Source organism: Enterobacter cloacae complex sp. P18RS (genome assembly GCF_014982105.1).
Taxonomy (GTDB): domain Bacteria; phylum Pseudomonadota; class Gammaproteobacteria; order Enterobacterales; family Enterobacteriaceae; genus Enterobacter; species Enterobacter hormaechei_C.
Genome location: NZ_JADCKV010000016.1, coordinates 1 through 45400, shown reverse-complemented (window position 1 = coordinate 45400; position 45400 = coordinate 1). Strand labels below are relative to the sequence as shown.

At 56.4% G+C, this 45400-nt stretch carries 39 protein-coding genes and 1 pseudogene; 12 read left to right on the top strand and 28 right to left on the bottom strand.

The window, feature by feature from the left end; all coding sequences use genetic code 11:
* Positions 1-243 precede the first annotated feature (243 nt).
* The 5 genes from narI to INF61_RS12325 all read right to left on the bottom strand — a co-directional run bounded on the left by narI (position 244) and on the right by INF61_RS12325 (position 8682).
* Entirely contained in the window at positions 244-921 is a 678-nt protein-coding gene (gene narI / locus INF61_RS12345) for a respiratory nitrate reductase subunit gamma (protein WP_017693307.1), read from the bottom strand.
* Positions 921-1631 carry a nitrate reductase molybdenum cofactor assembly chaperone gene (narJ, locus tag INF61_RS12340; RefSeq protein WP_022651366.1) on the bottom strand — a complete coding sequence of 237 codons (711 nt, stop codon included), beginning with the start codon at positions 1629-1631 and terminating at the stop codon, positions 921-923. Before narJ ends, narI begins: the two co-directional genes overlap by 1 nt.
* Positions 1628-3163, bottom strand: coding sequence for a nitrate reductase subunit beta (narH, locus tag INF61_RS12335; protein WP_017384243.1), 1536 nt, complete (start codon positions 3161-3163; stop codon positions 1628-1630). Before narH ends, narJ begins: the two co-directional genes overlap by 4 nt.
* Entirely contained in the window at positions 3160-6903 is a 3744-nt protein-coding gene (locus INF61_RS12330) for a nitrate reductase subunit alpha (RefSeq protein WP_032669675.1), read from the bottom strand. Before INF61_RS12330 ends, narH begins: the two co-directional genes overlap by 4 nt.
* A gap of 381 nt (positions 6904-7284) precedes the next feature.
* Positions 7285-8682 (bottom strand): NarK family nitrate/nitrite MFS transporter, encoded by a 1398-nt coding sequence (locus INF61_RS12325; protein ID WP_017693303.1) that lies wholly within the window; start codon positions 8680-8682, stop codon positions 7285-7287.
* A 309-nt stretch (positions 8683-8991) separates the two neighbouring features.
* On the opposite strand from INF61_RS12325, the gene narX reads away from it, so the two are divergent.
* Positions 8992-10788 carry a nitrate/nitrite two-component system sensor histidine kinase NarX gene (narX, locus tag INF61_RS12320; RefSeq protein WP_032669674.1) on the top strand — a complete coding sequence of 599 codons (1797 nt, stop codon included), beginning with the start codon at positions 8992-8994 and terminating at the stop codon, positions 10786-10788.
* Positions 10781-11431 carry a two-component system response regulator NarL gene (gene narL / locus INF61_RS12315; RefSeq protein ID WP_003856701.1) on the top strand — a complete coding sequence of 217 codons (651 nt, stop codon included), beginning with the start codon at positions 10781-10783 and terminating at the stop codon, positions 11429-11431. The genes narX and narL overlap by 8 nt, the downstream gene beginning before the upstream one ends.
* A gap of 1 nt (position 11432) precedes the next feature.
* On the opposite strand, the gene INF61_RS12310 is transcribed toward narL, so the two are convergent.
* The 7 genes from INF61_RS12310 to nasR all read right to left on the bottom strand — a co-directional run bounded on the left by INF61_RS12310 (position 11433) and on the right by nasR (position 23825).
* Positions 11433-12851, bottom strand: coding sequence for a YchO/YchP family invasin (locus INF61_RS12310; protein WP_045335051.1), 1419 nt, complete (start codon positions 12849-12851; stop codon positions 11433-11435).
* A 174-nt stretch (positions 12852-13025) separates the two neighbouring features.
* On the bottom strand, positions 13026-15503 hold the full coding sequence (locus tag INF61_RS12305; RefSeq protein WP_193547791.1) for a nitrate reductase: 2478 nt from the start codon (positions 15501-15503) through the stop codon (positions 13026-13028).
* Positions 15500-19486, bottom strand: coding sequence for a nitrite reductase large subunit NirB (nirB, locus tag INF61_RS12300; protein ID WP_193547790.1), 3987 nt, complete (start codon positions 19484-19486; stop codon positions 15500-15502). Before nirB ends, INF61_RS12305 begins: the two co-directional genes overlap by 4 nt.
* A 12-nt stretch (positions 19487-19498) precedes the next feature.
* Positions 19499-20287, bottom strand: a complete 789-nt coding sequence (locus tag INF61_RS12295; RefSeq protein WP_015570359.1) for an ABC transporter ATP-binding protein — start codon at positions 20285-20287, stop codon at positions 19499-19501.
* 9 nt (positions 20288-20296) lie between these two features.
* Positions 20297-21175 (bottom strand): nitrate ABC transporter permease, encoded by an 879-nt coding sequence (gene ntrB / locus INF61_RS12290; protein ID WP_047062507.1) that lies wholly within the window; start codon positions 21173-21175, stop codon positions 20297-20299.
* Between the two features lie 2 nt (positions 21176-21177).
* Positions 21178-22425 (bottom strand): CmpA/NrtA family ABC transporter substrate-binding protein, encoded by a 1248-nt coding sequence (locus INF61_RS12285; RefSeq protein WP_045345075.1) that lies wholly within the window; start codon positions 22423-22425, stop codon positions 21178-21180.
* 227 nt (positions 22426-22652) lie between these two features.
* Positions 22653-23825, bottom strand: coding sequence for a nitrate regulatory protein NasR (gene nasR, locus INF61_RS12280; protein ID WP_039270595.1), 1173 nt, complete (start codon positions 23823-23825; stop codon positions 22653-22655).
* A 73-nt stretch (positions 23826-23898) separates the two neighbouring features.
* On the opposite strand from nasR, the gene INF61_RS12275 reads away from it, so the two are divergent.
* From INF61_RS12275 to INF61_RS12265, 3 genes are all read left to right on the top strand, one after another.
* Positions 23899-24252: a DsrE/DsrF/TusD sulfur relay family protein gene (locus tag INF61_RS12275; RefSeq protein WP_017384253.1), complete on the top strand. Its 354-nt coding sequence runs from the start codon at positions 23899-23901 to the stop codon at positions 24250-24252.
* A 106-nt stretch (positions 24253-24358) separates the two neighbouring features.
* Entirely contained in the window at positions 24359-26143 is a 1785-nt protein-coding gene (locus tag INF61_RS12270; RefSeq protein WP_047062506.1) for a methyl-accepting chemotaxis protein, read from the top strand.
* Positions 26144-26337: 194 nt separating this feature from the next.
* Entirely contained in the window at positions 26338-26577 is a 240-nt protein-coding gene (locus INF61_RS12265) for a hypothetical protein (RefSeq protein ID WP_015570352.1), read from the top strand.
* Positions 26578-26607: 30 nt separating this feature from the next.
* Here the strand turns inward: INF61_RS12265 and INF61_RS12260 are convergent, their stop codons facing one another.
* Positions 26608-27303, bottom strand: coding sequence for a gamma-glutamylcyclotransferase (locus tag INF61_RS12260; RefSeq protein ID WP_017384255.1), 696 nt, complete (start codon positions 27301-27303; stop codon positions 26608-26610).
* A 177-nt stretch (positions 27304-27480) separates the two neighbouring features.
* Positions 27481-27711, bottom strand: a complete 231-nt coding sequence (gene chaB / locus INF61_RS12255; protein WP_003856674.1) for a putative cation transport regulator ChaB — start codon at positions 27709-27711, stop codon at positions 27481-27483.
* A gap of 268 nt (positions 27712-27979) precedes the next feature.
* Between chaB and chaA the strand changes: the two genes are divergently transcribed.
* Positions 27980-29080 carry a sodium-potassium/proton antiporter ChaA gene (chaA, locus tag INF61_RS12250; protein WP_003856672.1) on the top strand — a complete coding sequence of 367 codons (1101 nt, stop codon included), beginning with the start codon at positions 27980-27982 and terminating at the stop codon, positions 29078-29080.
* A gap of 106 nt (positions 29081-29186) precedes the next feature.
* On the opposite strand, the gene kdsA is transcribed toward chaA, so the two are convergent.
* From kdsA to hemA, 6 genes are read right to left on the bottom strand one after another with little or no spacing between them, the layout of a single operon-like run.
* Complete coding sequence (gene kdsA, locus INF61_RS12245; protein WP_003856671.1) at positions 29187-30041, bottom strand: 3-deoxy-8-phosphooctulonate synthase; 855 nt, start codon at positions 30039-30041, stop codon at positions 29187-29189.
* Positions 30042-30077: 36 nt separating this feature from the next.
* Entirely contained in the window at positions 30078-30887 is an 810-nt protein-coding gene (gene sirB1, locus INF61_RS12240) for an invasion regulator SirB1 (RefSeq protein ID WP_006810913.1), read from the bottom strand.
* Positions 30888-30890: 3 nt separating this feature from the next.
* Positions 30891-31283, bottom strand: coding sequence for an invasion regulator SirB2 (gene sirB2, locus INF61_RS12235; RefSeq protein ID WP_017384257.1), 393 nt, complete (start codon positions 31281-31283; stop codon positions 30891-30893).
* Complete coding sequence (gene prmC, locus INF61_RS12230; protein WP_193547789.1) at positions 31280-32110, bottom strand: peptide chain release factor N(5)-glutamine methyltransferase; 831 nt, start codon at positions 32108-32110, stop codon at positions 31280-31282. The genes sirB2 and prmC overlap by 4 nt, the downstream gene beginning before the upstream one ends.
* Positions 32110-33192, bottom strand: a complete 1083-nt coding sequence (gene prfA, locus INF61_RS12225; RefSeq protein WP_003856667.1) for a peptide chain release factor 1 — start codon at positions 33190-33192, stop codon at positions 32110-32112. Before prfA ends, prmC begins: the two co-directional genes overlap by 1 nt.
* Positions 33193-33233: 41 nt before the next feature.
* Positions 33234-34490: a glutamyl-tRNA reductase gene (gene hemA / locus INF61_RS12220; RefSeq protein WP_193547788.1), complete on the bottom strand. Its 1257-nt coding sequence runs from the start codon at positions 34488-34490 to the stop codon at positions 33234-33236.
* Between the two features lie 201 nt (positions 34491-34691).
* Between hemA and lolB the strand changes: the two genes are divergently transcribed.
* From lolB to dauA, 4 genes are all read left to right on the top strand, one after another.
* Positions 34692-35303 (top strand): lipoprotein insertase outer membrane protein LolB, encoded by a 612-nt coding sequence (gene lolB, locus INF61_RS12215; protein ID WP_003856665.1) that lies wholly within the window; start codon positions 34692-34694, stop codon positions 35301-35303.
* A complete protein-coding gene (ispE, locus tag INF61_RS12210; protein ID WP_045349665.1) occupies positions 35300-36169 on the top strand; it encodes a 4-(cytidine 5'-diphospho)-2-C-methyl-D-erythritol kinase in 870 nt (289 codons plus the stop codon). The genes lolB and ispE overlap by 4 nt, the downstream gene beginning before the upstream one ends.
* A gap of 125 nt (positions 36170-36294) precedes the next feature.
* Positions 36295-37242 carry a ribose-phosphate diphosphokinase gene (prs, locus tag INF61_RS12205; protein WP_003856663.1) on the top strand — a complete coding sequence of 316 codons (948 nt, stop codon included), beginning with the start codon at positions 36295-36297 and terminating at the stop codon, positions 37240-37242.
* A 124-nt stretch (positions 37243-37366) separates the two neighbouring features.
* A complete protein-coding gene (gene dauA, locus INF61_RS12200) occupies positions 37367-39046 on the top strand; it encodes a C4-dicarboxylic acid transporter DauA (protein ID WP_023296766.1) in 1680 nt (559 codons plus the stop codon).
* Here the strand turns inward: dauA and INF61_RS12195 are convergent.
* Together INF61_RS12195 and ychH are read right to left on the bottom strand one after the other, a co-directional pair.
* A complete protein-coding gene (locus tag INF61_RS12195; RefSeq protein ID WP_045911245.1) occupies positions 39032-40090 on the bottom strand; it encodes a MerR family transcriptional regulator in 1059 nt (352 codons plus the stop codon). The genes dauA and INF61_RS12195 overlap by 15 nt on opposite strands.
* Before the next feature lie 121 nt (positions 40091-40211).
* Positions 40212-40487, bottom strand: coding sequence for a stress-induced protein YchH (gene ychH, locus INF61_RS12190; RefSeq protein WP_003856655.1), 276 nt, complete (start codon positions 40485-40487; stop codon positions 40212-40214).
* A 274-nt stretch (positions 40488-40761) separates the two neighbouring features.
* Here ychH and pth point away from each other — a divergent pair, with 274 nt between their 5' ends.
* Complete coding sequence (gene pth, locus INF61_RS12185; RefSeq protein WP_006810922.1) at positions 40762-41346, top strand: aminoacyl-tRNA hydrolase; 585 nt, start codon at positions 40762-40764, stop codon at positions 41344-41346.
* A 126-nt stretch (positions 41347-41472) separates the two neighbouring features.
* The gene (gene ychF, locus INF61_RS12180) at positions 41473-42567 is read left to right on the top strand and encodes a redox-regulated ATPase YchF (protein WP_003856650.1); all 1095 of its coding nucleotides are present in this window, start codon (positions 41473-41475) and stop codon (positions 42565-42567) included.
* Positions 42568-42622: 55 nt separating this feature from the next.
* On the opposite strand, the pseudogene INF61_RS22890 reads toward ychF, so the two are convergent.
* The 6 genes and pseudogenes from INF61_RS22890 to comJ form a co-directional block, all read right to left on the bottom strand.
* Positions 42623-42913: pseudogene (locus INF61_RS22890) on the bottom strand (YciI family protein).
* A 98-nt stretch (positions 42914-43011) separates the two neighbouring features.
* Positions 43012-43377, bottom strand: a complete 366-nt coding sequence (locus INF61_RS12175) for a hypothetical protein (protein WP_045911223.1) — start codon at positions 43375-43377, stop codon at positions 43012-43014.
* Positions 43378-43393: 16 nt separating this feature from the next.
* The gene (locus tag INF61_RS12170; protein ID WP_047733876.1) at positions 43394-43774 is read right to left on the bottom strand and encodes a hypothetical protein; all 381 of its coding nucleotides are present in this window, start codon (positions 43772-43774) and stop codon (positions 43394-43396) included.
* A 79-nt stretch (positions 43775-43853) separates the two neighbouring features.
* Complete coding sequence (locus tag INF61_RS12165; RefSeq protein ID WP_063413599.1) at positions 43854-44330, bottom strand: hypothetical protein; 477 nt, start codon at positions 44328-44330, stop codon at positions 43854-43856.
* Between the two features lie 26 nt (positions 44331-44356).
* On the bottom strand, positions 44357-44839 hold the full coding sequence (locus INF61_RS12160; RefSeq protein ID WP_023314281.1) for a hypothetical protein: 483 nt from the start codon (positions 44837-44839) through the stop codon (positions 44357-44359).
* A complete protein-coding gene (comJ, locus tag INF61_RS12155; RefSeq protein WP_226847180.1) occupies positions 44836-45123 on the bottom strand; it encodes a competence protein ComJ in 288 nt (95 codons plus the stop codon). Before comJ ends, INF61_RS12160 begins: the two co-directional genes overlap by 4 nt.
* Between the last annotated feature and the right edge of the window lie 277 nt (positions 45124-45400).

Here is a 45400-nt window from a genome sequence, read left to right as displayed (position 1 = left end):
ATCCTTCCCCCACCACCATCACTTCCAGATTCTTAAGCACTCACTCAAGCACAATGCTCCATATTTCTCGATGCCGGGAGTAATCCTTCCCTGCCTGTTTTCCCCGGTGGCGCTTCGCTTACCGGGGCTACGAATAGGGTCTGTAGGCCGGGTAAGGCGCAGCCGCCACCCGGCATCCGCACGCCCCCCTGGATCGGGGACAAAAAAAACCCCGCAAATGCGGGGTTGTATTAATACAGCGAATCAGCGACGAGCACGCACAACCTGATATTTGCGCGTCAGGTACTCCACCGGCGCACTCCAGATGTGCACCAGGCGAGAGAACGGGAACAGCACAAACAGGGTCATACCCAGCACCAGGTGAACGCGGAAGATAAACGCCACGCCGTCCAGATGCTCAGAAGCGCCCCCGCGGAAGGTCACGACAGACTGCGCCCATCCAACCAGCTTCATCATCTCGCTGCCGTCCATATGCTGCGCAGAGAATGGAATGGTCAGCAGACCAAGCGCACACTGCACCATCAGCAGGGAGAGGATCAGGATGTCCGCTCCGGTCGTGGTAGCCCGCACGCGTGGGCTGAACAGACGTCGTTTCAGCAGCAGCAGACCACCCACCAGGGTCATCACGCCACAGGTGCCGCCGGCAATCATCGCCATCTTCTGCTTCACTTCAATCGGCAGCCACGCTTCGTACATCCAGTGCGGAGTCAGCATCCCCAGGAAGTGGCCGGCGAAAATTCCCAAAATCCCGATGTGGAACAGGTTTGACGCCAGGTTCATCCCTTTACGATCCAGCATCTGGCTGGAGGCAGCACGCCAGGTGTACTGGCCATAGTCATAACGCAGCCAGCTTCCCACCAGGAACACGGTGCCCGCGATATACGGGTAAATGTCAAAGAAGAACATATTCAGGAAGTGCATTAGTGCTGTCCTCCGTTAGAGATATTCAAATATTGCGGAGCCACCGCTCCGGCAAAACGACGCTGATGCGCGGAGATTTCAGATTCGCCACAGCTCTGGTCAGCAAAGAATTTCACCTGCTCTTCTTCCCAGACGGCATCCAGTGCTTGTGGGGTATCGTCACGGGCTTCATCCGCAATTTTTTCCGCCACTTTTTGACTGTCAACCGAGGCGTTAGCCAGTTTCACCAGCAGATCGAACAGGACTGCATAGCTGCTCTCACGTTGCTGGAGACGCGCGCCGAGCAACGCCAGAATAGGAGCAATGTCCTGCAACCCGCCCAGCGCTTCCTCTTTCGGCAACTGTGCCAGATATTCCAGATACAGCGGCAGGTGATCCGGCAGCTCGCGGCTGTCAAGTTGCAAACCGTGCTGCTCGTACTGGGCCATCAGATCCACCATCGCCTGACCACGGTCGCGGGATTCACCGTGAACGTGTTCGAACAGCAGCAGAGACGTGGCACGGCCCCGGTCAAACAGCTGGCTGTAGTCCGCCTGCGCATCAAGAAGATCGCGTGCCAGCAGATCGCGGAGGAAAACGCCCAGCTTCTGGGCATCCTCTTTATCCAGGTTTTCAGATGACGCGAGTGCATCAAAGAGTTCCTGTTGATGCTGCACAAGCGCAGCATCAGGGTACTCGAGCAGACGCGAAACAATGACGAGTTCAATCATTGGTGCGGCTCCGTTTTGCTGGTCACATCCATCGCGTCAATGCGGCGGCTGTTGAACAGGTTGAATTTGCTGTCTGACCCGTGGCAACCGTCGCCAAAGGTAAAGCCACACCCACTTTTCTCCGGGAAGGCCTCGCGAGCCAGTTCACGGTGGCTGCTCGGCACCACGAAACGATCTTCGTAGTTAGCGATTGCCAGATAGCGGTACATCTCCTGCGCCTGCGCCTCGGTCAGACCAACCTCCTCCAGCGCGCGGGTATCGTTAACGCCGTCAACGGTTTCGGCACGTTTGAAGTGACGCATCGCCAGCATACGTTTCAGCGCCAGCAGTACCGGCTGGGTATCCCCTGCGGTGAGCAGGTTGGCCAGATACTGAACCGGGATACGCAGGCTTTCCACGTCCGGCAGAATGCCGTTGCTGCCCAGCTCACCCGCGTCAGCGGCAGACTGAATCGGCGACAGCGGCGGCACGTACCAGACCATCGGCAGCGTGCGGTATTCCGGATGCAGCGGCAGGGCCAGCTTCCAGTCCATCGCCATTTTGTACACCGGAGACTGCTGCGCGGCGTCGATTACGCTCTGCGGAATACCGTCTTTCAGCGCCTGCTCAATAACCTTTGGATCGTTTGGATCGAGGAAGACGTCCAGCTGACGCTGATACAGATCTTTCTCGTTCTCGGTGCTTGCGGCATTTTCAATCGCGTCCGCGTCGTACAGCAGCACGCCGAGGTAGCGGATACGACCTACGCAGCTTTCTGAGCAGACTGTCGGCATACCGGCTTCGATACGCGGGTAGCAGAAGATGCACTTCTCAGACTTACCGCTCTTCCAGTTGAAGTAGATTTTTTTGTACGGGCAGCCGGTGATGCACATACGCCAGCCGCGGCACTTGTCCTGGTCGATCAGCACAATGCCATCTTCTTCACGCTTGTAGATGGCGCCGCTTGGGCAGGTCGCCACGCACGCCGGGTTAAGGCAGTGTTCGCACAGGCGCGGCAGGTACATCATGAAGGTGTTTTCGAACTGGCCGTACATCGCCTTCTGCATGTTCTCGAAGTTCTGGTCTTTGGCGCGTTTTTCGAACTCGCCGCCCAGAATCTCTTCCCAGTTTGGACCGCTGGTAATTTTGTCCATGCGCTGGCCGGTGATCAGCGAGCGAGGACGGGCGATCGGCTGGTGTTTGCTTTCCGGCGCGTTGTGCAGGTTCTGGTAGTCGTAATCAAACGGCTCGTAGTAATCATCAATGCCCGGCAGATGCGGGTTAGCGAAGATTTTTCCCAGCAACATGGCACGGTTACCCATGCGCGGTTGCAGTTTGCCGTTGATTTTACGGATCCAGCCGCCCTTCCACTTCTCCTGGTTTTCCCAGTCGGTCGGGAAGCCGGTGCCCGGCTTGCTTTCCACGTTGTTGAACCAGGCGTACTCCATACCTTCACGGCTGGTCCAGACGTTTTTACAGGTGACCGAGCAGGTATGGCAGCCGATGCATTTATCCAGATTCAGCACCATGCCGACTTGTGAACGAATTTTCATTTTACGCTCTCCTGTACCTGGTCATTACCTTCGCCATCTAACCAGTTAATATTCTTCATCTTACGTACCACCACGAACTCATCGCGGTTCGATCCTACGGTGCCGTAGTAGTTAAAGCCGTAGGCCAGCTGGGCATAACCACCGATCATGTGGGTCGGCTTCGGCGTAATACGGGTCACGGAGTTGTGAATACCGCCGCGCTGCTCGGTGATCTCAGACCCCGGCAGGTTAACGATACGTTCCTGCGCGTGGTACATCATGGTCATCCCGGCCGGTACACGCTGGCTCACCACCGCACGTGCCGTCAGGGCGCCGTTGCTGTTGAACACTTCGATCCAGTCGTTATCTTCGATACCGAGATCTTTGGCGTCCGCTTCGCTCATCCAGACGATTGGCCCCCCGCGCGACAGCGTCAGCATCAGCAGGTTGTCGCTGTAGGTGGAGTGGATACCCCACTTCTGGTGCGGCGTCAGGAAGTTCAGCGCCTTCTCAGGGTTACCGTTCGATTTCGCGCCCATCACCGCTTTCACGGAGCGGGTGTCGATTGGCGGACGGTAAACCAGCAGGCTTTCACCGAAGTCACGCATCCACTGGTGATCCTGATACAGAGACTGACGGCCAGAAAGCGTGCGCCATGGGATCAGCTCGTGAACGTTGGTGTATCCGGCGTTATAGGACACATGTTCATCTTCGAGGCCAGACCAGGTCGGGCTGGAGATGATCTTGCGCGGCTGGGCCTGAATATCGCGGAAGCGGATTTTCTCTTCCTCTTTATTCTTCGCCAGGTGCGTGTGGTCACGACCGGTAAACTCGCTCAGGGCCGCCCACGCTTTCACCGCCACGTGGCCGTTGGTTTCCGGGGCCAGGGTCAGGATCATCTCTGCCGCATCAATTGCCGTGTTCAGCATCGGCTGGCCTTTCGCCGGGCCGTCTGCTTTGGTGTAATTGAGCTTGCGCAGCAGGTCCATTTCGCTCTGGGTGTTCCAGGCGATGCCTTTACCGCCGTTACCGATCTTCTCCATCAGCGGGCCGATAGAGGTAAAGCGTTCGTAAGTTGCCGGGTAATCACGTTCAACCGGAATAATGTGCGGCGCGGTTACGCCCGGGATCAGGTCGCACTCGCCTTTTTTCCAGTCCTTCACGTCCAGCGGCTGCGCCAGTTCGGCAGCGGAGTCGTGCTGGATTGGCAGCGTCACCACGTCGGTCTCTTTGCCCAGGTGCCCTACACAGACTTCGGAGAATTTCTTCGCAATGTCTTTGTAAATTTCCCAGTCGCTTTTTGATTCCCACGCCGGGTCAACGGCCGCCGACAGCGGATGAATAAACGGATGCATATCCGACGTATTCATGTCGTCTTTTTCGTACCAGGTGGCAGTAGGCAGCACGATGTCGGAGTACAGGCAGGTACTGGACAGACGGAAGTCCAGCGTCACCACCAGATCCAACTTGCCGTCGAGACCGTTGTCTTTCCACTCCACTTCTTCCGGCTTCACGCCGCCCTGCTTGCCGAGATCTTTACCCTGAATACCGTTTTCGGTACCGAGCAGGTATTTCAGCATGTACTCGTGACCTTTACCGGACGAACCCAGCAGGTTAGAGCGCCAGATGAACAGGTTACGCGGATGGTTTTTACCGTTCTCCGGCTGTTCTGCCGCGAAGCGGATTGAGCCGTCTTTGAGGGATTTAACGGTGTAGTCCACCGGTGACATGCCCGCCTGCTTCGCCGCTTCCGCAATACGCAGCGGGTTCGTACCCAGCTGCGGCGCAGACGGCAGCCAGCCCATACGCTCAGCGCGCACGTTGAAGTCAATCAGGTGGCCGCTGTAGCGGGATTTATCCGCCATTGGCGAAAGCAGTTCCTGGGCGGTAACCGTCTCGTAGCGCCACTGGCTGGAGTGGTTATAGAAGTAGGAGGTGCTGTTCATGTGACGAGCCGGACGCTGCCAGTCAAGGGCAAACGCCAGCGGTTGCCAGCCGGTCTGCGGACGCAGTTTTTCCTGGCCCACGTAGTGCGCCCAGCCGCCGCCGCTCTGCCCGACGCAGCCGCAGAAGATCAGCATGTTGATCAGGCCGCGATAGTTCATATCGAGGTGATACCAGTGGTTCAGACCGGCACCGACGATGATCATGGAGCGACCGTGGGTTTTGTCGGCGTTTTCCGCAAATTCGCGGGCGATACGGGTGATCTGGGCGCGTGGCACACCGGTGATCTGCTCCGCCCAGGCTGGGGTATAAGCCTTCACGTCATCATAGCTGGTCGCGCAGTTTTCGTCGTTCAGGCCGCGCTCCAGGCCGTAGTTCGCCATGGTCAGATCGTAGACGGTAGTGACCAGAGCAGTAGAACCGTCCGCCAGTTGCAGGCGCTTCACCGGCAGCTTGTGCATCAGAACGTTTTGCAACTCAACCTTGTTGAAGTGCTCGGAACCTTCACCACCAAAGTACGGGAAGCCGACATCGGCGATCTCATCCTGGCTGCCCAGCATGCTGAGACGCAGCTCCGTCTCTTCACCCGTGGTGCCGTTACGCTGCTCCAGGTTCCATTTGCCTTTTTCCCCCCAGCGGAAGCCGATAGAACCGTTTGGCGCCACCAGCTCGCCGTTGCTGTTGCAGGCGACCGTTTTCCACTCCGGGTTGTTTTCCTGACCCAGCGCGTCCACCAGATCCGCGGCACGCAGCATACGGCCTGCGGCGTAATAGCCGTCACGCTCTTCGAGCATCACCAGCATTGGCATGTCGGTGTAGCGACGCACGTAATCGGTGAAATACTGGCTTGGCTTGTCGAGGTGGAATTCACGCAGCATGACGTGGCCCATCGCCAGCGCCATTGCGGCATCGGTACCCTGTTTCGGCGCCAGCCACAGGTCGCACAGTTTGGCGATTTCGGCGTAGTCCGGGGTCACGGCGACGGTTTTGGTCCCTTTGTAACGTACTTCGGTAAAGAAGTGCGCATCCGGGGTACGGGTCTGCGGAACGTTAGAGCCCCAGGCGATGATGTAGCTGGAGTTATACCAGTCGGCGGACTCCGGCACGTCGGTCTGCTCACCCCAGGTCTGTGGTGACGCTGGCGGCAGGTCGCAGTACCAGTCGTAGAAGCTCAGGCAGGTACCACCGATGAGTGACAGGTAGCGCGCGCCGGAGGCGTAAGAGACCATCGACATCGCCGGGATTGGCGAGAAGCCTGCCACACGGTCAGGACCGTAGGTTTTCACGGTGTAGACGTTGGAAGCCGCAATCAGCTCGTTCACCTCTTTCCAGGAAGAACGAACGAAACCACCGCGACCACGCGCCTGTTTGAAGCTTTTCGCTTTGTCGGCATCTTCAATGATGGAGGCCCAGGCATCAACCGGATCGCTGTGCTGCACTTTCGCTTCACGCCACATTTTCATCAGGCGTTTACGCATCAGCGGGTATTTCAGACGGTTGGCGCTGTAGAGATACCAGGAGTAGCTGGCCCCACGCGGGCAGCCGCGCGGCTCGTGGTTCGGCATATCCGGACGGGTACGCGGATAATCGGTCTGCTGCATTTCCCAGGTCACCAGACCGTTTTTAACGAAAATCTTCCAGCTACATGAGCCAGTGCAGTTTACGCCGTGGGTAGAACGGACAACTTTGTCATGCTGCCAGCGTTGACGGTAACCGTCTTCCCAGTCCCGGTTGGTATCCAGAACCTGGCCGTGCCCATCGGCAAAAGTTTCACCCTTCTGTTTGAAGTAGCGAAACCGGTCCAAAAATTTGCTCATCGGGTATCTCCTGTGTGGAGCCTGTGGCTCTCTAAATCGACATTGCTGATTTGCAGCGAAGGTAACGCTATGAAAGATGGTGAGAATTGATAACGATCAAGACGAAGGGGGACTCTGAGGGGAGGTATTAGATCAAATACCACCAAAGCGGTAGCCATTAATATTTTTTAACTTTATGATTTATATAGATATATTTTATTTATCGTACAATAAGCGAGGCAAAATTTAACATCTTAGGTATTAAGGGGTAGAAACACCTGTAAAGCGATGGCGATCACAGCGTTACCTGCGTATGACCACAGGAAAAGCTATTAGTATGTTGTAACTATTTAGCGATTAAAAAAAGCGCGGCACTCAGGCCGCGCAAACGGATAATCAAGCTTACTTGTTTTTCTTGGTATTACGGCCATATACCAGCCAGGTGATGACCACGCAGGCGATATAGAAGACGAGGAATATTTTCATCGCACCCGCCGGAGAGCCGGTCAGATCCAGTGAGATACCGAACGCTTTTGGAATAAAGAAGCCGCCAATCGCGCCAATCGCAGAGATAAACCCAAGCGCCGCAGCGGTATCGGTGGCGGCTTCACGCATTGCCTGCTCGTCGCTCCCACCCTGCGCTTTGACGCGGTCCATGGTCAGTTTGCGGAAGATGACAGAGATCATCTGGAAAGTAGACGCACTGCCCAGCCCGGCGGTCAGGAACAGCACCATGAATACGCCGAAGAAGGCAAAGAAGTTACCTCCCTCACCACCCGCAGGCAGCGTCAGGAACAGCAGCGCACAGAAGATGGCCATCACAACAAAGTTCACCAGCGTAACGCGCGTTCCCCCCAGACGGTCGGAGATCATCCCGCCCAGCGAACGTGCCAGCGCGCCGATAAACGGACCGAAGAAGGCAAACTGAAGGATCTGCACGTCCGGGAACTGGGTTTTAGACAGCATGGCAAAGCCTGCTGAGAAACCGATGAACGAGCCGAAGGTCGCCAGATACAGCAGCGCCATCACCCACAGGTGGCCACGCTTCAGCACTGGCAGCTGCTCGCTCAGTGACGCTTTGGACGCGGACAGATCGTTCATGAAGAACCACGCCGCCAGGGTAAAGACCACCAGGAACGGTACCCAAATCCAGGAGGCGTTTTGCAGGAACAGCACGGAACCGTCGGGCTGCGTCACACCGCCGCCGCCAAAGGCCGCAAAGATGGAGACAGAGATCGCCAGCGGGGCAATCAGCTGCATCACGCTCACGCCCATATTACCGAGGCCGCCGTTAATGCCCAGCGCACCACCCTGCTTCGCTTTCGGGAAGAAGAAGCTGATGTTTGCCATACTGGACGCAAAGTTCGCCCCCGCAAAACCGCACAGCAGAGAGATAATCACGAATACGCTAAACGGTGTGGAGGTATCCTGCACCGCAAAACCGAGCCACACGCACGGTACGATCATGATCCCGGTACTGAAAGCCGTCCAGCGACGACCGCCAAAGACCGGCACCATAAACGCGTAAGGAACGCGCAGCAGTGCGCCTGAAAGCGACGGCAACGCGGTCAACATAAACAGCTGATCGGTGGTAAAGGTAAAGCCCACTTTTGGAAGGTTAACCGCAACCGCACTAAACAACATCCAGACGCAAAACGCCAGTAACAGACATGGAACGGAAATCCACAGATTACGACTTGCTACACGATGGCCGCGCTGTTGCCAGAACGCCGGATCCTCTGGACGCCAGTCTGTAATAACGGCACCAGTTTCCCTTTCGGGAGCGGAAGAGTGACTCATAGACACCTCTGATTCTCGAATGATGCTGCAAACATTAGGGCTTTAGAGCGGCGGTAAGTTGATATAAATCAAAGGAAAAGTGGGAGGTTTTGCGGCGAAAAAAAAGCCATCACTCTTAATGAGTAGATGCAAAACGTAAAAAAGGTGTGGTTTTTCACGGTGCTGACGCATCCCTGCTTCGTCCACCCACTAACCGTTACCCCTCTGGCAATTTAGAGGTAATCCTTTATTGGTATGGGTATACTCCAGGGTATGCACCAGAATAGCGCCATTCCTGCAATCAGGTCACGTCAGGAGCCCGGCAACTCTATGTTAAAAAGATGTTTATCTCCGCTGACGCTGGTTAACCAGCTGGCGCTTATTGTTCTGCTGTCCACCGCTATCGGCGTGACCGGCATGGCCATTTCTGGCTGGCTGGTACAGGGTGTACAGGGTAACGCGCATGCCATCAACGAGGCAGGCTCGCTACGTATGCAGAGTTACCGGCTGCTGGCGTCGGTGCCGCTGACGCAGGCTGACCAACCGCTTATCGACGAAATGGAGCGTACCGCATTCAGCCCTGAACTGGAAAGAGCCGCCATCCGTGACGGTCAGCAATCTCAGCTTAAGGCGCTTCAGGGCTACTGGCATACCCAGCTGGAGCCTGGGTTAAAACGGGCGGAAGACCGAGAAACGGTCGCCCGGGACGTTGCCGGGTTTGTGTCACGCATAGATCATCTTGTCTCCTCATTCGATCGCACCACAGAGTTACGCATTGACCGTGTGGTGATGGTTCACCGCGCAATGGCGCTGTTTATGGGTTTGCTGCTGATTTTCACGGTTATCTGGCTACGCGCGCGGTTGCTTAATCCCTGGAAACAGCTCCTGGCGATGGCCCGCGCCGTCACACAGCGCGATTTTACCCAGCGCACGCACATCAGCGGGCGCAACGAAATGGCGATGCTCGGCGAGGCGCTCAACACCATGTCGGCAGAGCTATCAGAAAGCTACGCGGTACTGGAACAACGCGTCCAGGAGAAAACCGCCGGGCTTGAGCAGAAAAACGAGATCCTCTCTTTCCTCTGGCAGGCGAACCGTCGCCTGCATATGCAGGTCCCGCTTTGCGAACGTCTCTCGCCGGTACTGAACGGCCTGCAAAATCTGACTCTGCTCCGCGATCTTGAGCTTCGGGTTTACGACGTTGAGGATGAGGAAAACCATCAGGAATTTACCTGTCAGTCGGACATATCCTGCGACGATAAAGGGTGTCATCTGTGCCCGCGCGGCTTGCCGCCGCTTACCACCAGCGGCACGACCCTCAAGTGGCGGCTGATGGACAGCCATACCCAGTACGGTATTTTGCTGGCCACCCTGCCCGCCGGACGTCACCTGAGCCACGACCAGCAGCAGCTGGTCGATACGCTTGTTGAGCAGCTCACGGCCACGCTGGCGCTTGACCGCCACCAGGAGAAACAGCAGCAGCTGATCGTGATGGAGGAGCGTGCCACCATCGCCCGCGAGCTGCACGACTCCATCGCCCAGTCCCTCTCCTGCATGAAGATGCAGGTGAGCTGCCTGCAAATGCAGGATGAAGGCATGCCCGAGAGCAGCAAACAGCTGCTCAGCCAGATCCGCAACGAGCTTAACACCTCGTGGATTCAGCTTCGCGAGCTGCTGACCACCTTCCGTTTGCAGCTCACCGAGCCGGGGCTGCGCCCTGCGCTGGAATCCAGCTGTCAGGAGTTTAGCGCCCGGCTGGGCTTCCCGGTGAAGCTGGATTACCAGCTGCCACCGCGTTTTGTCCCCTCTCACCAGGCGATCCACTTGCTGCAAATTGCCCGCGAAGCCCTGAGCAACGTGCTCAAGCATGCCGAGGCGACGGCCGTCACGGTCACCGTCAGCTGCCAGGATAATCAGGTGAAGCTCAGGGTTCAGGATAACGGCCGCGGCGTGCCGGAAAATGCCGAACGAACGAACCACTATGGTTTAATTATTATGCGAGACCGCGCGCAAAGCCTGCGCGGTGATTGCCAGGTTCGCCGGGGAGAGTCAGGTGGCACCGAAGTTGTGGTCACCTTTATACCCGAAAAGCCCCTCATAACTGCTCAAGGAGAAAACCATGACTAATCAGGAACCGGCATCTATCCTGTTGATTGACGATCATCCGATGCTGCGCACTGGCGTTAAACAGCTTGTCAGCATGGCGCCAGATATCACCGTCGTCGGGGAAGCCAGTAACGGCGAACAGGGTATTGAACTTGCCGAATCGCTCGATCCTGATTTGATCTTGCTCGATCTCAACATGCCGGGCATGAATGGCCTGGAAACCCTCGACAAGCTGCGGGAGAAATCCCTCTCTGGCCGGGTGGTGGTCTTCAGCGTCTCAAACCATGAAGAAGACGTGGTCACCGCCCTCAAGCGAGGGGCAGACGGCTATCTGCTGAAAGATATGGAGCCGGAAGATCTGCTCAAGGCGCTGCAACAGGCTGCCGCAGGCGAGATGGTGCTGAGTGAAGCGTTAACGCCGGTACTGGCCGCCAGCCTGCGTGCGAACCGCGCCACGTCTGATCGTGACGTCAGCCAGTTGACCCCGCGCGAGCGTGACATTCTGAAGCTGATTGCCCAGGGGCTGCCGAACAAAATGATCGCCCGCCGTCTGGACATCACCGAGAGCACGGTCAAAGTGCATGTCAAACACATGCTGAAAAAAATGAAGTTAAAATCCCGCGTCGAAGCCGCCGTCTGGGTGCATCAGGAGCGCATTTTTTAACTTACTCATCCGGCAGCAACTTCCACCGTGGATCGTCGGCAGGCATTGCGACGAGCGGTTGCACCACGGAAAGCGTGATCTCATTGGAGGAGACACGCTGCCCATCCTTATCTTCCACCACGGCCGTAAGCCGCCATGCGTTTTTCGCCCCTTCTGAATCATCCCATACAGGCATGATCACACTCCAGCCATCGCTGCTGTTGCCGTTTGCCGGTGAGGTCAGGCTGAGCGCCTGGGTATCACCCAGCCAGTGGATCTGCCGGATACCGTGCGTGCTGCGAATTTGCAGCTTCAGCATCACCGTTTCGCCTGGCTTAAGATCCCACGGCGGCGTGGCCAGATATACCGAGAGGGTTTTGCGCTGACGGAATTCCATCACGGGCAGATTATCGCGATCGGGTGAATCATAGCGGCTGCCCCGCAGCGAGCGCGTCGCCGCCACTTCCCCGGCGGAAAGCTGTTTCGCCAGCGGCACGCCAAAACGATAGTTGAGCTTCAGCCCGAGGTTATTCTGGCTAACGCCGCTCTCCCCCTGCTTATGGGCAGCGGTCAGGGTGACCAGCGGTACGGGGGTATAGTTCAGCCCCAGGTTGACCGCAACCGGGTTGTGATACCCCGTACCGCTGTTAAACAGATCGACGTTATCGCCAAAATACTGTTCAAAGCTGACGCTGGTGTTCAGGTGGTGAAACCAGGGAAGCCAGGCTTTGGCCGTTACGTCGTATCCGCGCGCCATGCGCTGCTCGCGGATGTCGGAACGCGGCTGCCAGCCAGCGAACGGCTGGTAGTAATTGGCCGACAGGCGCAGGTTTTCACCCCACGCCTCTGCGCCCAGCCCGGCACGTTGCAGGTTGTCTTCCAGCAGGTTGTCGTAAAAAGTGTTGTAGCCCAGCAGCCAGTTTCCGGCAACCCAGCGCTGACCTGCCCCGACGTTACTCACCAGCCCGTCTGTCTGCTGCGTCAGCCCAAGCTGGCTCCAGCTCAGATAGCGGGTATTGTCGTTCCAGGGGATAAACCAGCTTCCGCTGCTGCCGTTAAAGTTGCCGTCGTCATCCACCAGCACATTGACGTTGGCGTTTCCCCAGGGTGAAAGCCAGGATTCAATCTGCTCGTTGACTTCCCCGCTCACGGCATCCCGCACCTTGCCAAACGCGAACTGTCGCGCCTGCTGCCCGGCCGTCAGGCCGTTATCGGTCATACTGGCTTCACCGAAGGCCTTAGCCATTTCAGCCAGATGCTTTTCGCCTTCGCTGGTCGGTTGCGCCATGCCGAGATCCGGCAGACTATCGCCGTTGTTATCAAACGGATTTTGCGCCTGCTGCACGAAGGATTTCGGCGCACCATGAACGGCTCCAGCCGTAAAAAGGGGGAGTAACAGCAAAAAACGGATGCGGGACGATACAGCCTTCAACGTCGTCAATCAGAACCTGTGTTTATGAACAAACACTTATTATGTTAACGCCATAAGCCCTGAAAACCAGTCTTAAGAGAAATTTCAGGAATATCCTGAAAAGATTTGTCGGGTGGCGGCTTCGCCTTACCCGACCTACAAATTCGTACCGGTGCGAAGCCGCCACCCGACGCCCTTTCACTATTATCCCAACAGCGCTTTCAGCTCCGGCACGCAGGAACCACAGTTCGTGCCGCAGCGCAGCTTCACGCCCAGCGCTGGGGCAGAATCACAGCCTCCGGCTATTGCCTTACGTATCGTATTTTCACCCACGCTGAAGCAGCTACAGATAATTCGCCCGGGATCGGCATCTTCGTCCGGCCGTTGCCCGTGCAGCAGCGCATGGCGTTCAGCAAGTTGGACGGGCGCAGCAGCAAAGGCTTCTTCAATAAACGCATGCGCCAGCGCCGGCAGCGTATGGCCCTCCCAGTAGCCCAGCATCAGCTCACCGTGATGCCAGGCGAGCACGCTGCTGCGTTCTCCCGTCTGTGCCACCTGTAACTGCCAGCCCCGACCGCTGGCGTACGCCATGATCCACGACAGCAACGGCTGCTCCCCCGCCACCGTCAGACGTGAGGCTTTACGCCACCAGCAGACCGACGGCGGCAGCGCTGGCAGCTCGCGGGCATACAGTTCACCCTGCCAGGCGGGTAGCCAGGGCATGATCCTCACCGCGGTTTGTTTACTCTCCGGCTGGCCGGACCCGGCATCAACCCGCCCTTCCACCAGCGCATTGACCTTACCCTGCCGGGCAAATTGTGCGTTCCAGTGCATCGGCGCAAACAGCTCGCCTGCACGCTGCGCGGTGGAGATACGTACTCTGGCAACCATCACTCCGCGCGGGGAGCTTACCCGCGCCAGCTGGCCGTCAGTCAGCCCGGCGCGCGCCGCATCGGTTGCGTTCATCTCAACAAAAGGCTCATCGATATGCTGCATCAGACGCGGAACATACCCCGTGCGCGTCATGGTGTGCCACTGATCGCGGATCCGCCCGGTATTCAGTATCAAGGGGTACCATTCGTCGACGCCTGCCCCATGCGGGGAGGGGTCAACCGGAACAAGCGTTCTTTGCGGGAAATCACCGGCATGCCACTGATACGGCGCCAGCTCGTCCCACGCCTCTCGCGACAGCGACGCCAGTTCGCGCAGGTTTAGCGCCCGTTCGCCGTTATTTTCAAACGCCGTCAGCGCCGCATGTTCACAAAATATCTCCTGAGGGTGTTCCCAGGCGAAGGCATCGCCATAACCGAGCTGGTCTGCGATCCGGGCGATGATCCACCAGTCCGGTCTGGCCTCGCCCGGCGCAGGCAGAAAGGCGCGCTGGCGGGAGATACGGCGTTCAGAATTGGTCACCGTGCCGTTTTTCTCGCCCCAGCCCAGGGCGGGAAAACGGATATGGGCAAACCGGCTGGTGTCCGTCTCCTGCATCACCTCAGATATCATGACCAGCGGGCAGGCCGCCAGAGCCTGGCACACCGCGTGGCTGTCGGGAAGTGACACGGCAGGGTTGGTACCCATGATCCACACCGCCTTCACCTCGCCGCGGGCAATAGCGTCAAACAGTTCCACCGCCATCAGGCCCGGGGTCTGCGCCAGCCGTTCCGTTCCCCAGAAACGCGCCACGCGCGCGAGATCGTCCGGCTCGAAGTTCATGTGCGCCGCCAGCTGATTCGCCAGTCCCCCCACTTCCCGCCCGCCCATGGCATTTGGCTGTCCGGTCAGCGAAAACGGGCCGCAGCCAGGACGGTTGAACTTCCCGCTGGCAAGATGCACGTTAATGATGGCGTTGCACTTGTCGCTGCCGCTGGAGGACTGGTTGATCCCCATGGTGTAGAGCGTGATCGCGCGTGGCGCGGTGACAAACCAGTCGTAGAAGGTGCCAATCTCGTCTGAAGGCAGATCGCAAAACGCCGCCACGCGAGGGATCGGCCACTCGCCGCGCCCCTGAATCAGATTGAGCAACCCCACAAACAGCCCGGCGTCACTGCCGGGTCTGAGCGCGAGGTGGAGATCGGCGATATCGCAGGTGGCGGTTTTACGCGGATCGATCACGACCACTTTCATCTGCGGATTGTTGTGTTTTGCCTGCACCAGCCGCTGATACAGCACCGGATGCGTCCAGGCCGCGTTCGAGCCAACGAGTACCACCAGATCGCTGTTTTCCACGTCCTCGTAGCTGCACGGCACCACGTCTTCACCGAAGGCGCGTTTGTAGCCCACCACCGCCGATGACATGCACAGCCGCGAGTTGGTATCAATGTTCGCCGCCCCGATAAAGCCTTTCATCAGCTTGTTGGCGGCATAGTAATCCTCGGTCAACAGCTGGCCGGAGGCATAAAACGCCACCGCCTGCGGCCCCCATTCGTTGATAATGTTCCGCAGCCGCTCGCCCGCTTCGCCCAGCGCCTGCGGCCATGTCACCTCCCGGCCATCGACAACCGGGCGCAGCAGGCGTCCCTGTAGCCCCGTGGTTTCCCCAAGGGCAGATCCTTTTACGCACAGACGACCGAAATTCGCCGGATGAGTTTCATCCCCCCGAATGCTCACCTTTTCACCGTCTGCGCTGGCGACCACGCCGCAGCCCACCCCGCAGTAAGGGCACGTTGTCCGAGTTTCCGTCATGAGGCCTCCGCGCGCATCACCAGCTCTTCATTTCCAACCCACACCTTGCCGTTTTCAATTTTTACCGGCCAGGCACGCACCGCAGGCGCCCCGCTCTCAGCCTGACACCCGTCGCGCAGACGAATACGTTGCTTGTAGAGCGGCGAGATCACCACCGGTTCCCCCGCCGCATCGCCGAGGATGCCGCGTGAGAGCACGTTCGCGCGGCTGCCCGGCTCCCGATCGTCGAGGGCATAAACGGTTTTGCCAAAGCGGAACAACGCAATCGGTTTGCGCCCAAGATGCGCGCCAATGCCCGCCTGCTCAGGGATCTCGTCGATATTACAAATTTCCTGCCAGCGCTTGTTCTCCTCCGCGGCGGGGACGTTCACCGCGGTGCGGAACAGCGCCAGGCGGTCAGGATCGTTAAGGGTGGTTTGCCATTCGCACTGGTAGGTCTCCACCACCCGGGCCATCTCCTGCTCCAGCTCGTGGGCGATCCCCAGGCTGTCGTTGAGGATCACCTCGCGCAGATAGTCGAGGCCGCCTTCCAGGTTATCCATCCAGGTACTGGTGCGTTGCAGACGATCTGCCGTGCGAATGTAGAACATCAGGAAACGGTCAACGGTCCGGATCAGCGTTTCGTCGTCCAGATCGCTGGCGAAGAGATCCGCGTGGCGCGGCTTCATCCCGCCGTTGCCGCACAGATAGAGGTTCCAGCCTTTGTCCGTGGCAATCACCCCTACGTCTTTGCTCTGCGCCTCTGCGCATTCACGGGTACAGCCGGAGACCGCCATTTTGATTTTGTGCGGCGCGCGCAGCCCCTTGTAGCGGTGCTCCAGCCTGACCGCGAGGCCGGTGGAATCCTGCACGCCGTAGCGGCACCAGGTCGACCCGACGCAGGATTTCACCGTGCGCAGGGATTTCCCGTAAGCATGTCCAGTCTCAAACCCGGCCTCTACCAGCGCCTGCCAGATTTCCGGCAACTGTTCGAGCGTGGCGCCAAACAGGTCAATACGCTGCCCGCCGGTAATTTTGCTGTAAAGGCTATAGCGTTTCGCGATCTGGCCGATGGCGATCAGCCCATCAGCCGTCACTTCCCCGGCGGGCATGCGCGGGACGATGGAGTAGGTTCCGTCCTTCTGAATATTGGCGAAATAGCGGTCGTTGGTGTCCTGCAACGGCAGATGCGCCGGTTTCAGCAGATACTCGTTCCAGCAGGAAGCCAATACCGATCCCACCAGCGGCTTACAGATCTCGCACCCGTGTCCCTGACCGTAGCGGCTGATAAGCTGGTCGAAGGTGCGGATATGGTTGACGCGCACCAGGTGATAAATCTCCTGACGCGAGTACGGGAAGTGTTCGCAGATATCCTTTTTCACCTCCACGCCCTGCTCTGCAAGCTGGAACTCCATCACCTGCTTCACCAGCGTGCTACAGCCTCCGCAGCCGGTCGCGGCTTTGGTGCACTGCTTAATGGCGCCGATATCCGTCGCACCCGCGCTTACCGCCTGGCAGATATCCCCTTTGCTGACGTTATGACACGAACAGATCTGCGCGCTTTCCGGCAGCGCCGCCACGCCCAGCGCTTTCGGCGCGCTGCCTGACGATACGGGTAAGATCAGCGTTTCCGGCTCTTTTGGCAGGCTGATGCCGTTGAGCATCATCTGCACCAGCGTGGCGTATTCGCTGGCATCGCCCACCAGCACGCCACCCAGCAGGGTTTTGCTGTCGTGGCTGACCACAATCTTTTTGTAGATTTGCTGCGGCCCGTGCGTCCACTGGTAGCTCAGCGCACCCGGCGTGCGCCCGTGAGCATCGCCAAACGACGCCACATCCACGCCCAGCAACTTGAGTTTGGTACTCATATCCGCGCCGGTGAAGCGCTTCTCCTCACCCGCCAGCACAGCGGCGGCCACGCGCGCCATCTGGTAGCCCGGTGCCACCAGGCCAAAGATTTTCCCCTCCCACAGCGCGCATTCACCGATGGCAAGCACATCCGGATCCGAGGTCCGGCAGCCGTCGTCAATGCAGATCCCGCCGCGCTCGCCGACAGCCAGCCCGCTGCTGCGCGCCAGCGCGTCCTGCGGACGAATACCAGCAGAGAAGACCACCATGTCCGTTTCCAGCTGTTCACCATCGGCAAAGCGCAGCACCAGCCCGTCGTCTGCGGTGGCAATCTCCGTCGTCGATTTACTGATGTGTACCCCTACGCCCAGCGCCTCAATTTTCTTACGCAGCATTGCCGCGCCGTCGCTGTCGAGCTGCACCGCCATCAGGTTAGGCGCAAACTCCACCACGTGGGTTTCCAGCCCGAGCTGCTTAAGCGCATTCGCCGCCTCCAGCCCCAGCAGGCCGCCGCCAATCACCACACCGCGGCGAGAGCCTGCCGCATGGGCCGCAATGTTGTCCAGATCGTCGAGGGTGCGGTAGACAAAACAACCCGGAAGATCGTTGCCCGGAACGGGTGGTACGAACGGGTACGAGCCGGTCGCCAGCACCAGCTTGTCCCAGTGAGTCTCATGGCCACTGGCGGTACGCACTACGTGTGCATCACGATCGATAGCGACGATCTGCTGCGAGAGGCGCAGCTCAATGCCGTTATCGGCAAAGAACTCCCCCGCCACCAGCGAGAGCGAGTCCGCGCTGCGTCCGCCAAAATATTCCGACAGATGCACGCGGTCATAGGCGGCATAGCGCTCTTCGCCAAAAACAATAATCTGATACTGCTGATGCAAATTGCGGTTAACGCAGTCTTCGAGGAAATGATGGCCGACCATACCGTGCCCAACCACCACCAGAGTAGGTTTTGTCATAGCGTTCTGTCCTGCAACCTGCGGTTGCGTTGTGAAACGATCGAACAGCCAGTCCGCGTGGGCGGGCGCAGCCGTTGCCAGTAAATCGGTAAAGGTTGCCGCGCTGCGGCAGTCACCCAGCAGCAGCACGCCAGCCAGCGCCCCCTGATGGATCAGTAAACGTCGATAGTGACGGGTCAGCGGGTCCCTTGAACTCCAGACCACATCGTCCGCCTGCGCCGTCGCGCGTCCGAGGCTGAACAGCGCCACGCCGTTCACCTTAAGGCGCACGCCGTTGTCGGTCAGGGTAAACGGCGCGGTGACCTCCCCGGCCAGCCGCGCGGCAAGAATATCCGCCTGCGCCAGACAGGGGGCCACCAGGCCAAACGTCTGGCCGTCAATTTCGCAGCACTCGCCGATGGCGTAGATATCCGGCACGGAGGTTTGCATCTGCTGATCCACCACGATGCCGCGCGCGCAGCGAATGCCGCTGGCTTTTGCCAGCGCGACGTTGGGCTGCACGCCCGTGGCCAGCACCACGCGCGTGGCGGCGATGCGGCGTCCGTCGAGCAACGTCACGGCATCGTCAGCGATGGCCGTGATGCCGGAGGCGAGTTCACAGCGTACGCCCCGCTTCGCCAGCGCCTCGTCAAGCAGCAGTCCCGCCTGCTGATCCAGCTGCTGTTCCATCAGCCACGTGCCGCGATGGATAAGCGTGACGTTGTCACCGTTTCGCGCCAGCGCTGCCGCTGCCTCCACGCCGAGTACGCCGCCGCCCAGCACTACCGCCGGCCCGGAGATATTCTGGATGGCGCGGGTCTCTGCCAGGGTGCGAAAGGTGAACACATGCGGTGCATCGCCGCCGCGGATCGGCGGCACTACAGGGGTAGACCCGGTGGCAAACACCAGCGCATCCCAGCCCAGCGTGCGAGCAGAGGTATGCACTTCACGCGCGTTGACGTCTACTGCGAGCGCCTTTTCTCCTCGCAGCACCGTCACGCCTCGTGCCGTGTACCAGTCTTCATCGTGCAGACAGATGTGCTCCGCCTGCTTTTCGCCACCCAGCACCGGTGAAAGCTGGATGCGGTTGTACGCCTGCTCAGGCTCGTCACCGATGACGGTGACAGCGAAACGACCGGGAACACGCCCGGTGAGCGACGCAATCAGCCGGGTTGCCGCCATACCATTACCGATAATGACCAGTCGCATCGTGCCCCCTCATTACGCCGCTTTCGGCTGTTTTTCGTAGAGGAAATGGAGGATCTGCTGGCGCATGTGGTGATAGCGGCTGTCATCCGCCAGCTGCACCCTGTTGCGCGGGCGCGGCAGATCGACGCGCAGGATCTCACCCACGGTGGCCGCCGGGCCGTTGGTCATCATCAGTACACGGTCAGAGAGCAGTACCGCCTCGTCCACGTCGTGGGTGATGAGCACGATGGTGGTGTTCAACGCCTGCTGGATCTGCATCACCGAGTCCTGAAGATGGGCACGCGTCAGCGCATCGAGCGCGCCAAACGGCTCATCCATCAGCAGCACTTTCGGCTTCATTGCCAGCGCCCGGGCAATCCCGACGCGCTGCTTCATACCGCCGGAGATCTCCCCGGGGCGCTTATGCAGCGCGTGGCCCATCTGCACCCGGTCGAGGTTGTGCTCAATCCACGCTTTGCGCTCGGCCTTACTCATGGTGTGACGGAAGACCTGATCCACCGCCAGCGCCACGTTGTCGAAGCAGGTCAGCCACGGCAGCAGCGAATGGTTCTGGAACACCACCGCGCGCTCGGGCCCCGGCCCGGCGATTTCGCGGTTGTCGCAAATCAGCCCGCCTTCCGTCGGCAGCGTGATCCCGGCGATCAGGTTTAACAGCGTCGACTTGCCGCAGCCGGAGTGACCAATCAGACTGACGGTTTCGCCCTCGTGGATATCAAAAGAGACGTTTTGCAGCGCCAGAAACTCGCCGCTGGCGGTGGAAAAACGCTGGCTCACGGCCTGGACCTGAATTAACGGTTTCATCTTCACTCCTTATTTTTCCTGCCAGCTAAAGCGACGGGCGATCAGCATCAGCCCCTGCTCCAGCAGCAACCCGACCACGCCAATGATGACGATGGCGATGAGAATGTTTTCGACGTTGAGGTTGTTCCACTCATTCCAGATCCAGAATCCAATGCCTAAACCTCCGGTGAGCATCTCGGCGGCGACAATCACCAGCCAGGCAATGCCAATGGAAAGACGTACCCCGGTGAGCACCGCAGGCAGCACGGCGGGGAAAAGAATGCGGCGCATGATGGTCCACTCTGAGAGTTGCAACACCCGGGCCACGTTGAGGTAGTCCTGCGGAATACGGCGTACCCCTTCAGCGGTGTTGATCACCATCGGCCAGATGGAGCAGATAAAAATGGTCCAGCTCGATGCAGGCTCCGCTTTCTGGAACAGCAGCAGGCCGATAGGCAGCCAGGCCAGCGGGCTGACCGGACGCAGGAGCGCGATCAGCGGGTTGAACATGCGCGAGAAAAAGGTGAAGCGGCCAATCAAAAAGCCCAGCGGAATGCCCGCCAGCGCCGCCAGACCGAAGCCGATGGCGACGCGCTGCAACGACGCCAGCACGTTCCAGCCAATGCCCATATCGTTTGGCCCGTCGCGATAAAACGGATCGGCAAACAGGGTCATGGCCGAATCGAGCGTGCTGAGCGGCGTCGGAAAGCCTTTACTGTTTATCGCCGCCAGCTGCCAGAGCACCACCAGCAGGCCGAGACCGAGCAGCGCCGGGATGACGCGCTGTAAAAAATCATTCATCCGACGCGTAAACGCTGGCGTACGACGGCGAACCTGTAGCGGAGGCAGGACAATCACTTCCCCGCTCTCTGACGTCTCTTGTGGTTTTGTATTTTGCAGATGCTGCATACTCAGGCCCCTTTACGGTGAATGGCGAAGCGGTTGGCGTACCCTTCCGGATCGGTGCCGTTCCAGACGGTGCCGTCCATCAGGGTGCTGCTGCGATACGGTGATGACGGTGTGGACATGCCGCCCACGGCAGTCGCGGCATCCTGCCAGACCGCGGTCTGGTTAATGCGCTGTGCAATGCCCGCGTAATCTGGCGCGGCGTTGAGCAAGCCCCAGCGGCGGAACTGGGTTAAGAACCACATGCCGTCGGAGAGATACGGGTAGCTCACGGCACCCTCGTTGAAGAAACGGATCGGGTGCGCATCCTGCCAGCGCTGACCGACCCCGTTGTCGTACTCGCCCAGCATACGTCCGGTGAGATACTGTTCCTTGCAGTTGAGCCAGGCGCGGCGCGAGAGGATCTGCGCGGTTTCGCGTTTGTTTTCCGCTGACGCCTCGATCCAGCGCGCGGCTTCCATCACGGCGCTCACCAGCGCCCGTGCGGTGTGCGGATTTTTCGCCACCCAGTCGCGTCGGGTGCCGAGGATCTTTTCCGGGTGATCGGCCCAGATGGACTGCGACGTGGCGGCGGTAAACCCGATGCGGTCGTTAATCGCCCGCGCGTTCCACGGCTCGCCGACGCAAAACCCGACCATGTTGCCAATGCGCATGTTCATCACCATCTGCGGCGGCGGCACCACCACGGTGCGCACGTCGTCAAACGGGTTAATCCCCGCGCTGGCCAGCCAGTAGTAGAGCCACATGGCGTGCGTTCCCGTCGGGAAGGTATGCGCGAAGGTGTAGGTTCCCGGCGCCTGCTGCGCAATCAGCTTTTTCAGCCCGTCGAGGTCACGAACGCCCCTCTCCGCCAGATCGCTGGAGAGCGTAATGGCCTGTCCGTTCTGGTTGAGGGTCATCAGGTTCGCCATCTGCTGCGGCTTGCCCGCGATACCCAGCTCCAGACCGTACAGCAGGCCGTAAAGAATGTGCGCGGCGTCCAGTTCGCCCGCCACCAGCTTGTCGCGCACCGCCGCCCAGCTCGCCTCTTTGGTCGGCACAATAGTAATGCCGTGTTTTTTATCGAACCCCTTCAGGGCCGCGATAACCACGGGCGCGCAGTCGGTCAGGGGGATAAACCCGATACGCACGGTATCCTGCTCCGGCTTATCTGACCCCGCCGCCCATGCGGCCTGCATGACACCCGGCAACAGCATCGCACCACTCGCCAGCATGCTGGCCTGCAATAACCGCCGTCTCGACAAATCCGCCATAATTGCTCCTGAAAAAAGGCAAAAAAAAGCGCCCGACGGTGCTGAAGCACCGCTGGACGCCTTTATCCTGAAGACGCATGCACCGCCGTTGGCGCATCGTCGAAAATGGTTAATCTGTTAATGCAAAGGTAATGCCAGCTTTTCATCCCCGGCGTTACGGGGTTTCTGCAAGAAGAGCGCTGTATTACGCACCTCAATCAGGCATAAAATGCCCACTGACTGTGCAACTACTCCCCAGGGGGTATCTTCCACAGATTTTTCACCGTCAGCAGCGCACGGGCGATATCCACCATGCGTTGGTTTTTATCCATCGCCATTTTGCGCAGGGCGGTCCACGCCTGCTCCTCGCTCATGTTCTGGTGCGTCATCAGCACGCTTTTGGCTTTGTCAATGGTCTTACGCTCCTCCAGCGTGTCGCGCAGAGAAGCAAGCTGACGGGAGAGTTGCTCAATTTCACGCGCCTGCTGGCGCACCAGCGGCAGCAGCGGTCTGTCAGGAAATCGCGCCAGGATATCGTCGTGCTCATCGTCTACGTGCAGGTTTTCGCTATAGCGGCGCTCCTCAACTGCCGTCATCAGATCGGCAATTGCCACCTCCTCCAGCGTGCGCAGGTGCTCAAGGCGCGCGGTTTGCAGGGCAAACCATTTGAGGGCGGTATCGCCGTTATCTGCCGGAGGCTGGCGGGTGCACGCTTCACGCCTGAGCTTTTCAGTCTCCAGACCCGGCTGGCAGTTGAGGATAAACGTCTCCTGCACGTCTGGAGTGCAATGGGAGATAAAAACCTCAAAGCAGGCCTGCTGGCCATCAATGCGATCCACCAGCCGCTGGCGGGTTTCATCGTCAAAGAATCCCTGGGTGAAACCAATAGCCCCCAGCGCCCGCTCTTGTCCCACAAGTTCTTTGCCCTGCATCAGGCTGTAAAGGGCCACAAATCGGCCCGCGATGTGCGGATCGTCAATGCTGTCGCTGAGTTGAGGTACGATACTGAGCAAATGACGCAGTATGCGGCTGTAGTGTTCCATCGCTTCCGGCGCGGTGACGCATTGGCCTGTAACGCCATCACGCAGCGCCGTTAGCGTCTCAAGGCCGTGCAGTGCGCTGGCAATACGTTCGCACAGGGCGCTGCCCGGCAGCGGTTCGTTAAACTGAAGGTGCAATGCGGCGAGGTTTTCATCCACCAGGGCCCTGCTGGCCTTGCATTCAGGCGCGTACAATTTGCCCTGCGAGCAGAGCCAGACATTTGACGCACCGCGCTCGCACTGTAGCATATGCACCAGTCGACTGATGCCGTTCACCAGTGCGCCCAGCTGCGCCAGTCTGCCGAGCTGTTCCTCGCGCAACATTCTCGCACGCTGGAACCATTCGGTTGCGCCAGGGGAACTGCCAGCCACTATCGTCATCGTTTCTCTCCCCGATACGTATTCTTCGGTACGAGAAGCAATATTCGTGCCTTTTCAAAGAACAGGAGTCAACATGCAGAAGATTGTGATCGTCGCCAACGGTGCGGCCTACGGCAGTGAATCCCTTTTTAACAGCCTGCGCCTGGCAATCGCGCTGCGCGATAAGGAGAGTGAGCTGGAGCTGCGCCTCTTTTTGATGTCCGATGCCGTCACGGCCGGGCTGAAGGGGCAGAAACCCGCAGAGGGCTACAACATTCAACAAATGCTGGAGATCCTGACCGCGCAAAACGTTGCGGTCAAACTGTGCAAAACCTGTACCGACGGGCGCGGCATTACGGGGCTGCCGCTGATTGATGGCGTGGAAATTGGTACGCTGGTGGAGCTGGCTGAATGGACGCTTTCCGCCGATAAAGTATTAACTTTTTAATAATAACCCGCTAAAAATATTATTTTCTTATGGACGCGGTTTCAGCATCAAGTTTACCTGCACCGTTGCCGATAGGCATGGAAACAACACAGCAGGTATTACACTTATGTTCAGATCCATTCGCGCCCGCATCATTGCCGCGACGACAGGCTGTCTGGTCGTCGCCCTTCTTCTTAATACCATTATTAACTTTCAGGTCACGCGCCAGGATAATCAGCAGTCGCAGCGCGATATTCTGACCAGCACCAGCGCCAGCCACAACATGGCGATTGCCGACTGGGTGAACAGCAAAATGACCGTCATCACCTCGGCGCAACCAGTCGCGCTCAGCGACGATCCGGTTCCGGTGTTTAAACAGCTTGCGCTGGCGGGTGGATTCACCAACGTCTACGTGGGTTATGCCAGCAAAACGGCTAAATTTTCTGACCCAACCGGGGTACCCGCTGATTACGATCCCACCCTTCGCCCGTGGTATCAGCAGGTCGTCAGCGCTGATGGCCCGGTAGTGACTGCACCCTATGTGGACGCGGGCACCGGGAAACTGGTGGTGACGTTCGCGGTACCGGTTAAAGAGCAAGGCGCCCTGAAAGCGGTGGTGGCGGGCGATGTGGCGATGGACAGCGTGGTAGCTAACGTGCGCGGTATTCACCCGACCCCGGCCAGCAGCGGACTGCTTCTGGACAGCAACGGCACCGTTATTGCCGGCAGCGATCCTGCGCTGACGCTTAAGCCTTTTACGGAGACGATCAAAGGGACCGATTTTGCCATCCTGAAAAGCGGCAACCTGGTTGACGGAACGTTTAACGGACGCGAAAAAACGTTCCTGGCCACCGCCGTACCGGGGACGCACTGGCTGCTGGTTGTGGCGCTCGATAACGGCGATGCCACCGCCGGGATGCGGTCATTGCTAAAAGCATCTGCATTGTCTCTGGCGATCCTCGCCCTGCTGAGCGGAGCCCTCATGCACCTCCTGATTGCCCGCCTGCTTAAGCGGCTGTCCGGTATCCGTGACGCGATGAACAGCATTGCCAACGGTACTAACGATCTGTCGCAGCGTCTGCCGGATAAGGGGGGCGATGAAGTGGCGCAAATTGCGCAGGCGTTTAACGCCTTCAGCGATAAGCTTTCTGTGGTGATGGTCCAGCTGCGTGATGCCAGCGCCTCAGTGAAAAACGCAGCGCATGAGATTGCGGCAGGTAATCAGGATCTTTCCGGGCGTACCGAGCAGGCGGCATCAAGCCTTCGCGAAACCGCCAGCGCCGTGGAAGAGATCACGGCCTCCGTTACGCAGTCAAACGAGTCGGCAGCAGAAGCGAACGAACAGGCGAGCAAGGCCTCTGCCGCCGCATCCCGCGGCGGCGACGTCGTCGCTCAGGCCATCAGCACCATGCAGTCCATCGAACTGGCTTCCGCGAAAATCGGCGATATCACCAGCGTCATTGACGGCATCGCCTTCCAGACCAATATTCTGGCGCTTAACGCCTCGGTGGAAGCGGCGCGTGCCGGGGAGCAAGGCCGTGGGTTCGCGGTCGTTGCGGGGGAAGTACGTAACCTGGCCAGCCGCAGTGCTCAGGCGGCGAAGGAGATCAAATCCCTTATTGATTCCACCACCGAAAGCGTTGCAACCGGCTCCCGGTTTGTGCACCTTGCGGGCGACAGCATGGATGAGATCCGCGCCAGCGTCGGGAGCGTGTCAGGCATTATGCGTGAAATATCCATTGCCACCCGCGAGCAGATGAAAGGGATCCATGAGATTAACCACGCGGTGACTCACCTGGATCGCATGGTGCAGCAGAACGCCGAACTTGTTGTACAGTCTGCTGCGGCGGCCAGCGCGCTGCAAAGCCAGGCAGGCGACCTTGCTGAGACCGCTGGCCATTTCCGCATATAATTTTTCCCGGGCGCGCGTTAAGCAGGGTAAACGCGCGTCCGCTGAAAGGTTTCAGAGATTTTGTCATTTTTGTTTAATCGTTGCGCCATTTTTTGATCGAAATCAGCATCCCACCCCTGCCCCTTTGGTGTTATGCAATGAGTAAATTGTGAACAACATCACGCTCGGGATGGGCAAAAACGACGGGGTATAAAATGGCACGAGTTAAAACGAGTCTGAAACTGTTTGGCGGGGATACGGTAGTGGTGCGTTGCTCAGAGCGTTGCCGCATCCATCTGATGAGTACAAAAGGACAGAAGCAATCGCAGGCAGATATCCTTACCGTCCAGGACGATAAGGCCTGGCTGACGGTGCCTTACACCGGCACCTGGGATGTGCTGATCGACAGCCACAGCCAGTCGCTCGAACATTCCGTAAGTTACGTGGCGGCATAACCGTAAACGCCCGGTCAGCCGGGCGTATTATCAGGCAAAACCCGGCCGCAGCGTATTGCTGAGCGGGTTCCCTTCCAGCAGCGCTTTCACCTTCACCACCAGCTCACTCAGACAGTCGTCCTGCATACCGAGACGCGTCAGCTCCTGATCGAGCGAGAAAAGGTACTGGGCGTTAGTGCCCAGCGGTCCGCTGGCGGCGGCAATCAGCGGGGCAATCACCTGGGTTCGGGTATCGGCTTCATACAGCGGGTGGCGCGGATCCATAATGAACACCAGCGCGTTGACGGTGCGCCCGTCATCCAGTTCCAGCTTGCACCAGCTGGGCATATAGCAGCCCGTGATCATCTCGCGCTTCCACAGCAGCGTCAGCTCATCTTCCAGCGTGGTATCCGGCAGCCGGTATGCCACGCCCGTGGTGCGCCCGCCCTCTTTTAGTGCAAGCATGCGGCCAGGCTGACAGGCGCTGCCACGTCCGGCGGTCAGGCGCAAACAAAAGGCGCGGTGCCACCCAGGCAGCGTTCCGGTTGCTGATTCAACAAATTCGAGCGCCGGGTTCCACATCAGCGAGCCGTAACCAAAGATCCAGACCGGGCCATCATCCGGGCGGCAGGCCAGCGTTGCCGCAAGCGACGCCGCACGTTGTTCAGCCGACCACAGAAGCGATTCCTCAATAGCACCAAATGCCGTCTTACAATCTGCCTTCATCAAGAAATCACGCGTTAACACATTCCACCTCCGCCACTGCATGCTTCCTTGCGACATCTGTAATTCGCCTTCCCGGCATTCCGTGCTGTTCATTTTAACAGCAGTTGAGCAACGATAAGCAATTCGCGGGCCAGATGCAATACAGCGGCAGGTCAACCGCCTGAAATGTCAAAATGGAGGCAGCGTGTTATTTGGCGGCTATTTCTTTTTGTGCCATTTATCATCGTCCCCTTTCTCATAGTCATTTTTCACGGCGGCCCAGGCCACCTTATGCGCCGTCTCTTCACGGCTGGCATCGTCCCGGCGATCTTCTTTATCTTTGTACTGATCCCAGGCGCTGTTAAAGGCTTCTTTGTAGATATCCTGGGCGTGGGCAGGCAATACGTTTTGCACGTTATCCGGTAATTCGCTTTTCGATTTGTATGGCATCGTTAACCTCTCTTTTGGCTAAAAGATAAGTGTGGACGACGATACGCGAGGGTGCCACTCGACAGAAAGAAATGAACAATATAAAAATGTAATTCATTGTTATTAAACTAATATTTAACAGAGATAAGGCATTATAAGCCTCAGACATAAAAATTATAATAAAGGGTAAAATTAAGTAAAAAATACAGGGTATTTAACAGATTTCTGTTAATTTAATACCTTTAAAATCTATCTATAATTACAAGCACCTGCATTGTTGGAGAAACACATGACAGCAACACACGAGGCGGTAAAAACCCGCCACAAGGAGACCTCTCTCATTTTCCCGGTTCTGGCACTGGCTGTGCTGCTCTTCTGGGGAAGCAGTCAGTCATTGCCAGTGGTTGTGGGGATCAATATTCTGGCTCTGGTGGGTATTTTAACCAGTGCATTTAGCGTGGTACGCCATGCGGATGTGTTAGCCCACCGTCTTGGAGAGCCGTATGGGTCATTAATTTTAAGCCTTTCGGTTGTGATTCTTGAAGTCAGTTTAATTTCCGCATTAATGGCCACCGGCGACGCCGCGCCAACGCTAATGCGCGATACGCTCTACTCCATCATTATGATTGTTACCGGCGGCCTGGTCGGTTTTTCACTTTTATTAGGTGGTCGCAAATTTGCCACCCAGTACATGAACCTCTTTGGCATTAAACAGTACCTGATCGCCCTGTTCCCGCTGGCGATTATTGTGCTGGTATTTCCGATGGCGCTGCCGGGTGCAAATTTCACCACCGGCCAGGCGCTGCTGGTGGCGCTGATTTCCGCGGCGATGTACGGCGTGTTCCTGCTGATCCAGACCAAAACGCACCAGAGCCTGTTTGTTTACGAGCATGAAGACGACGGCGACGACGATGACCCGCATCACGGTAAGCCGTCGGCGCACAGCAGCGCGTGGCATACGGTTTGGCTGATCGTGCATCTGATTGCCGTTATTGCGGTCACCAAGATGAATGCGAACCCGCTGGAGGCGCTGTTAACTGAACTGAACGCGCCGGTCGCCTTTACCGGTTTCCTGGTGGCCCTGTTGATCCTGTCGCCAGAAGGCCTGGGAGCGCTGAAAGCGGTGCTCAATAATCAGGTGCAGCGTGCGATGAATCTGTTCTTCGGCTCCGTTCTGGCGACCATCTCCCTTACCGTTCCGGTGGTGACGTTGATTGCCTTTATGACGGGAAATGAATTGCAGTTTGCGCTGGGTGCGCCAGAGATGATTGTGATGGTGGCATCCTTGCTGCTGTGCCAGATATCCTTCTCCACCGGCCGCACCAATGTGCTGAACGGCGCGGCGCATATGGCGCTGTTTATTGCGTATCTGATGACGATATTTGCGTAATTTTTTTGCCGGGTAGCGCTACGCTTACCCGGCCTACGAAACCCGTAGGCCCGCGCAAGCGTAGCGCCGCCGGGCAAAGAAAAACCCGCCGAAGCGGGTTTTTTTATTAGTTGCTGGTATCCAGCTCGTCGAAGCTCTTCACCAGATCGTCAATCGCTTTGATCTGTTTCAGGAACGGCTCCAGCTTATCCAGCGGCAGCGCGGATGGACCGTCGCATTTCGCGTTAGCCGGATCCGGGTGCGCTTCAATGAACAGACCCGCCAGGCCGGTTGCCATACCGGCGCGCGCCAGTTCGGTCACCTGCGCACGACGCCCGCCAGACGCGGCGCCAAACGGGTCGCGGCATTGCAGGGAGTGGGTCACGTCGAAAATCACCGGAGACTGGTTAGAGACGTTCTTCATCACGCTGAAGCCCAGCATATCTACAACCAGGTTGTCATAACCGAAGTTTGAACCACGGTCGCAGAGGATCACCTGGTCGTTACCGCCTTCGATAAACTTGTCGACGATGTTACCCATCTGGCCAGGGCTCACGAACTGCGGTTTTTTCACGTTAATCACGGCACCGGTTTTCGCCATCGCTTCTACCAGGTCAGTCTGGCGAGCGAGGAACGCCGGAAGCTGAATCACGTCTACCACATCAGCCACGGGCTGTGCCTGAGACGCTTCGTGCACGTCGGTGATCACTTTCACGCCAAACGTCTGTTTCAACTCCTGGAAAATCTTCATCCCCTCTTCCAGGCCCGGGCCACGGTAGGAGTGAATGGAGGAGCGGTTGGCTTTGTCAAAAGAGGCTTTAAACACGTACGGGATGCCCAGCTTTTGGGTCACGGTCACGTAGTGTTCGCAGATGCGCATAGCGAGATCGCGGGATTCCAGAACGTTCATACCGCCAAACAGTACGAACGGCAGGTCGTTTGCCACGTTGATATCACCAATGCTAACCACTTTTTGTTTCATAGGATCGCCTTATTCAGGTGTGAATCGGAATTAAGATTAATGCAGTGTAATGTGTTTATGCGCGATCGCGTTAATCTGCGCGCGGATCATCTCGCTGATCGGGTCTTCCGGACATTGCTCGACGAAATAATTCAAATCATTCAGCGCCACGTGCTCGCAGTCGAGCTGCGCATAAATCAGGCCGCGGTCGCGGATTTCGTACGGATCTTCCGGATTGAACTGCAACAGCACTTCGCTTGCGCGCAGAGCCAGCTCCATCTGACGCTCTTCCATCAGCGCAGACTTCAGCGTATCCAGGAGCTTACGGATCACTTCGGCGTTATCGGCTTCATCGAGATCTTCATTGAACAGCTCAGCTATCGGGCTGATGTTGCCTTTCAGCCAGACGTCCAGCGTATGCTCATCCAGCGTGTCGCCGTTAAACGGATTGATTAACCACATCTCACCGTCCAGCCACTCCGCCCGCAAAATCATCTGCGTCGGGAAAATGACCGGCACCAGTGGAATATCCAGCTCGTGCGCAACCCACAGTAAAATGGCGCCCAACGCGACGGCGCTGCCCTGACGATTTTTCAACACCTGGTCCAGCCACAGTGCGTCAGACAGGCGGTACACGCCTCGCGTGTCGCAGAAACCCCATTCGCCGTAGAAAAGCTCAATCAGCTTCTCTAATTGCCAGTCCTGCGGACGGGCCTGATTGATCTCTTCGCGCGCCAGGCTGACCAGATTCTCCAGTTCAGCGTAAACGTACTGTGACGTAAAATCGTCGCGGATCATCTCTGAAATCAGGATCATACCATCGCAGAGCGGCACTTTGTTAAATTCGAAATCGGCTAAGGACCTCATGACTTACCCCAGTAACGGTATTCTTGTGGTGGCGAGTTTAATGATGATGTACAGCACCACCAGACCCAGCAAAAAGGCGATAAACCCTGTCTGCTGGCTGCGCGGACGATGACGCCCAAGCGCGATAAAACCCAAAACGATGTAGATGATAACGCCAAACAGCTTTTCAGTCAGCCATGCGCCTTTATCAGTAAATGGCAGATAGCCGGTTTTCCACATTAACCCGGCTCCGGAAAGGAACAGCACCGTGTCGATACAGTGCGGGGCGATGCGTACCCAGCGGGCGTTAATCAGCGGATTGTTGCTGTAGCGCCACCAGTAGCGGGCAATGAAAAAGCCGATGGTCAGGGCAACGGAAACCAGGTGAACGGAGATCAGCAGCGTAAACAGGCTCATGACCACTGCCCCAGCGTCAGACGTTCATTGCCGCCGTAATCCCGGCAGGTTTCCACCGCAGCGTATCCGGCACGCGTAAACAGCGCTCGCACCGCCTCTCCCTGCGTCCAGCCATGTTCCACCAGCAGCCAGCCACCGGGAAGCAAATGTTGCCGTGACGTTGTCACAATGTGATCGAGATCCGCAAGTCCCTGATTCACAGCGACCAGCGCGGTCAACGGTTCAAAACGCACGTCGCCCTGCGCGAGATGCGGATCGTCTTCGTCGATGTAGGGCGGATTGCTGACAATCATTTCGAACATGCGGCTTTCAAGCGCGGCAAACCAGCTGCTTTGCAGAACGGAAACATTGTTCAGCCCCAGCCGTTCAACGTTGCGCTGCGCGAGGGCGACCGCATCCGGCATCACGTCTACCGCCGTCACGGTGCAGTCCGGTCGCTCGCTGGCAAGCGCCAGCGCAATCGCGCCGGTGCCAGTACCGAGATCGAGGATCTGACACGGCTGCGCCGGTAACCGCGCCAGCGCCTGCTCCACCAGACACTCGGTGTCCGGGCGCGGGATCAGCGTGGCCGCTGAAACGTACAGCGGAAGCGACCAGAACTCGCGTTCGCCAACCAGATGCGCCACCGGCTCGCCGGTTTTACGGCGGGCAAGCAGCGCCTCCAGCTGCGATTGCTGTTCAGCGGTCAGCGCGGTTTCGCCGAAGGCCAGCAGATATGTGCGGGCTTTACCCGTCACATGCTCAAGCAGAATTTCGGCGTCGCGCTTCGGGCTTTCACTTGCAGAAAGCTCACTGGCGGCATGGCGTAACCAGCGCTGAAAATCCATTAATCCTGCTCGGACAGTGCCGCCAGCTGGTCGGCCTGGTATTCCTGCACGATAGGCTCAATCAGCATATCGAGCTTGCCTTCCATCGCCTCATCCAGACGGTAGAGCGTCAGGTTGATGCGATGGTCGGTTACGCGACCCTGCGGGAAGTTATAGGTACGGTTACGGTCGCTACGATCGCCGCTGCCCAGCAGGTTACGGCGGGTAGAGGCTTCCGCCTGCTGGCGTTTCGCCATTTCAGCCGCGTGGATACGGGCGCCCAGCACGGATAACGCTTTAGCCTTGTTCTTGTGCTGGGAACGTTCATCCTGACACTCAACCACAATCCCGGTGGGCAGGTGAGTAATACGGATAGCGGAGTCGGTGGTGTTAACGTGCTGACCACCTGCCCCTGAAGAGCGGAAGGTGTCGATGCGCAGATCCGCCGGGTTGATATCCGGCAGTTCCGCTTCCGGCAGCTCCGGCATCACCGCCACCGTACAGGCTGACGTATGAATGCGTCCCTGAGATTCTGTCGCAGGCACGCGCTGCACGCGGTGACCGCCGGATTCAAATTTCAGTCGACCGTACACGCCGTCGCCGCTGATCTTGGCGATAACCTCTTTGTAGCCGCCATGCTCGCCTTCGTTGGCGCTCATGATCTCCACGCGCCAGCGACGGGATTCGGCATAACGACTGTACATACGGAACAGATCCCCGGCGAACAGCGCCGCTTCGTCGCCGCCGGTACCGGCGCGGACTTCCACAAAGGCGTTACGCTCATCGTCCGGATCTTTCGGCAGCAGAAGCACCTGAAGCTGCTGCTCCATCTCTTCTGAACGCGCTTTTGCGTCCTGTAACTCTTCCTGCGCCATCTCGCGCATCTCAGGATCGTCGAGCATCATCTGCGCGGTTTCGATATCTTCCTGGACCTGTCGCCAGTCGGTAAAGCATTTTGAAACATCACTTAACTGCGCGTATTCACGCGACAGCGCGCGAAAACGTTCCTGGTCGGCAATGGTCCCGGCATCACCGAGCAGCGCCTGGACTTCTTCATGGCGCTCGTGCAGAGCTTCCAGTTTAGCGACGATAGAAGGCTTCATAGGCGTAAATGCACCTTGTCTTAGAAAATGGGTATAGGGCGCTATTCCAGCCCGAGGCTGTTGCGCAGAATAGTCAGGCGTTCATCGTCCCCGTCACGGGCAGCCTGCTGAAGAGATTTGGTTGGGGCATGGATCAGGCGGTTGGTCAGTTTCCAGGCTAAATCCTGCATAATCGCCTGCGCGTCGCCGCCCTGTTCAAGGGCCGCTAACGCTTTGGCTGTAAGGTCATCACGCACCTGCTCCGCCTGACCGCGGTATTCGCGGATGGTCTCGCTGACGCTTTGCGCGCGCAGCCAGGCCATAAATTCGCTGGTTTCCTGTTCAACGATGGTTTCCGCCTGCACAGCCGCCGCCTTACGCTGGGCAAGGTTGTGCGAAATGATGCTTTGCAGGTCATCCACGCTGTACAGGTAGGCGTTCGCCAGTTTGCCCACTTCCGGTTCGACATCACGCGGAACGGCGATATCCACCAGCAGCATCGGCTGATTGCGGCGGGATTTCAGCGCACGCTCGACCATCCCTTTCCCGATAATCGGCAGCGGGCTGGCGGTAGAACTGATAATAATGTCCGCCTCTTTCAGACGTTCATCGATGTAGCTCAGCGCAATCACCTCAGCGCCCACTTCGTCCGCCAGCACCTGCGCACGTTCGCGGGTGCGGTTGGCAATGATCATCTTCTTCACCTTGTGTTCGCGAAGATGGCGCGCCACCAGCTCGATGGTTTCGCCCGCTCCCACCAGCAGTACGGTGACGGTCGACAGGGATTCAAAAATTTGACGGGCAAGGGTACAGGCCGCGAAAGCAACCGAAACCGCACTGGCGCCAATGTCGGTTTCGGTTCGCACACGCTTCGCCACGGAGAATGACTTCTGGAACATTCGTTCCAGTTCGCTGGCTTTCAGATGCCCTTTCTGGGAATCCGCGAAGGCTTTTTTCACCTGGCCAAGGATCTGCGGCTCGCCCAGCACCAGCGAATCCAGACCGCTGGCCACGCGCATCAGATGGCTGACCGCATCGTTATCCTGATGCCAGTACAGGCTGTTGCGCAGCTCTTCTTCGTTGAGGTTGTGGTAGTCACACAGCCAGCGGATCAGCGCCTCGTGCAGGTTGTCCTGCTCTTCTACGCTCAAATACAGCTCGGTACGGTTGCACGTCGACAGCACCACGCCACCCTGCACCATCGGCTGTGCAAGCAGGCTGTCCAGCGCCAGGTCGAGCGTATCCGGCGAAAACGTAACGCGTTCTCGCAGTGAAACCGGGGCCGTTTTGTGGTTAATACCGAGTGCTAATAGGGTCATGTTGAGCGGGAGTAGTACCAGCGTTAATAAGGTTAGCAGGACGCATCATACAGGATGCGCGAGATCAATAAAAGAGACTGCCCCCTTTCGGAGTAATAGCTTACGCCACGCTTTGAGATAATTTGAACGTAGACGGTGGCACCCTTCAACGCTAGCATTAACAGTTATAACTGCAACGTATCTCAAGGATTTGTCATCATTATGACCCGAATGATTCGCCTGCTGCCTCTGGCGGCCCTGGTTCTGACCGCCTGTTCCGTTCATCAGCCGAAAGGCCCGGGCAAAAGCCCTGACTCACCGCAGTGGCGTCAGCACCAGCAGGACGTGCTGAAATTAAGCCAGTACCAGACCCGCGGTGCATTTGCTTATCTCTCTGACGAACAAAAAGTTTATGCTCGCTTCTTCTGGCAGCAAACGGGTCAGGACAACTATCGCCTGCTGCTGCTGAACCCGCTGGGCAGCACCGAGCTGGAGCTTAACGCGAAGCCTGGCGAAGCGCAGATCACCGATAACAAAGGCCAGCACTACACGGCAACCGACGCCGAAGAGATGATTGGCAAGCTGACCGGGATGCCGATTCCGCTCAATAGTCTGCGCCAGTGGATCCTTGGCCTGCCGGGTGACGCAACCGACTATACGCTCGACGATCAATACCGTCTGAGCCAGGTGAACTACACCCAGGGCGGTAAAACCTGGAAAGTGGTGTACAGCGCGTATGACAGCAAGACGCAACCGTCGCTGCCGTCCAATATGGAGCTGACGCAGGGTAGCCAGCGTATCAAGCTGAAAATGGACAACTGGATCGTTAAATGATGACCCACTGGCCCTCTCCCGCAAAACTGAACCTGTTTCTCTACATTACCGGGCAGCGCGCTGACGGCTATCACACCCTGCAAACGCTGTTTCAGTTTGTCGATTACGGCGACACCATCTCCATCGAACCGCGTCAGAACGGGCAGATTTGCCTGCTGACGCCGGTCGACGGCGTGGCGCATGACGATAACCTGATCGTGCGCGCTGCTCGCCTGCTGATGAAAACGGCGTCGACGTCGGGTCGTCTGCCGGCGGGAAGCGGTGCGGATATCCGTATCGACAAACGCCTGCCGATGGGCGGCGGTCTTGGCGGCGGCTCATCAAACGCCGCGACTGTACTGGTGGCGCTTAACCACCTCTGGGGCTGCGGTCTGACGACGGACGAACTGGCAGCGTTAGGGTTGACGCTGGGCGCCGATGTACCGGTGTTTGTGCGCGGCCACGCGGCGTTCGCTGAAGGTGTCGGTGAAATCCTCACGCCGGTCGATCCGCCGGAAAAATGGTATCTGATCGTTCACCCCGGCGTGAGCATTCCTACCCCGGTCATCTTTAAAGATCCTGACCTGAAAAGAAATACCCCGGCACGGTCAATAAAAACGTTATTAAATTGTGAATTCAGCAACGATTGCGAGGATATCGCAAGAAAACGTTTTCGCGAGGTTGATGCGGTGCTTTCCTGGCTGTTAGAATACGCGCCGTCGCGCCTGACCGGTACAGGGGCCTGTGTCTTTGCTGAATTTGACACCGAAACCGCCGCCCGTCAGGTGCTTGAGCAAGCGCCGGTTTGGCTGCATGGTTTTGTAGCACGCGGGATGAACACCTCCCCCCTACAGCAGGCCATTCTGGCGCAGACTGAGTTTCGGTGACAACGTCACCCTGTTCCAGACGTTGCATCGCGCTCTTTAATACACCGCCTGGATAGCGTTTGCTTAGGCCCCGCAGTTTGCGGCGAACGCTATCCACCACTGGACGCATGCCTGAGGTTCTTCTCGTGCCTGATATGAAGCTTTTTGCTGGTAACGCCACCCCGGAACTAGCACAACGTATTGCCAACCGCCTGTACACTTCCCTCGGCGACGCCGCTGTAGGTCGCTTTAGCGACGGCGAAGTCAGCGTACAAATTAACGAAAATGTACGCGGTGGTGATATTTTCATCATCCAGTCCACCTGTGCTCCAACGAACGACAACCTGATGGAATTGGTTGTTATGGTCGACGCGCTGCGTCGTGCTTCTGCTGGCCGTATCACTGCTGTTATTCCTTACTTTGGCTATGCACGTCAGGACCGTCGCGTCCGTTCCGCGCGTGTGCCAATCACCGCTAAAGTTGTCGCTGACTTCCTGTCCAGCGTCGGCGTTGACCGCGTACTGACGGTTGACCTGCACGCAGAGCAGATCCAGGGCTTCTTCGACGTGCCGGTTGATAACGTATTCGGCAGCCCAATCCTGCTGGAAGACATGCTGCAACTGAATCTGGACAACCCGATTGTGGTTTCTCCGGACATCGGCGGCGTGGTACGTGCGCGTGCTATCGCGAAGCTGCTGAACGATACCGACATGGCGATCATCGACAAACGCCGTCCACGCGCTAACGTTTCTCAGGTGATGCACATCATCGGTGACGTGGCTGGCCGCGACTGCGTGTTGGTGGACGACATGATCGATACCGGCGGTACGCTGTGTAAAGCCGCTGAAGCGCTGAAAGAGCGTGGTGCGAAACGCGTATTCGCTTACGCCACTCACCCGATCTTCTCCGGCAATGCGGTAAACAACCTCCGTAACTCCGTCATTGACGAAGTTGTGGTGTGCGATACCATTCCACTGAGCGACGAGATCAAAGCGCTGCCAAACGTGCGTACGTTGACTCTGTCCGGGATGCTGGCCGAAGCGATTCGTCGTATCAGCAACGAAGAATCGATCTCTGCAATGTTCGAACACTGATCGAACACTGCCAAAAAACCCGCTACGGCGGGTTTTTTTGTTTATAGTATTTATTTGTATGACTTATGCCTCCTTCACCTGCCATTCACATGACAGATGATGCGCACACGGATGATAGATAATTGTGAAAAACGTAACCTCCTCACATGTTCTGCCCTTTCGCGCCCTCATCGACGCCTGCTGGAAAGAGAAATACACATCGTCACGCTTTGTTCGTGACCTGATAGCCGGGATCACCGTCGGGATTATTGCCATCCCGCTGGCGATGGCGCTGGCGATTGGTAGCGGCGTCGCGCCGCAGTACGGGCTGTACACCTCGGCCGTTGCGGGGATTGTGATTGCGCTGACGGGCGGGTCCCGCTTCAGCGTCTCCGGCCCGACTGCCGCCTTTGTGGTGATCCTCTACCCGGTTTCCCAACAGTTTGGTCTGGCAGGCCTGCTGGTTGCCACCCTGATGTCCGGCATCTTTTTAATTCTGTTTGGTCTGGCCCGCTTTGGTCGCCTGATTGAATATATTCCCCTTTCCGTAACGCTGGGGTTCACCTCGGGGATTGGGATTACCATCGGGACCATGCAGATTAAGGATTTCCTCGGCCTGCAAATGGCCCATGTTCCGGAGCACTATTTACAGAAAGTGGGCGCGCTGTTTATGGCGTTGCCCACGGCCAACCTGGGCGATGCAGCCATTGGCATCGTTACCCTCGGCACACTTATCGTCTGGCCTCGCTTAGGCATTCGTCTCCCGGGGCATCTGCCCGCTCTGCTGCTGGGCTGCGCGGTGATGGGCGTTGTCAACCTGCTCGGTGGACAGGTCGCCACCATTGGCTCCCAGTTCCACTATGTTCTGGCGGACGGCTCACAGGGCAGCGGCATTCCGCAGCTGCTGCCACAGCTGGTTCTGCCGTGGGACATGCCGGGCTCAAGCTTCACCCTAAGCTGGGATTCCCTTCGCGCTCTGCTGCCTGCCGCGTTCTCCATGGCAATGTTGGGAGCGATTGAATCCCTGCTCTGCGCCGTCGTGCTCGACGGCATGACCGGCACTAAGCACAAAGCCAACAGCGAGCTGGTCGGCCAGGGGTTAGGGAACATCGTTGCACCGTTCTTCGGCGGTATTACCGCTACGGCTGCGATTGCCCGTTCCGCCGCGAACGTACGTGCGGGCGCGACATCACCGGTTTCGGCGGTCATTCACTCCCTGCTGGTGATCATGGCGCTGCTGATCCTTGCCCCGCTGCTTTCATGGCTTCCGCTCTCGGCCATGGCTGCGCTGCTGCTGATGGTGGCCTGGAACATGAGTGAGGCGCATAAGGTGGTTAACCTGCTGCGCCGTGCGCCGAAAGACGACATTATCGTGATGCTGATCTGCATGTCGTTGACCGTACTGTTCGATATGGTTATCGCCATCAGCGTCGGCATTGTGCTGGCCTCGCTGCTGTTTATGCGCCGCATCGCGCAGATGACGCGTCTCTCCCCGGTTAACGTTGAGGTGCCTGACGATGTGCTGGTGCTGCGCGTGATTGGCCCGCTGTTCTTCGCCGCGGCGGAAGGTCTGTTCAGCGATCTGGAATCCCGCATCGCGGGCAAACGGATTGTGGTGCTGAAGTGGGATGCCGTCCCGGTGCTGGATGCTGGCGGTCTGGATGCCTTCCAGCGCTTTGTTGCCCGCCTGCCGGAAGGCTGCGAGCTGCGGATAAGTAACCTTGAATTCCAGCCCCTGCGCACCATGGCGCGCGCGGGCGTGCAGCCGATCCCTGGCCGATTGTCCTTCTACCCTAACCGTGAAGCTGCATTAGCGGATCTGTGAGTCATCTGATGCAGAGACGCGTCTTTGCATCATCACCCCGATCGCCTGCTGGAGCCATTCAAGCACGGCAGGCGTCATCCACGTGCCTTTCATCAGATGCGGCTCCTGCTGCATGGCGAGGCGAAATTTTTGCTGGGTCTGCGGGTTTGTTCCTGCATAGGACTGGAATAAAACCAGCCACTTTTCTGCCAGCTTTTGCGCATCGTCAGAAGCGGGACTGAGATTATCCTGCTGCGCCTGATGCAGCTTCGCCACCAGCGGCGGCCACTCCATCATCCGGTCAAAGTAGTGCGCCCGGGTAAAGGCCATCTCTTCGGCAGTGAGATATTTCTCCCAGATGCTGAGCTTTGATTCGGCAAACGCCCGCGTGATGTAATCAGTTATCTCCGGCGTAATGCCGGTTTGCTCCTGCATCTGCGGCTCCACGCTGTGCATCTCGTTCAGACGGGTCAAAAATTCCGGTTTGCCTGCGGTATCCTGCTCCAGGCGTTCCATCCACCGTGAAGCCAAATCGGTCGCCCGCGCGTCCGTGACGCTGACGTTCTGTTCCAGCAAGTGTTTAACCTCCGTCACCAGACCCGACCAGATATCCGCCAGCGCCTCTTTCTCTACCGCAAACGGTAGTTGCTGCAACTCTTCTTTGCTAAACCAGCGATCGTACATATTCATTAACTCCAGAGTCTGTAGCCAGGATTCCAGATCCGGCGTCGCATCGTCGGTCAGCCCGGTACGCAATTCCACCAGCCGGTTGCGCAGCGTATGGATACTACGCAGTTGCTTGTCCAGCAGAGTGATTTGCCCGTCGAGTAATTCGGCTAATGACAGCGAACGCTGTTCCAGAAAATCCCTGATTTCGGCAAGCTCCAGCCCGGCTTTTGCCAGCGTCTGGATCATATGCAGACGCTGCACATCCGCCAGGTTATAAAGCCGGTAGCCTGCCGCGCTTCTGGCAGAAGGTAACAACAGCCCTGTTTGCTCGTAGTGATGCAAAGTCCGCACGGTGATCCCGGCACGTTTCGCCAGTTCACCCACCTGTATCAACATAACGGCTCCTTTTATTCTGCCAGTGTCGTTACTCTGGAGCCTTACGTTACGTGAGGGTCAATGCGTCATGCAAAAAAAAAACGACTTCAGATGAAGTCGTTTCGGTGTTCTTTATGGGGCACTAGCTATGCTTGCGCTGGTCGCGGCGGCATCGTTTATCGTAATGGCGCACCCACCAGTATTTATCGCAGACTTCCTCATGTCCGCTCACGCGCGCCCCGGCGAGCCACAATACCGCACCTAGGAAGATACTCAGCACCGCGCCATGCGCAAAGTATTGTGGGAGGTCAAGCTGCGGTAATTGGTTTAAGATTGAATAACCGACACCGGCGACCATCACGAACAGTCCCAACCCCATTAGCACGTTACCGAGCATTGAAGCGTTTTTGCGTTTCATATGTCACCTCCGGAACTTTGGGTTGTCAGGGGAAAAGCCCCTTTTCCTTGTGTGTAAAGTATAGACAACGCCTCTTATATGAGTTGCGTGAATGATCACATTTACTGATCACTCCCGGACAAAAATTTACAAATAAGACATTGAACAGCTTGAAATTCTAATTGTTCAAAGAGGAAATTATTCGCATTTCGGTGTACAGCAGGCAGAACTTTGTCAAGCGGCGCGCCAGACAGTAAACTACGCGCCAGATCTGGAACCCATTAGGAAGTAAATCGTGACGATTAAACTGATTGTCGGCCTCGCCAATCCGGGCGCAGAGTATGCCGCAACCCGCCATAACGCCGGCGCCTGGTATGTTGATCTGCTGGCGGAGCGTTTGCGCGCTCCCCTGCGTGAAGAACCCAAGTTTTACGGGTATACCTCACGCATCAATCTTGCGGGTGCCGACGTGCGGTTGCTGGTGCCAACCACCTTTATGAACCTGAGCGGCAAAGCCGTGGCGGCCATGGCAACGTTTTATCGCATCAATCCGGATGAGATTCTGGTGGCCCACGACGAACTGGACCTGCCGCCAGGCGTGGCGAAGTTCAAACTGGGCGGCGGTCATGGCGGCCACAATGGTCTGAAAGACATCATCAGCAAACTGGGTAATAACCCTAATTTCCACCGTTTGCGCGTGGGAATCGGCCATCCGGGCGATAAAAACAAAGTTGTTGGTTTCGTACTGGGTAAACCACCGGTTTCTGAGCAGAAGTTGATTGACGAAGCGGTGGACGAAGCGGCCCGCTGCACCGAGATTTGGCTTCAGGATGGCCTGACAAAAGCCACCAATCGACTGCACGCTTTCAAAGCGCAATAATCGGCGCCCTGGGGCTTTTTTACCGCGCGTCGCGCGGGTTACGTGTATAATAGGCGTAGTTATTTACTTTTCTTCAATCGGTTATCGTTAACGGATTGATTATCAAGATATTAAGGTGATTTAGAAATGGGATTCAAATGCGGTATCGTCGGTCTGCCAAACGTGGGCAAATCCACCCTGTTCAACGCGCTCACCAAAGCAGGTATTGAAGCGGCGAACTTCCCGTTCTGTACCATCGAGCCGAACACCGGTGTTGTTCCTATGCCCGATCCGCGTCTGGACCAGCTCGCGGAAATCGTGAAGCCGCAGCGCATTCTGCCAACTACCATGGAGTTCGTGGACATCGCGGGCCTGGTAAAAGGCGCATCCAAAGGTGAAGGCCTGGGCAACCAGTTCCTGACCAACATCCGTGAAACCGAAGCGATCGGCCACGTTGTGCGCTGCTTCGAGAACGACAACATTATCCACGTTAACAACAAAGTGGATCCGGCTGACGACATCGACGTCATCAACACCGAGCTGGCCCTCTCTGACCTTGACACCTGCGAGCGCGCCATTCACCGCGTGCAGAAGAAAGCCAAAGGCGGCGACAAGGACGCGAAAGCGGAACTGGCTGCGCTGGAAAAATGTCTGCCACAGCTGGAAAACGCGGGCATGCTGCGCGCGCTGAAAAACCTGACTGACGAAGACAAAGCGGCGATCAAATACCTGAGCTTCCTGACCCTGAAGCCAACCATGTACATCGCCAACGTCAACGAAGACGGTTTCGAGAACAACCCGTACCTCGACAAAGTGCGTGAAATCGCTGCGGCTGAAGGTTCTGTAGTTGTGGCGGTTTGCGCTGCCGTTGAATCCGACATCGCTGAGCTGGACGACGCCGACCGTGAAGAATTCATGGCCGAGCTGGGTCTGGAAGAGCCGGGCCTGAACCGCGTGATCCGCGCGGGCTATGAGCTGCTGAACCTGCAAACCTACTTCACCGCTGGTGTAAAAGAAGTGCGTGCGTGGACCATCCCTGTGGGTGCGACCGCGCCTCAGGCGGCTGGTAAGATCCACACCGACTTCGAGAAAGGCTTCATTCGTGCGCAGACTATCGCGTTTGAAGACTTCATCACCTACAAGGGTGAGCAAGGCGCGAAAGAAGCAGGCAAGATGCGTGCGGAAGGGAAAGATTACATCGTTAAAGATGGCGACGTGATGAACTTCTTGTTTAACGTTTGATTTGTTTTGAATAAAAAAAAATCCACGCTTTGGCGTGGATTTTTTTATTGTGAGGTTAAAACACATTGTCTAAGAGATCAGTTTTCATGCTGGAATCTAAGGGAATGATTTCGGCAGAAACAAGCCTAACGCCTGAAAAGAGCCCTCGCGCTAGCGCTCTTTAAGAGATGCAGGACTCTCAGATCTAGCGAGAATGACCCCACCAGTTCTTGGGATCCGTCTTCCGGAAGTCAGAAATATCCCCTCTGAATACCCTTTTTTAGTCACTCAACATGAGAAGGTATCGTTGCGTCAACCTCCTCAAGGGGTTTATATACGTCAATATGACAATGTAAACCGTAGTCATCTTTTTCCTCGTAGCCTTTTTTAAACTGCTTGATATAACTGCTGATACAGTTCCTTTTTTGCCACCGGTTATAGTTATCATTTTTGGCGCTTTTGAACTTAATACGCAGGGCCCGATTGAGACAACACGTTACGCTTCATATCCCAGGAATAAAACCAATCATGCCAGCCATTTTTTTTTGCTGGATAGCTACAGACAACGATCACTTCCTTTGACAGGTTGAATGTTAAGTAATAGAAAGTCGCACCTTCAGGAGGGGCTGACCAAAATAGTTTTTCGCCCTGAGCATTGAAGATGGTCAAAACGGTTGGTAATGGCTTAGGCTCGCTTAACACAAAGACTAACTGGCGTGTTAAGTCGACCAATGCATAGCTTAAAAATGACACACTAACCAGTATGTTACTTTCACCACACGCCCATTGAAGCAGGTCTTTTTCTTTAATACAAATGAGATTTTCAATCATTGGTAAACCTCAACGTTTAAAGTTTGATCTGCTTCAAATCACCTTCAAAAAGCCCCACAAGATATACCCGGTATCGGGCTGGCTGCACTTCTTTATACGTTAATACAGCGGAAAACTCTTTTAAACACTTTGAACATGTGTTTTTCGAAACATCTAATTGGCTTTCATCATAGCTATATTTCTTATGTTCACTATCAAGCTTCACACCTCTCATTTTCTTAACCAAAAAGCATTTTACCTCTTCTGTGAGCGTGTCAAACTCATATGAGTTTACGATAGAGTAGACTATTACCCCCTCGCATTCAGGGCATGTTATTTCCTTTCCATACTCTATGAAATCATTGTCAATGCCATCAAGGACTAATAACTTCTTTTTCAGTCGATTAGTAAGTTTCATTATTTAAATTTTAAGTTTATCAATAAAAAAGTAAGGCTATAAGAAATGGAGGATTTTATTAATCAATAACATCATTTAGTCAAACATTCCATTCTATATAAACACCACAATCGAAGCTTTTTTCATTAGACTGTACAACGATATTTCCCCATTCATGCCTCCATTGAAATCCATATGGGGGATTGTTAATTTTAAGCTTAGGATTTGAGGTTATTTCATTCTCAACCCATACTGTCAAACGCTGCTGCTCATCCGATAAATTACTCAGACTAGCCCTTTTATCCCAATCCTCTAACGTTTTATAAAAACTTCCATCCTTACTAGTAAGGAATAATGATGGAGAAAAAGAAAATGCTGAAGGCCTCAGTTCCAAAATGAAAACTTGATCTTTCCATTTAACATTATCGATAGCGAAATAAAAAGGACCTACTGTAGTCAATGGCGAGAAAAACTTGTAAAATGCGGAATTTTTAAAAGTATCAACATCTTTTAATTCGATGGGGTAGTTGTTAATTTCTACAAATCCGGTATGAACATCAAGTTTCATTTCTAACATATCTAAACCACCTTTTTTGGAAGTGACTACTTTATATTCCAAACTATATATACCCCATGATTAAATGACTTTGTCTCATATGAGACTGAAACCCGCCCCCACTCAAAGTTCCACCTAATGATGTCTGTTTCCGTGGTATCAGGCGTATCCAGGTTCAGTGATTCTTTCAGCCAATCAGACAGGCTTTTAACTGATTCATTTAGCATGTGAACATTAGTTCGTGCATTCCAATCATTTAATGATTTATAGTATTGACTATTTTTATCAACAAGATGAAGCATAAAATGAAAACCATAGCACACCGGGCGTATAGTAACTTGAAATTCTTTATCGAAAAACATTACTGAGTCAACAAGGTAGTGATTCGACATATTTTTATTTACAGCTTTGCGTTTTACTAATTCGTGGTATAAATCACATTTACAAAAGCCTTCTTCAGTATCTATTTTTAAAGGAAGACCATCAAGGTTTAGCTCACCGGTAATCGGGTTGAATTTAAATTCAATCATGCGACCTGAAGCTTATTTTTATTTGTAATAAGAAATGGCACTACAATGCAGCGTTGAGCAGTTTCATCTAATATAAAAGAATTATCTATTTTGATATTGACGTTGGCTCCAAATGCGTCCTCTGGTAATGGGTCGAATATAACATAATCTTTGTGAAGAACAGCACCTTGAGAAACATTGCCTTTTCCCCAGTAATTCAGCTTTTCGTCATAGTCTCTGGATCGTAACAATATTTGACTATGTGAAATCAGTAGCTCAACTATTTGTATTTTTTTATCATTCATTACATTACCTCGATTTTTATTATCGTTCTACCGATAATGTGGGGTCAGTCCATTAAAAATAAAATGCTTGTGAAATTCTTTAAGGGGTTAATGATTAGCTGTAATATGAAAACTGATAGGGGAAGCACCCTTCCCCTGATGCTCAAACTTTGAGCAGCATGTTAGTAACAAGCGCAAACCCTGAACCCCCCATTATAGTTTAATTAGGATATTCGGCAACAACTAACCGCCTGATCTAGTCCTCTCCATTACACAAATCACCAGCATAATTAAATAT

Coding starts and splice junctions, on each gene's coding strand:
- narI (WP_017693307.1), bottom strand. CDS start 921: ATGCACTTCCTGAATATGTTCTTCTTTGACATTTACCCGTATATCGCG.
- narJ (WP_022651366.1), bottom strand. CDS start 1,631: ATGATTGAACTCGTCATTGTTTCGCGTCTGCTCGAGTACCCTGATGCT.
- narH (WP_017384243.1), bottom strand. CDS start 3,163: ATGAAAATTCGTTCACAAGTCGGCATGGTGCTGAATCTGGATAAATGC.
- INF61_RS12330 (WP_032669675.1), bottom strand. CDS start 6,903: ATGAGCAAATTTTTGGACCGGTTTCGCTACTTCAAACAGAAGGGTGAA.
- INF61_RS12325 (WP_017693303.1), bottom strand. CDS start 8,682: ATGAGTCACTCTTCCGCTCCCGAAAGGGAAACTGGTGCCGTTATTACA.
- narX (WP_032669674.1), top strand. CDS start 8,992: ATGTTAAAAAGATGTTTATCTCCGCTGACGCTGGTTAACCAGCTGGCG.
- narL (WP_003856701.1), top strand. CDS start 10,781: ATGACTAATCAGGAACCGGCATCTATCCTGTTGATTGACGATCATCCG.
- INF61_RS12305 (WP_193547791.1), bottom strand. CDS start 15,503: ATGACGGAAACTCGGACAACGTGCCCTTACTGCGGGGTGGGCTGCGGC.
- nirB (WP_193547790.1), bottom strand. CDS start 19,486: ATGCGACTGGTCATTATCGGTAATGGTATGGCGGCAACCCGGCTGATT.
- INF61_RS12295 (WP_015570359.1), bottom strand. CDS start 20,287: ATGAAACCGTTAATTCAGGTCCAGGCCGTGAGCCAGCGTTTTTCCACC.
- ntrB (WP_047062507.1), bottom strand. CDS start 21,175: ATGCAGCATCTGCAAAATACAAAACCACAAGAGACGTCAGAGAGCGGG.
- INF61_RS12285 (WP_045345075.1), bottom strand. CDS start 22,425: ATGGCGGATTTGTCGAGACGGCGGTTATTGCAGGCCAGCATGCTGGCG.
- nasR (WP_039270595.1), bottom strand. CDS start 23,825: ATGACGATAGTGGCTGGCAGTTCCCCTGGCGCAACCGAATGGTTCCAG.
- INF61_RS12275 (WP_017384253.1), top strand. CDS start 23,899: ATGCAGAAGATTGTGATCGTCGCCAACGGTGCGGCCTACGGCAGTGAA.
- INF61_RS12270 (WP_047062506.1), top strand. CDS start 24,359: ATGTTCAGATCCATTCGCGCCCGCATCATTGCCGCGACGACAGGCTGT.
- INF61_RS12265 (WP_015570352.1), top strand. CDS start 26,338: ATGGCACGAGTTAAAACGAGTCTGAAACTGTTTGGCGGGGATACGGTA.
- chaB (WP_003856674.1), bottom strand. CDS start 27,711: ATGCCATACAAATCGAAAAGCGAATTACCGGATAACGTGCAAAACGTA.
- chaA (WP_003856672.1), top strand. CDS start 27,980: ATGACAGCAACACACGAGGCGGTAAAAACCCGCCACAAGGAGACCTCT.
- kdsA (WP_003856671.1), bottom strand. CDS start 30,041: ATGAAACAAAAAGTGGTTAGCATTGGTGATATCAACGTGGCAAACGAC.
- sirB1 (WP_006810913.1), bottom strand. CDS start 30,887: ATGAGGTCCTTAGCCGATTTCGAATTTAACAAAGTGCCGCTCTGCGAT.
- sirB2 (WP_017384257.1), bottom strand. CDS start 31,283: ATGAGCCTGTTTACGCTGCTGATCTCCGTTCACCTGGTTTCCGTTGCC.
- prmC (WP_193547789.1), bottom strand. CDS start 32,110: ATGGATTTTCAGCGCTGGTTACGCCATGCCGCCAGTGAGCTTTCTGCA.
- prfA (WP_003856667.1), bottom strand. CDS start 33,192: ATGAAGCCTTCTATCGTCGCTAAACTGGAAGCTCTGCACGAGCGCCAT.
- hemA (WP_193547788.1), bottom strand. CDS start 34,490: ATGACCCTATTAGCACTCGGTATTAACCACAAAACGGCCCCGGTTTCA.
- lolB (WP_003856665.1), top strand. CDS start 34,692: ATGACCCGAATGATTCGCCTGCTGCCTCTGGCGGCCCTGGTTCTGACC.
- ispE (WP_045349665.1), top strand. CDS start 35,300: ATGATGACCCACTGGCCCTCTCCCGCAAAACTGAACCTGTTTCTCTAC.
- INF61_RS12195 (WP_045911245.1), bottom strand. CDS start 40,090: ATGTTGATACAGGTGGGTGAACTGGCGAAACGTGCCGGGATCACCGTG.
- ychH (WP_003856655.1), bottom strand. CDS start 40,487: ATGAAACGCAAAAACGCTTCAATGCTCGGTAACGTGCTAATGGGGTTG.
- ychF (WP_003856650.1), top strand. CDS start 41,473: ATGGGATTCAAATGCGGTATCGTCGGTCTGCCAAACGTGGGCAAATCC.
- INF61_RS12175 (WP_045911223.1), bottom strand. CDS start 43,377: ATGATTGAAAATCTCATTTGTATTAAAGAAAAAGACCTGCTTCAATGG.
- INF61_RS12170 (WP_047733876.1), bottom strand. CDS start 43,774: ATGAAACTTACTAATCGACTGAAAAAGAAGTTATTAGTCCTTGATGGC.
- INF61_RS12165 (WP_063413599.1), bottom strand. CDS start 44,330: ATGTTAGAAATGAAACTTGATGTTCATACCGGATTTGTAGAAATTAAC.
- INF61_RS12160 (WP_023314281.1), bottom strand. CDS start 44,839: ATGATTGAATTTAAATTCAACCCGATTACCGGTGAGCTAAACCTTGAT.
- comJ (WP_226847180.1), bottom strand. CDS start 45,123: ATGAATGATAAAAAAATACAAATAGTTGAGCTACTGATTTCACATAGT.